52 protein-coding genes and 1 other RNA gene (2 of these 53 running past the window's edge) are annotated in these 56,133 nt (G+C 61.9%); 19 read left to right on the plus strand and 34 right to left on the minus strand.

All coding sequences use genetic code 11. The features are described 5' to 3' along the window. On the plus strand, positions 1–171 hold the 3' portion of the coding sequence (locus CLH61_RS14735; protein ID WP_456085556.1) for a 3-deoxy-7-phosphoheptulonate synthase. It extends 879 nt beyond the left edge of the window; only the last 171 of its 1,050 coding nucleotides appear in the window; its start codon lies beyond the left edge, outside the window; the stop codon is at positions 169–171. Between the two features lie 18 nt (positions 172–189). Here CLH61_RS14735 and CLH61_RS14740 read toward each other — a convergent pair whose 3' ends face one another. Further along, positions 190–867 carry a LysE family translocator gene (locus CLH61_RS14740; protein WP_099615522.1) on the minus strand — a complete coding sequence of 226 codons (678 nt, stop codon included), beginning with the start codon at positions 865–867 and terminating at the stop codon, positions 190–192. Between the two features lie 204 nt (positions 868–1,071). Between CLH61_RS14740 and CLH61_RS14745 the strand changes: the two genes are divergently transcribed. Then, complete coding sequence (locus tag CLH61_RS14745) at positions 1,072–2,514, plus strand: dihydrolipoyl dehydrogenase (RefSeq protein WP_099615523.1); 1,443 nt, start codon at positions 1,072–1,074, stop codon at positions 2,512–2,514. Here the strand turns inward: CLH61_RS14745 and CLH61_RS14750 are convergent. Continuing rightward, positions 2,454–2,741, minus strand: coding sequence for a DUF2061 domain-containing protein (locus CLH61_RS14750; protein WP_099615524.1), 288 nt, complete (start codon positions 2,739–2,741; stop codon positions 2,454–2,456). The genes CLH61_RS14745 and CLH61_RS14750 overlap by 61 nt on opposite strands. Before the next feature lie 237 nt (positions 2,742–2,978). On the opposite strand from CLH61_RS14750, the gene CLH61_RS14755 reads away from it, so the two are divergent. The 3 genes from CLH61_RS14755 (at position 2,979) to CLH61_RS14765 (ending at position 6,750) form a co-directional block, all read left to right on the plus strand. After that, the gene (locus CLH61_RS14755; RefSeq protein WP_099615525.1) at positions 2,979–3,452 is read left to right on the plus strand and encodes a Dps family protein; all 474 of its coding nucleotides are present in this window, start codon (positions 2,979–2,981) and stop codon (positions 3,450–3,452) included. 157 nt (positions 3,453–3,609) lie between these two features. Further along, positions 3,610–5,520: a choice-of-anchor I family protein gene (locus CLH61_RS14760; RefSeq protein WP_099615526.1), complete on the plus strand. Its 1,911-nt coding sequence runs from the start codon at positions 3,610–3,612 to the stop codon at positions 5,518–5,520. Positions 5,521–5,736: 216 nt separating this feature from the next. Further along, positions 5,737–6,750 carry a porin gene (locus CLH61_RS14765; protein ID WP_099615527.1) on the plus strand — a complete coding sequence of 338 codons (1,014 nt, stop codon included), beginning with the start codon at positions 5,737–5,739 and terminating at the stop codon, positions 6,748–6,750. Positions 6,751–6,817: 67 nt separating this feature from the next. On the opposite strand, the gene CLH61_RS14770 is transcribed toward CLH61_RS14765, so the two are convergent. From CLH61_RS14770 to CLH61_RS14800, 7 genes are all read right to left on the minus strand, one after another. Then, on the minus strand, positions 6,818–7,942 hold the full coding sequence (locus tag CLH61_RS14770; RefSeq protein ID WP_099615528.1) for an NAD(P)/FAD-dependent oxidoreductase: 1,125 nt from the start codon (positions 7,940–7,942) through the stop codon (positions 6,818–6,820). 2 nt (positions 7,943–7,944) lie between these two features. Then, positions 7,945–9,264: an SAM-dependent methyltransferase gene (locus tag CLH61_RS14775; protein ID WP_099615529.1), complete on the minus strand. Its 1,320-nt coding sequence runs from the start codon at positions 9,262–9,264 to the stop codon at positions 7,945–7,947. 228 nt (positions 9,265–9,492) lie between these two features. Then, positions 9,493–10,788 carry a TRAP transporter large permease gene (locus CLH61_RS14780; RefSeq protein WP_099615530.1) on the minus strand — a complete coding sequence of 432 codons (1,296 nt, stop codon included), beginning with the start codon at positions 10,786–10,788 and terminating at the stop codon, positions 9,493–9,495. Then, on the minus strand, positions 10,785–11,330 hold the full coding sequence (locus CLH61_RS14785) for a TRAP transporter small permease subunit (RefSeq protein WP_099615531.1): 546 nt from the start codon (positions 11,328–11,330) through the stop codon (positions 10,785–10,787). Before CLH61_RS14785 ends, CLH61_RS14780 begins: the two co-directional genes overlap by 4 nt. A 104-nt stretch (positions 11,331–11,434) precedes the next feature. Continuing rightward, positions 11,435–12,511, minus strand: a complete 1,077-nt coding sequence (locus tag CLH61_RS14790) for a TRAP transporter substrate-binding protein (RefSeq protein ID WP_099615532.1) — start codon at positions 12,509–12,511, stop codon at positions 11,435–11,437. 167 nt (positions 12,512–12,678) lie between these two features. Beyond that, complete coding sequence (locus CLH61_RS14795; protein WP_099615533.1) at positions 12,679–13,137, minus strand: ATPase; 459 nt, start codon at positions 13,135–13,137, stop codon at positions 12,679–12,681. Positions 13,138–13,253: 116 nt separating this feature from the next. Then, entirely contained in the window at positions 13,254–14,279 is a 1,026-nt protein-coding gene (locus CLH61_RS14800) for an acyltransferase family protein (RefSeq protein ID WP_099615534.1), read from the minus strand. 144 nt (positions 14,280–14,423) lie between these two features. Here CLH61_RS14800 and CLH61_RS14805 point away from each other — a divergent pair, with 144 nt between their 5' ends. After that, positions 14,424–15,491: a beta-N-acetylglucosaminidase domain-containing protein gene (locus CLH61_RS14805; protein ID WP_099615535.1), complete on the plus strand. Its 1,068-nt coding sequence runs from the start codon at positions 14,424–14,426 to the stop codon at positions 15,489–15,491. 25 nt (positions 15,492–15,516) lie between these two features. On the opposite strand, the gene CLH61_RS14810 is transcribed toward CLH61_RS14805, so the two are convergent. Continuing rightward, positions 15,517–16,227 (minus strand): SIMPL domain-containing protein, encoded by a 711-nt coding sequence (locus CLH61_RS14810; protein ID WP_099615536.1) that lies wholly within the window; start codon positions 16,225–16,227, stop codon positions 15,517–15,519. A gap of 101 nt (positions 16,228–16,328) precedes the next feature. Between CLH61_RS14810 and CLH61_RS14815 the strand changes: the two genes are divergently transcribed. Then, a complete protein-coding gene (locus CLH61_RS14815; protein WP_099615537.1) occupies positions 16,329–16,871 on the plus strand; it encodes a macro domain-containing protein in 543 nt (180 codons plus the stop codon). Between the two features lie 17 nt (positions 16,872–16,888). Here CLH61_RS14815 and CLH61_RS14820 read toward each other — a convergent pair whose 3' ends face one another. Together CLH61_RS14820 and CLH61_RS14825 are read right to left on the minus strand one after the other, a co-directional pair. Beyond that, entirely contained in the window at positions 16,889–17,812 is a 924-nt protein-coding gene (locus CLH61_RS14820; RefSeq protein ID WP_228152658.1) for a ChaN family lipoprotein, read from the minus strand. 140 nt (positions 17,813–17,952) lie between these two features. Further along, positions 17,953–18,153, minus strand: coding sequence for a CopG family transcriptional regulator (locus tag CLH61_RS14825; protein WP_099615539.1), 201 nt, complete (start codon positions 18,151–18,153; stop codon positions 17,953–17,955). Positions 18,154–18,283: 130 nt separating this feature from the next. Here CLH61_RS14825 and dauA point away from each other — a divergent pair, with 130 nt between their 5' ends. The 3 genes from dauA to CLH61_RS14840 all read left to right on the plus strand — a co-directional run bounded on the left by dauA (position 18,284) and on the right by CLH61_RS14840 (position 23,884). Next, entirely contained in the window at positions 18,284–20,017 is a 1,734-nt protein-coding gene (gene dauA / locus CLH61_RS14830; protein WP_099615628.1) for a C4-dicarboxylic acid transporter DauA, read from the plus strand. Positions 20,018–20,118: 101 nt separating this feature from the next. After that, entirely contained in the window at positions 20,119–22,065 is a 1,947-nt protein-coding gene (locus CLH61_RS14835; RefSeq protein WP_099615540.1) for a CASTOR/POLLUX-related putative ion channel, read from the plus strand. 226 nt (positions 22,066–22,291) lie between these two features. Next, the gene (locus CLH61_RS14840; RefSeq protein ID WP_099615541.1) at positions 22,292–23,884 is read left to right on the plus strand and encodes an isocitrate lyase; all 1,593 of its coding nucleotides are present in this window, start codon (positions 22,292–22,294) and stop codon (positions 23,882–23,884) included. A 101-nt stretch (positions 23,885–23,985) separates the two neighbouring features. On the opposite strand, the gene CLH61_RS14845 is transcribed toward CLH61_RS14840, so the two are convergent. Then, the gene (locus CLH61_RS14845; protein ID WP_099615542.1) at positions 23,986–25,341 is read right to left on the minus strand and encodes a sigma-54-dependent transcriptional regulator; all 1,356 of its coding nucleotides are present in this window, start codon (positions 25,339–25,341) and stop codon (positions 23,986–23,988) included. 195 nt (positions 25,342–25,536) lie between these two features. On the opposite strand from CLH61_RS14845, the gene CLH61_RS14850 reads away from it, so the two are divergent. The 3 genes from CLH61_RS14850 (at position 25,537) to CLH61_RS14860 (ending at position 29,632) form a co-directional block, all read left to right on the plus strand. Then, entirely contained in the window at positions 25,537–27,315 is a 1,779-nt protein-coding gene (locus tag CLH61_RS14850; RefSeq protein WP_099615543.1) for an SLC13 family permease, read from the plus strand. Between the two features lie 194 nt (positions 27,316–27,509). Beyond that, complete coding sequence (gene senA, locus CLH61_RS14855; RefSeq protein WP_099615544.1) at positions 27,510–28,889, plus strand: selenoneine synthase SenA; 1,380 nt, start codon at positions 27,510–27,512, stop codon at positions 28,887–28,889. Then, positions 28,889–29,632: a putative 4-mercaptohistidine N1-methyltransferase gene (locus CLH61_RS14860; protein ID WP_099615545.1), complete on the plus strand. Its 744-nt coding sequence runs from the start codon at positions 28,889–28,891 to the stop codon at positions 29,630–29,632. Before senA ends, CLH61_RS14860 begins: the two co-directional genes overlap by 1 nt. Before the next feature lies 1 nt (position 29,633). Here CLH61_RS14860 and CLH61_RS14865 read toward each other — a convergent pair whose 3' ends face one another. The 11 genes from CLH61_RS14865 to CLH61_RS14915 all read right to left on the minus strand — a co-directional run bounded on the left by CLH61_RS14865 (position 29,634) and on the right by CLH61_RS14915 (position 42,517). After that, positions 29,634–31,184 (minus strand): cation:proton antiporter family protein, encoded by a 1,551-nt coding sequence (locus tag CLH61_RS14865; RefSeq protein ID WP_099615546.1) that lies wholly within the window; start codon positions 31,182–31,184, stop codon positions 29,634–29,636. Between the two features lie 95 nt (positions 31,185–31,279). After that, positions 31,280–32,566 carry a phosphoribosylamine--glycine ligase gene (purD, locus tag CLH61_RS14870; RefSeq protein WP_099615547.1) on the minus strand — a complete coding sequence of 429 codons (1,287 nt, stop codon included), beginning with the start codon at positions 32,564–32,566 and terminating at the stop codon, positions 31,280–31,282. A 62-nt stretch (positions 32,567–32,628) separates the two neighbouring features. Beyond that, entirely contained in the window at positions 32,629–34,209 is a 1,581-nt protein-coding gene (purH, locus tag CLH61_RS14875; RefSeq protein WP_099615548.1) for a bifunctional phosphoribosylaminoimidazolecarboxamide formyltransferase/IMP cyclohydrolase, read from the minus strand. A 110-nt stretch (positions 34,210–34,319) separates the two neighbouring features. Beyond that, positions 34,320–34,637 carry a DNA-binding transcriptional regulator Fis gene (fis, locus tag CLH61_RS14880; protein WP_099615549.1) on the minus strand — a complete coding sequence of 106 codons (318 nt, stop codon included), beginning with the start codon at positions 34,635–34,637 and terminating at the stop codon, positions 34,320–34,322. Further along, positions 34,634–35,632, minus strand: coding sequence for a tRNA dihydrouridine synthase DusB (dusB, locus tag CLH61_RS14885; protein WP_099615550.1), 999 nt, complete (start codon positions 35,630–35,632; stop codon positions 34,634–34,636). The genes fis and dusB overlap by 4 nt, the downstream gene beginning before the upstream one ends. A gap of 215 nt (positions 35,633–35,847) precedes the next feature. After that, on the minus strand, positions 35,848–37,233 hold the full coding sequence (locus CLH61_RS14890; protein WP_099615551.1) for a DUF3426 domain-containing protein: 1,386 nt from the start codon (positions 37,231–37,233) through the stop codon (positions 35,848–35,850). Between the two features lie 62 nt (positions 37,234–37,295). Then, entirely contained in the window at positions 37,296–38,192 is an 897-nt protein-coding gene (gene prmA, locus CLH61_RS14895) for a 50S ribosomal protein L11 methyltransferase (RefSeq protein WP_099615552.1), read from the minus strand. A 57-nt stretch (positions 38,193–38,249) separates the two neighbouring features. Then, complete coding sequence (gene accC, locus CLH61_RS14900; RefSeq protein WP_099615553.1) at positions 38,250–39,596, minus strand: acetyl-CoA carboxylase biotin carboxylase subunit; 1,347 nt, start codon at positions 39,594–39,596, stop codon at positions 38,250–38,252. 18 nt (positions 39,597–39,614) lie between these two features. Next, positions 39,615–40,073 (minus strand): acetyl-CoA carboxylase biotin carboxyl carrier protein, encoded by a 459-nt coding sequence (gene accB, locus CLH61_RS14905; protein WP_099615554.1) that lies wholly within the window; start codon positions 40,071–40,073, stop codon positions 39,615–39,617. A gap of 26 nt (positions 40,074–40,099) precedes the next feature. Then, on the minus strand, positions 40,100–40,540 hold the full coding sequence (gene aroQ / locus CLH61_RS14910; RefSeq protein WP_099615555.1) for a type II 3-dehydroquinate dehydratase: 441 nt from the start codon (positions 40,538–40,540) through the stop codon (positions 40,100–40,102). 363 nt (positions 40,541–40,903) lie between these two features. Then, entirely contained in the window at positions 40,904–42,517 is a 1,614-nt protein-coding gene (locus CLH61_RS14915) for a diguanylate cyclase (RefSeq protein ID WP_099615556.1), read from the minus strand. A 219-nt stretch (positions 42,518–42,736) separates the two neighbouring features. On the opposite strand from CLH61_RS14915, the gene CLH61_RS14920 reads away from it, so the two are divergent. Both CLH61_RS14920 and CLH61_RS14925 read left to right on the plus strand, forming a co-directional pair. Continuing rightward, the gene (locus CLH61_RS14920; RefSeq protein WP_099615557.1) at positions 42,737–44,734 is read left to right on the plus strand and encodes a bifunctional diguanylate cyclase/phosphodiesterase; all 1,998 of its coding nucleotides are present in this window, start codon (positions 42,737–42,739) and stop codon (positions 44,732–44,734) included. Positions 44,735–44,826: 92 nt separating this feature from the next. After that, positions 44,827–45,876: a DUF2333 family protein gene (locus tag CLH61_RS14925; protein WP_099615558.1), complete on the plus strand. Its 1,050-nt coding sequence runs from the start codon at positions 44,827–44,829 to the stop codon at positions 45,874–45,876. A 138-nt stretch (positions 45,877–46,014) separates the two neighbouring features. Here CLH61_RS14925 and ppa read toward each other — a convergent pair whose 3' ends face one another. The 3 genes from ppa to rpiA form a co-directional block, all read right to left on the minus strand. Then, positions 46,015–46,545 carry an inorganic diphosphatase gene (ppa, locus tag CLH61_RS14930; RefSeq protein WP_099615559.1) on the minus strand — a complete coding sequence of 177 codons (531 nt, stop codon included), beginning with the start codon at positions 46,543–46,545 and terminating at the stop codon, positions 46,015–46,017. A 143-nt stretch (positions 46,546–46,688) separates the two neighbouring features. Beyond that, positions 46,689–47,828, minus strand: coding sequence for an acyl-CoA dehydrogenase family protein (locus tag CLH61_RS14935; RefSeq protein WP_099615560.1), 1,140 nt, complete (start codon positions 47,826–47,828; stop codon positions 46,689–46,691). Positions 47,829–47,995: 167 nt separating this feature from the next. Next, entirely contained in the window at positions 47,996–48,676 is a 681-nt protein-coding gene (gene rpiA, locus CLH61_RS14940; RefSeq protein WP_099615561.1) for a ribose-5-phosphate isomerase RpiA, read from the minus strand. 191 nt (positions 48,677–48,867) lie between these two features. Here rpiA and ilvA point away from each other — a divergent pair, with 191 nt between their 5' ends. Further along, positions 48,868–50,397, plus strand: coding sequence for a threonine ammonia-lyase, biosynthetic (gene ilvA, locus CLH61_RS14945; protein ID WP_099615562.1), 1,530 nt, complete (start codon positions 48,868–48,870; stop codon positions 50,395–50,397). 127 nt (positions 50,398–50,524) lie between these two features. Continuing rightward, positions 50,525–50,689: a hypothetical protein gene (locus CLH61_RS18465; RefSeq protein ID WP_170003757.1), complete on the plus strand. Its 165-nt coding sequence runs from the start codon at positions 50,525–50,527 to the stop codon at positions 50,687–50,689. Positions 50,690–50,718: 29 nt separating this feature from the next. On the opposite strand, the gene CLH61_RS14950 is transcribed toward CLH61_RS18465, so the two are convergent. The 6 genes from CLH61_RS14950 to CLH61_RS14975 all read right to left on the minus strand — a co-directional run bounded on the left by CLH61_RS14950 (position 50,719) and on the right by CLH61_RS14975 (position 54,181). Continuing rightward, the gene (locus CLH61_RS14950) at positions 50,719–51,348 is read right to left on the minus strand and encodes a 5-formyltetrahydrofolate cyclo-ligase (RefSeq protein WP_099615629.1); all 630 of its coding nucleotides are present in this window, start codon (positions 51,346–51,348) and stop codon (positions 50,719–50,721) included. 3 nt (positions 51,349–51,351) lie between these two features. Further along, a non-coding RNA gene (ssrS, locus tag CLH61_RS14955) (6S RNA) lies at positions 51,352–51,531 on the minus strand. A gap of 88 nt (positions 51,532–51,619) precedes the next feature. Beyond that, a complete protein-coding gene (locus CLH61_RS14960) occupies positions 51,620–51,913 on the minus strand; it encodes a cell division protein ZapA (RefSeq protein WP_099615563.1) in 294 nt (97 codons plus the stop codon). Continuing rightward, positions 51,913–52,119, minus strand: coding sequence for a TIGR02449 family protein (locus tag CLH61_RS14965; RefSeq protein ID WP_099615564.1), 207 nt, complete (start codon positions 52,117–52,119; stop codon positions 51,913–51,915). Before CLH61_RS14965 ends, CLH61_RS14960 begins: the two co-directional genes overlap by 1 nt. 83 nt (positions 52,120–52,202) lie before the next feature. Further along, entirely contained in the window at positions 52,203–53,471 is a 1,269-nt protein-coding gene (locus CLH61_RS14970) for an ABC transporter permease (RefSeq protein WP_099615565.1), read from the minus strand. After that, positions 53,468–54,181 (minus strand): ABC transporter ATP-binding protein, encoded by a 714-nt coding sequence (locus CLH61_RS14975; protein WP_099615566.1) that lies wholly within the window; start codon positions 54,179–54,181, stop codon positions 53,468–53,470. The genes CLH61_RS14970 and CLH61_RS14975 overlap by 4 nt, the downstream gene beginning before the upstream one ends. A 57-nt stretch (positions 54,182–54,238) precedes the next feature. Here CLH61_RS14975 and CLH61_RS14980 point away from each other — a divergent pair, with 57 nt between their 5' ends. Continuing rightward, positions 54,239–54,757 (plus strand): DUF3299 domain-containing protein, encoded by a 519-nt coding sequence (locus tag CLH61_RS14980; RefSeq protein WP_099615567.1) that lies wholly within the window; start codon positions 54,239–54,241, stop codon positions 54,755–54,757. A gap of 13 nt (positions 54,758–54,770) precedes the next feature. Here CLH61_RS14980 and CLH61_RS14985 read toward each other — a convergent pair whose 3' ends face one another. Beyond that, positions 54,771–55,370, minus strand: coding sequence for a ZrgA family zinc uptake protein (locus CLH61_RS14985; RefSeq protein WP_099615568.1), 600 nt, complete (start codon positions 55,368–55,370; stop codon positions 54,771–54,773). Between the two features lie 198 nt (positions 55,371–55,568). On the opposite strand from CLH61_RS14985, the gene CLH61_RS14990 reads away from it, so the two are divergent. Beyond that, on the plus strand, positions 55,569–56,133 hold the 5' portion of the coding sequence (locus CLH61_RS14990) for a UPF0149 family protein (protein WP_099615569.1). Its footprint extends 35 nt past the window's final position; 565 of the gene's 600 nt are visible here — the first part of the coding sequence; the start codon lies at positions 55,569–55,571; its stop codon lies beyond the right edge, outside the window.

Raw genomic sequence — 56,133 nt, forward strand, 5'->3', positions numbered from 1 at the left:
GAAGTCATGGCCCAGCGGCGTGCCGGCAATAATCATATTCGCGGTCTGATGCTGGAGAGCTTCCTTGAGGCGGGACGGCAGGACGACGGCGACGACCTGCAATACGGCTGCTCCATCACCGACCCCTGCCTTGGCTGGAGTGAGACCGAAACGCTGATCCGTTCGCTGTGAGCGGGTCAGCCGGTTAGCTTAGCCGCGGATGCCGGACACCCGGCCGGGGTCGTCGGTGGCACCGTCACCGCTGACCGTAGATAGCAGCAGTTGGCCGGCCAGTAACAGCAGCACACCGCCCATGATGCGGTCCAGCCAGTAGCCAAAGCGGCTGAACGAGCGGCGCACCCCGGGCAGGGTGAAGAAAACCGCCACCATCATGAACCAGAGCGCGGTGACGACCGCCATATAAAGGCCGTAACCGGCTTGCAGAACGACCGGAGTGCCGGGACTGATCACCACCGAGAACAGCGACACGAAAAACAGGGTCGCCTTGGGGTTGAGGGCATTGGTGAGAAACCCCAGTCGCCAGCCGGCAAAGCCGCTTTGCGGGACCGTGTGGGCGGTCGCCACGTGAATGCCGCCGGCCCGTGCCCGCAGGCAGTGGATGGCAATCCAGGTCAGGTAGAGCGCGCCGACGACCTTCAAAATGCTGAACAGCACCAGCGACTGCTGGATGACCAGTCCGATGCCCAGCAGGGAATAGGTGACATGAACCAGGATTCCCGAGCCGACGCCTACCGCGCTCAGCAGCGCAACCCGGCGGCTCTGGGTCAGGGCCTGGCGCAGCATGACCGCAAAGTCCGGCCCCGGGCTTGCGACCGCCAGCAGATGCACAAGTGCAACGGCAATGAATTCCGGCCAGTAGTTGTCCATTCCGCCTGATCTCCCGTGTTCCGTTTAATCCTGATGCGACCGTATGTCGGGGCCGCTTGCCCAGCATAGTGGGCCAGGCCGCAAATGTCCTGTTTTAATCCCGGGATTCCCGTGTTGTTGATGGATTGTCCGGGGCATACGGCAGCGACCTTCTATACTGGAGGCAGTGAGCGAACCTGTTACAGCCAGATCGGGAGAATAAGGGTGGATAAACGTAAAGTCGATGTCGCGATTATTGGCGCTGGCACTGCCGGTATGGTGGCCTTCAGTGCCGCACGCAAACACACCGGAAACCTGGTGTTGATCGAAGGAGAACACTACGGCACCACCTGCGCCCGGGTGGGCTGCATGCCCAGTAAACTGTTGATTGCGGCAGCAGAGAGCGCCCATAACCTGCACAGGGCGCCGATGTTCGGTGTCGAGGGCGGCGAGGTTCGCATCGACGGAGCTGCGGTGATGGCCCGGGTGCGGCGCGAGCGTGACCACTTTGTTGGCGGGGTGCTCGAGTCCATCGAGCGTATTCCCGAGGAGCTGCGGCTGCGCGGGCATGCCCGCTTCGTCCACCCGCGGCAGCTGCAGGTGGGGGATGGGCTGCAGGTGGAGGCCGAGCGGATCGTCATTGCGACCGGGTCCCGGCCCCATGTTCCCGGCTTCCTGAAAGAAGCGAAGGACCGTCTGCTGGTTAACGACGACCTGTTCGAGCTGGAGGAGCTGCCCGGATCCGTGGCGGTGTTTGGTCCCGGGGTGATTGGCCTGGAACTGGGCCAGGCGCTGAGCCGGCTGGGAGTGCGGGTGCGGATGTTCGGGGTCGGTGGCTCCCTCGGGTCGATCCGCGACGAGGCCATCCGGGACTATGCCCTGAAGACCTTCAAGGCCGAGTTTCCCCTGGATCCGGCAGCGGATGTACGCAAGGTTCAGCGCAACGGTGAGGGCGTGGTGGTGAGCTTCGTGGATGGCCAGCGGGGTGAGGTGACCGAAACGTTTGACTACGTGCTGGCGGCGACCGGGCGTCGTCCCAATGTGGACGGGCTGGATATCCAGAATGCGGACATCGAGCTGGATGATCGTGGTTCACCGTTGTTTGACCGCTTCACCATGCGCTGTGGCGACAGCCCGATCTTCATTGCCGGCGACGCCAATACCGACCGGCCACTGCTGCATGAAGCCGCTGATGAGGGCCGCCTGGCCGGAGACAACGCCGGCCGCTTTCCCGACGTCCGGGCCGGAAGCCGGCGTACCCCACTGGCAGTGGTGTTTACCGACCCCCAGATTGCCTCGGTGGGGCTGACAATCCAGCAGGTGGATGAGCAGTGTAGTGGCTGCTTTGCGGTGGGCAAGGTGTCCTTCGAGAACCAGGGGCGCAGCCGGGTCATCGGCAAGAACCGCGGCCTGCTGCACGTTTACGGTGAACACGGTAGCGGATTGTTTCTGGGTGCCGAGATGTTCGGCCCGGCGGCCGAGCACGTCGCCCACTTGCTGGCCTGGGCAGTACAGCGTCGGCTGACCGTCAGTGAGCTGCTGGAGATGCCGTTCTATCACCCGGTGATCGAGGAGGGGGTAAGAACGGCATTGAAAGATCTCAACCATCAACTCAGTATCGGGCCGGCCGAAGCCGACCGCTGCATGGATTGCGGCCCCGGGGCGTGATCGGGCCTTGCGGCCCGGGCCCACAGTTTCTCGTGGAAGAAATAGGCCACGGTGTTGATGGCGGGCTCGACCATTGCAATCAGGCTGCCGATCAGGATGTCACCAGTGAGCAGGTAAGCCACTGTAAAGGCGACGGTAAAGTGGGTGATGGCGAATGTGATCGTCTTGAGTAACGATTTGTCGCCCCTGGCACCATGGGTGTGGATAAACGATTTGAGGGCACTCATGACAGCCTCCGCCGTGTCAGTGTCTATAGGGACATTTAAAACCGGATGATAATCATTGTTAAATGAATTGTTATGAGTTTTTTTATAGATTCAGGCTATCATTATACGGTTGCAGCAAACCGGTGGGGGATTGAGTCCTCCTATCGCCGGGATTGCCTGACTATACTTCCGGTGTGTCTGACCCCTGCGGTATAGTCGGTTCATCGATTCCACACTGACTGTCAAGGGAGACAAGATATGGCTACCAATTTCATCGGCCTGGATACGGAAAAAGCCCGCAACCTGGCGGACGCGCTGAATGATCTGCTGTCCAACTACCAGATCTTCTACATGAACGTCCGCGGTTACCACTGGAATATCAAGGGTGCCAACTTCTTCGAGTTGCACCTGAAGTTTGAGGAGCTCTACAACGATCTGCTGCTGAAGATCGACGAGATCGCCGAGCGGGTACTGACCCTGGGCCACCGTCCGGCCCACGCCTACAGCTCTTACATTGAGCGTTCGGAAGTGCCGGAGCGCAAGGACGTCTCCGATGGTCGCGAAGCGATGGAAAACGTGGTTGACAGCTTTGCCCGGCTGATTGCCAAGCAGCGCGAATTGCTGGCAATGGCAGGAGATGCCAATGACGAAGGTACCGTAGCCCTGATGAGCGATTACATCTCCCAACAGGAAAAGACGGTGTGGATGTACCGGAGCTATCTGGGCCAGTAAATAGCTGCCCGTTCCGTTGTTGCTGATGGCGGCCCCAGGGTCGCCATTTTTCTGTCGCACTATTGTCGTCAAACCTTAGTGCAATTGCCTCTCCTCTGTCATATCCCTGCCATAACGTCTGTCGCTGTTCCTTACCATTCCATGCGAGAGACTACCCATGACGAATACTCCCAAAGGCTTCCGGCCGGCCCTGCTGGCTGTCAGTGTGTCGGCACTCATGCTTGGTGGCTGCCTGTCATCCGACAACGACGGTGACCCGAGTGATGATCTTGTCCAGGAGCAGCCGCGGGACCAGCTGCCGGACAAGGCCGCTGCCGTGTCCGGTTTGAGCCTGGAGTTCCTCGGCCGCCACAGTGTCGGGGTGTTTGATGCCAGTGCCGCCGAGATCACGGCCTACGACCCCGCGAGCCGCCGCGGCTTTGTGGTGAACGCGCTGGCCGGGGCGGTTGATGTGCTGGATCTTAGCGATCCGGCAAATCCGGCCAGAATCGAGACCCTGACGGTAGAGGCGGTGGCAGCCGGGGCCGTGGTCAACAGTGTGGCGGTCGCCAATGGCCTGGTGGCGGTTGCGGTTGAGGCAAATCCGAAGACCGATAACGGCTATGTCGCCGTCTTCGGCGCTGCCGATCTGCAGTTGCGGGGCAGCGTTGCGGTAGGTGCGCAGCCGGACATGGTCACCTTCACCCCGGATGGCCGTGCCATCCTGACCGCCAACGAGGGCGAACCCAGTGATGATTACCAGGTGGATCCCGAAGGCTCGGTCAGTGTGGTGGATGTGACCGACCCGACCGCACTGACGGTGCGCACCGCCGGCTTCGGCGCCTTTGATGACCAGTTGGCGACGTTACGGGCCGCGGGGGTAAGGATCTATGGCCCTGATGCATCGGTGGCCCGCGATCTGGAGCCCGAGTACATCGCCGTAAGTGCGGACAGTGCGACGGCCTGGGTGTCTCTGCAGGAGAACAATGCGCTGGCAAAAGTGGACATCGCCAGTGCCGCGATTACCGACATCCTACCCCTAGGCTTCAAGGATTATGGCGTGGATGGCCAGGGGATTGATGCCAGTGACAGCGACGGTGTGATCAACATCCGCAGCTGGCCCGGCGTGGTCGGCATCTATCATCCGGATACCATTGCCAGTTATCAGGTCGATGGCAAAACCTACCTTGTCAGTGCCAACGAAGGTGATGCCCGGGCCTGGGGCGAGGACACCCAGGCCTACTGGGATGGCGATCTGAACGAGGGCTTTGTGGAAGAAATCCGGGTCAAGCACCTGGTGCATCCGGAAGGCTTCGCGCGCCGGGTGGGCGATGACATGCCGGCCCATCTGAATGCCTTGGCCAATGGCGCGTTGCTCAATCCGGAGGTGTTCGGTTACTGCGGGGCCACCGCCGGGCTGGCCAATGCCTGTCGCGACGATGCGCAGCTGGGCCGGCTCAATGTGACCTGGACCGAGGGCTACCGCCGGGACAGCGAAGGCAATCCGGTGCTGTTCAACAGCGCAGGCGTGGAAGATCCCGCCGGTGACCGCCTGATGTATGACACCCTGTACTCCTACGGCGCCCGCTCGGTATCAATCTGGGACGAAGACGGTCAGAAGGTGTGGGATTCCGGCGATGCCATTGAGCAATTCCTCGCCAGTGCGGACTGCATGCTGGGTACGGATCGCTCTATCCCCTGCCGGGATTACTTCAATACCGGTCACGACGAGGGCTCAGCTTTTGACTCCCGCTCCGATGCCAAGGGACCGGAGCCGGAAGCTGTCGCGGTCGCGAGCTTTGGCGAGCGCTGGTTTGCTTTCCTGGGCCTGGAGCGCATGGGTGGCATCCTGGTGTATGACGTGACCGACCCGACGGCACCCCGCCAGGTAGACTACCTGAACTCCCGTGAGGACTGGCTGACCGAGGATCCGTCCACGGTGCTGGCGACTGCCGGCGATCTGGGTATCGAGAGCATCACCGTCATCCCGGCCGCAGACTCGCCGACCGGAGAGCCCCTGTTGCTGACTGGCAATGAAGTCAGTGGTACCACGGCGGTTTACCGGGTAAAGCTCGAATACCAGGACTGACCCCGGGAGCCGCCGGTTTCCGGTCTCGATCATGACAGGCACGCCAGCTCGCAGGGGTTGGCGTGCCTTTTTGCCGGGTCCCTGTGGCAAGCTAAGTTTTAGTCCGGATTCATATAACTGAAACGTTACATTAACGGTTTGGTAATAAATCAACTCCATAGTGTCACCACGATTTTCAACACCGATCGGCAATGATCACTGATGGAGTAACTACGAATGAAAAAGCAATTGCTGGCACTGGCTATCGGATCCATGGTTGTTGCGCCTTCTGTTGCGCTGGCCGACAAGGGCCCGACTGTTTACGGCAAGGTTAACGTTTCCTACGAGAATGTGGACGACGGCACTGACGATCAGTGGGAGCTGAACAGCAACTCCTCACGCATCGGTGTGAAGGGCGAGCTGGACCTGGACGTCGAGAACGTCAAGGCCATCTACCAGGCCGAGTTCCAGATTGACGTTGATGAGGGTGACAACAAGGGTCAGACCTTCTCCCAGCGCAACATTTTCGGCGGCTTCAAGCACGCCAACCTGGGTACCCTGACTGCGGGCAAGTTCGATACCCCGTTCAAGAAAGCCCAGGGCGATGTTGACCAGTTTGGCGACCTGGATGGTGACATCGGCGCGGTTGTCGACGGCGAAGAGCGTGCCAGCAACATCGTGCAGTACAGCTCCCCGAAAGTGGCCGACGCGGTTACGGTAAACCTGGCGTTTATCCCGGGCGAAGGCGATACCGTTGCGGGTGACGTGCAGGACGGCCCGGCCGACTCCTTCTCTTCATCCATCGTGTTTGACAACGGCACTTTCTACGGCGCCCTGGCCTACGATTCTGAAATGTCCACCAGCGTCTATGACGCCGAATTTGCCGGTGCCAGTGACTACGCCGTCGACGCACTGCGTGCGGTGGCCATGGTGTCCATGGACATGTTCGAAGTGGGCGTCCTGTACCAGATGTCCGAGACCGCGGAAGACATCGCTGGCGTCAGCTACGAAGATTCCAGCTACGTTGTCAGCGGCGCGGTCAAGCTGGACCGCCTGAAGCTGAAGGCCCAATATGGCCTGGCTGACCTGGACACGACTGGCGAAGAGCTGACCCTGATGGCGGTAGGCGCAGACTACAAAGTGGCCAAGAACAGCAAGGTATTCGGCTACTTCTCCCGCGTCGAGACCGATCTGGCGGATACCGAAGATTCCACGTTCGGCATCGGCTTCGAGCACAAGTTCTCTATGTAATATCCTGAGTTAGCAAGGTTAGCGACAGTTTGCCGGGGCCTGTGCCCCGGCTTTTTTGTGATGTCGGTCAGACTGCCTCTTCGAGGGGCGCGACCTGCTGGTGGAGAAACCAGTTCTCGGTGACCACTTTGCGGGTAAACCAGTGGGACCGCATCAGCGTGCTGGCCAGTGGCATCCTGAGCCAGTCCGGAACCTGCCAGCCGGAGGCCTGGTTCAGCGCCCGTACCCCGAAACGTTCGGAAATTGCCGCACCGTAACGCTGCAGGCTGCGCACCGAGTAATCCTCCGCTTCACCAATAACCCGTGCCGCCAGCAGTGCCGATTCAATGGCGGGTCGGATCCCTTCCCCGCTCTGGGTATAGGCCAGGCCGGCCGCGTCGCCGACCAGTAGCACGCCGTCATCGGCCAGGGGACGTTCCGCGTGGGCGTAGAGCAGGTAGGCGTGCCCCTTGAAGCGTCCGGGCAGGTCGGCAGGAATACGGCCGCTGGCCTTCATGTCATCAACAAACCGCTGCAGATGGTCGCTGAGTTTGTGATTGTCTTCCCGGCCCAGGCCGATGTTGAGGTAATTGCCCTTGCGGAACACCCAGGCATAGCCCTTGAGGTCGCGGCAGAACCACAGTTCCGGCGTGTCGCCCCGCGCCATGCAGCGGCTGGCCTGCTCCGGTGTCATTTCAAATTCCACTTCCTTCGCGGCGACCACGGTTTCATGGCTACCGGGGCCCTCCCCGAGCTTTTGGGCGACGGGGCAGAAATGGCCACCGGCACCCACCAGCAACGGTGCCTGCCACTGGCCATTGATGAGCCACTGGTCACCGGTCCGTTCGATGGTTTTCACCGGTGTGTTCAATTGCTTGTCGCAGCTGGTGCGGTCCAGCAGGTACGCATCGAACTCGCAGCGGCGGATGCCGTAGCTCACCACCCCGTGATGGTCGTTTTCAACCGCCGGTTGGCCCATCATACCGATACGGAAGCGGCTGATCGGCTGCAGGATGTGATCCTGGCCATAATCCGCCGGGGGGATGTCCAGGCTTGCCAGTACCGCCGGGGTCACCCAGCCGGCGCAGGTCTTGTCGCGGGGAAAGGCCTGCTTGTCGATAATCAGTATCCGCTTGTGCTGTCGCTCCAGGGCGCGGGCGAGGGTGGACCCTGCCGGCCCGCCACCAACAATAATGACGTCGTACTGGTCCATAATCACTCGGCCTCCGGGGCTGCCGGGAACACATACAGGTCCTGACGGCTCTGGGGCAGCCGGTTGTTGTTGCCGTGGCTGAAGACTACCTGGAACAGTTGCAGAGAGCCGGCGCGGAAGGCCGCGATGGAGCCGGCCAGGTACATTCGCCAGGCCCGGGTGAAGTGCTCGTCATACATCGCGGTCACCTGCTGCTCGTTACTGCCGAACCGCTCCATCCAGTGGGTGAGCGTCCGGGCATAGTGCAGACGCAGGTTTTCCACGTCGAGCACCGAGAAGTCACTGTGTTCGCAGATCTCCATGAACTCCGCAATACTGGGCGGGTAAGCCCCGGGGAAAATCCGCTTCTCGATCCAGGCGTTCATCAGCATGGGCTTGTTACGACCGATGCTGTGCAGCAACGCCAGGCCATCGGGTTTCAGGCTCCGCTTGATGAGTTCCGACAGTGCCGGGTAGTTGTCCTTGCCGACATGCTCCAGCATGCCGATGGATACAAAGGCATCGTACTGCCCGGAAATATTGCGGTAATCGTCCTCGATATAGTCGATCAGATGATCGAGGTGCTGGCGCCGGGCTTCGTCCCGGGCATAGGCCAGTTGCTCCTTCGAGATGTTGTAGGCGTGGACCCGAACCCCGTAATGGCGCGCCATGTAGCGGGCCAGCCCGCCCCAGCCACAACCTGCTTCCACCACGGTCTGGCCCGGTTTGAGGCGCAATTTGCGGCAGACATGCTCCAGCTTGGCGAGCTGTGCCTGCTCCAGGGTGAGGTCCGGTCGCTCGTAGTAGGCGCAGGTGTATTGCATCTCCGCCTGGTCGAGCCACAGCCGGTAAAAGTCATTGCCGAGGTCGTAATGGTGATGGATGTTCTCCCGTGCCTCGGCGAGCCCGGTGGAGCGGGGGTTGTGGTTCCGCCACAGGGCGTCCAGCCATTTTGGCCAGCTTTCCCTGGCCTGGTGTACCGCCCGGTACAGGGTTGCCATCAGCTCGGGAAGGTCGCCTTCAACATCGAGACGGCCGGCGCTGTAGAGGTCACCGAAGGCGAGGTTGGGGTTGGTCACCAGAGCAAACAAGGCCTTGGGGTCATTGAGCTGGATGGTGAAACGGGCTTCGCCCTGTTCCGGCTCGATGACTTCGTTGTTCCAGAGCCGGAAGCGGACCGGTGGGGAGCCTGCCATCTGCATCAGTTTGGCCACCAGCCAGCGTTCATAGCTGTGCGGGTCGCGATCGGCCTGCAGTCGCTCCAGTGGCAGCGACAGCACGTTGGCTTTGTCGGGTTGTTGTTTTACCTCGGTTTCGACCTTGCTCGCCGTACTCTGGCCCATGGACAGTCATCTCCCTGTGTCAGCGCTAAAGTCTGGGTGCAGACATTCACTGCGGGGCGCCGGTTGTGGCTGACGTACCCAAGTGAATATCCTTGGTTGTCAGATCAGTATAGAAAATGATCAGGGAATGTCACGGTAGCCGGTGGCAGAGCGGGAGCGTGCGGTCAGCCATAAAAAAACGGCCGGGCTGGTGCCCGGCCGTTCTCGCATCGCGGAAATCTGATCCGGTCAGTAGGTCGAGCTCATGCCGAACCATCCCGGGAAGATGATGATCATCGCCAACACCAGTATCTGCAGCAGGATGAACGGCAGCACCCCCTTGTAGATGTCGGTGGTCTTGATCTGCGGCGGCGCCACTCCCTTGAGATAGAACAGCGAGAAGCCGAAGGGGGGCGTCAGGAAGCTGGTCTGCAGGTTCATCGCAATCAAGATGGCGAACCACAGCATGTTGATCCCCAGGGCCTCGGCGATCGGTGCCAGGATTGGCACGATGATGAAGGAAATCTCCACGAAATCGATGAAGAAGCCCAGTACCAGGATCACCAGCATGGCGAGGACGATAAAGCCCCATTTTTCGCCCGGCAGTTGCAGCATCCACTCTTCCAGCAGGTAATCACCGCCGGTATAGCTGAACACCATGGAAAAGGCGGTAGCACCGATCAGGATGGCGAACACCATGGCTGTTACCTTGACGGTATCCCGGGCACTGTCCCAGACCATCTGGAAGGAGAACTGGCGGTAGATCAGTGCCAGTACGACGGCGCCCACGCCACCCAATGCGGCCGATTCGGTGGGGGTGGCAATGCCGGTGAAGATCGAGCCGAGCACCACCACAATCAGGGCCAGTGGCGGGATGATGGCGAGCAGGGCGCTGACGATTTCCTGCTTGCGGGAGCGATCAGGGTCCGCCGGCATGGCCGGGGCGGTCTCCGGCTTGAAGCGGGTCAGGATCAGGATGTAGACGATGTACAGGCCAATCAGCACCACCCCCGGCCACACTGCCGCCTTGAACAGGTCTCCCACCGGCAGGCCGAGCACGTCACCCAGGATGATCAGGATGATGGACGGCGGCACGATCTGGCCGAGGGTTCCCGCGGCGCAGATGGTACCGGTACTGAGGCGCTTGTCGTACTTGTGGGCCATCATTACCGGCAGGGAAATCAGACCCATGGCCACGACGCTGGCGCCGACCACGCCGGTGGAAGCTGCCAGCAGGGCACCCACCAGAATGGTGGAAATGGCGAGACCGCCGGGCAGGCCGCCGAACAGCCGGCCCATGGAGCTGAGCAGCTGCTCTGCCAGTTTGGTTCGCTGCAGCACGACTCCCATGAAGATGAACAGCGGCACCGCCATCAATACCGTATTCTGCATCACACTCATGATGCGATAGGGCATGAAGGCGAACAGGTCCATACCCTCGGCGAAGATCCCGAAAAACAGCGCCACCCCGCCAAAGGTAAAGGCTACCGGGAAGCCCAGCATCAGCATGAGGAGGGCAACGCCGAACATGATAATTCCGATCATGCCAGACCCTCCCCGCCATGGCCTTCTTCGTATTGCTTCTCACCGGACAACACCCGGAGGGCAAAGGTAGCCATGCCCAGACCGGCAGTCGCGGTAAAGATGGCGGTCAGCGGGATCACCGCCTTGATGATCCAGCGATGCGGCAAGCCGCCCGGATCGCCGCTGCCTTCGCCCATCTGGTAGGCGTCGATCGCAAAGCTGTAGCCGTAGGTACCGATGAGGTAGGCAAAGGGAATGACAAAGAGCAGGGCTCCGACCAGGTTGACCCAGGCCCGGGCTTTCTGTCCCCAGTTGTTATAGAAAACATCGACCCGCACATGGCCATCCGAGCGCAGTGCGTAGGGGATACCGAACAGGAAGACCACCGAATAGAGGTGCCACTCCATTTCCTGCATGCCGATTGATACATCATTGAATACGTAGCGGGTGATGACGTCATAGAAGACATTTGCCGTCATCAGGATCAGCGCGACAATCGCGATCCAGCCGCAGAGATTGGACAATTTGCCGAGGCCTTCGTCCAGTTTGATAATCCAGCGCATCACACGTCCTCTGCCAGCCTTGTGGGCAGCATGATTTCAGTTGCTATAAACGACAAAACCGGGATCACCTGTAGAGCGATCCCGGCTCTGTATCAGCCGCTATCTTACTCGACTTCGGCCATGGTGTTGAGGTAGGCGCGCTCCGAGATATCGGTGTACGCCCGGCTCTGCTCGAGGTAGTTCTGCTGGGACTCGATGATCTTCGCTGCAATCTCGCTGCCGGCCGCCGCTTCTTTCAGCAGCTTCTTGTTGGCATCGTACATCGCCTGGAAGATGTCCTGCGGGAACTGCTTGATCTGCACGTTGGGGTACTCTTCCTTGATGTTGGCCCATGCCTTGGCATTTTCGTGCTGGGAGTGGACGAGCATGTCATAGGATGCGGTGCGCATCGCTATGCGCATGATTTCCTGGAGGTCCTGCGGCAGCTTTTCCCAGACTTTCTTGTTGACCAGGAACTGCAGCTCGGTTGCCGGCTCGTGCCAGCCAGTGTAGTAGTAATCGGCAATCTGCTGGAAGCCCAGACGCAGGTCGAGGGCCGGACCGACCCACTCGACGGCATCAATGGTGTTGCGCTCGAGGGCAGTGTACAGCTCGCCGGGGGCAATGTTGGTCGGATTGACGCCCACTTCCGCAAACACTTCGCCGGCGAAGCCCGGAATCCGCATTTTCAGACCCTTGAGGTCATCCAGTGACTTGATTTCCTTGCGGAACCAGCCGCCCATCTGGACGCCGGTATTGCCGCCCGGGAAGGACAGCATGTTGTGGGGTTCATACACTTCCTGCATCAGTTCCATGCCGCCGCCGTGGTAGAACCAGGCGTACTGTTCCATGGCGTTCATGCCGAAGGGCATGCTGGTGAAGTACAGGGTTTCAGGAACCTTGCCTTTCCAGTAGTAGGAGGCAGAGTGGCCCAGGTCGTACTGGCCGGCCTTGACCATGTCAAACACGCCCAGTGGGGCCTTGTGTTTGTTGGCGGAGTCGATGCGTACCTGCAGCCGGCCGTTGGACATTTTCTCAACGTTTTCGGCAAAGCGCTTGGTGGTGTCACCAAAGATCGGGAAGTTGGGGCCCCAGGTTTCGGCCATGCGCAGGGTGAATTTTTCCTGCGCGAGCGCCTGCCCGGCGGCAAGGGTAGTTGCCACAGCCAGCACAGCCGCGGAAAGAACAGAACGGATCTTCATTGCTCTTCTATCCTCTATTGTCGTTGTTGTGTTCGGAGCAACCACCATGTGGGGGTGGATAACCCTGAATCCTAGTCGAAGGTATCAATATTCGTTAGTGAAAGGTACCGAAAACCCCGGATCATACGACATTGGTCGTAGTTTCGTACAAGCTTTGCCCGGTGCCGTCAGATATCCTCCATGCGGCCAATCTGCCGCGCCAGCCGCATGGCTTCGTGCTGTTCCATGTCCCGCAGGGACTCCAGCAATGCCCGGGCTTCCGGGATTTCCGCCTTGCCCGCGAGGGTGTCGTACAGCTCGATGACCTGGTCATGGAAATCAAAGATCTCTGTCACGATGCCCTGGTAATCGAGATCGGCGTAATGGCTATCGCAGGTGCGATGGGTTTCGATGGGTTTGTGATTGAGATAGTCGTATAACCGGGTCTTCAGTGCCTTCGGGTCACCCTGCTTCTCGAACTCCGCGGTGATCCGCTCCAGTTCTGCCTCGTGGTCGGCGAGGTAGGACAGCAGGGCGCGGGCCCGTTCGTCCTGGTTCTGTCCGGAGCACTCTCCCAGGCACTTGGACAGGTGATGGTGCAACTGGCGCGCCCAGTCAATCAGGTCTTCGAAGGTCTTTATCTCCATGGGGGATGCTCCCGTCCGCTGATCCGTTTCAGTAATCAATGAAGTCTAGTTGATATTGTTGAATGTCACCGGTGCGGGAGTCTTGATCCCGGTCAGAATTCCGCAACTGACCAGGCTCAGCGCGCGGCGGCAGGGCTGGCCTGCGCCGCAGACTGGTTGCGCAACTGGCGGAACCAGCGCAGGGCGGGTTGCTCTACCAGGTAATGGATGGCGCAGGCCAGCAGGATGGCTACCGCCAGCGCCAGGCTGACGCCGGCCCAGCCCGGCAGCCCGGCCTGGTAACTCCAGCCAATCACCCCGTAGCCGATGTTCTGGTGCACCAGGTAGAGGGCATAGGACAGGCTGCCGAGCCACAGCAGGGGGCGGTTGGCCAGGCAGTTCAGGTAGCCGGCAACGGCGGCGGCAAAGACGCCGTAACAGCCAAGGACAAACAGGTGGAAGGGGGCCTTGTAGGCCAGCAGGGAGTGGCCGATGGCCATGGCCAGCAACAACAGTTCACTCACCCCGGGGCGGCCATAACGGTGCCAGCGGTACATCAGGATGCCGCTGATGAACAGCGGGGCGTATTTTACGAACAGCAGGTCCTTGACGATGAAATCGAGGCTGTCGGGAATGGCTTTCCACCAGATCACCCCGGCATAGCTGGCCGCCAGCCAGAACCACAGCACTGTGCGGATGCGTGGCCAATGCCCGGCGCCGTAGAACAACAGGGCGATCCAGCAGTAAAAGGTGGCTTCCACCACCAGGCTCCAGTAGGCCCCGTCAACATGGGGAAATTCCAGGTACTCGTGCAGCAAGGTGGTGTTGAGCAGGGCGCTGCCGAAACTGACCGCGCGGTCTGCCGGCCCGAGGGCGTGGACTGTGACAAAGGTAATTGCAATGCCCGCCCACAGCGCCGGCAACAGGCGGAAGGCCCGGGCCAGGCCGAACCAGCCGGCCGTGCGGGTACGCTCCAGGGTCATAAAAATCACAAAGCCGCTCAGAATGAAGAACAGGTGGACCCCGTATCGGCCAAAGTCCAGCACCGGCCAGGGGGTGAAGCTGTGGCCGTAAAGCTTGTCGTAATAGGGGATGTAGTGGAACAGCACCACTGCCAGCGCCGCCACCCCCCTCAGGGCATCAAGTGCAGCCAGTCGGTTCATAACAGGTTCCGTGTAGGTTACGGCTATAGTAGCCTGCTTTCGGGGGCCGGCAATACCGGCATTCCCTACCATTGCATGGCCGGCGGCTGACGGTTCGTTAATCCGTCGCGCGGCCGGACCGGAACACACAGGGAGCGGCTCCTGATGACAATCGATCTGGGCATCATTGAAGGCTTTTACGGGCCCTTATGGTGCTGGCAGGAACGGCGGGATCTGGTGGCGGCACTGGCGCCCCATGGCTACCGCTTTTACCTTTATGCGCCGAAGGCCGATGCCTTCCTGCGGCGCCGCTGGGATGAGCCTTATCCGCCGGATCAGGCAGCGGAACTGGCGGCGTTTGCCGGCTTCTGCACCAGCCAGCAGGTGCGCTTCGGTGTCGGGCTGAGTCCGTTCGAGATCTTCAACCGCTTTGATGACGGGGCCAGGGCCGCGCTGGCCGCCAAGCTCGAGTTTCTCGACGGCCTCGGAATCAGGGACCTCGCCATTCTTTTCGATGACATGCGCAGTGACACCCCGGACCTGGCCCGCCGCCAGGCGGAGATCGTGCACTGGGTCCGCGACCGTACCGCGGCCAGTCGACTGATCATGTGCCCGAGCTACTATTCCGACGATCCGGTGCTGGACCGGGTATTCGGTCCGCGACCGGAGCGTTATCTGGAAGACCTGGGCGAGGCGCTGGCGGCGGAAGTCGAGGTTTTCTGGACCGGAGAGGAAGTCTGCTCGCGGGAGGTGTCGCCGGGCCACCTGGCGCGAATTACCCGGGCCCTCGGTCGCAAGCCGTTGTTATGGGACAACTACCCGGTAAATGACGGCGACCGGATGTCCCGCCATCTGCATTTGCGGGGCTTTACCGGCCGGCCGGCGGCCAATGCGGCCCACCTGGCCGGTCACGCCATTAATCCGGCGCTGCAGCCAACGCTGACACGGATCCCCGCAATCACCCTGGCAGCCAGCTACCGCCAGGGTGAAAACTACGAGTATGGCCGGGCGTTTTTCGCGGCCGCCTGCGAGGTCCTGGGTGATGACCTCGCCCGTCAGCTGCAGGCGGATCTGCTGGGTTTGCAGGATGTCGGCCTCGGGCGCCTGGGCGACGAGCGGCGCCAGGCGTTGCGGCAGTGCTACGGCCGGGTTGACCATCCGGCGGCCGGGGAGATTCTGCGCTGGCTGGACGGCGGCTACCAGGTCACCGATGAGATGGTGCAAACCCAGTAGACCGGAGATGACCGGCCGGGCTGCGTTATTTCAGGTAATACTCCACCGTGGACACTACCCGCACCACCTTGGCGGGTTGCTGCTGTTCCATAATACCGGGAGCCTGGTCCCGCGCGAGGATCTGGAAGACGCCCTGGTTGGCCCGTCGCATGCCGCCAAGATCGGCGCGGGCGTCTTTGGCGAATTGACTGGCAGCCTCCCGCGCGGCGGCCGTGGCCTCGGCAATCATGTCGGGCTTGATGTCGTTGAGACCGTTGAACAGATAGGTCGGGCCGGAAGGGCCATAATCGGACGACAGTACCACCCCGGAATCCACCAGTTCGCTGACATTCTGGGCGGCCTGGCGGACCCGTTCGATGTCGGTGCTGCGCACCATCAGGGTCTGGTGGATAATGAAACGCTGGCCGCCATTGTTGGCCTGGTAGGGGTTGGCGCGGGTGTCAGTGACGTCGAGGCGCTGTAACTCCACGGTCGCGGTGTCGATGGCCTGCAGTTTGAAAAAGGCCATGATCGTTTCACGGCTGGCGCGGGCCTGGGACTGGGCCTCGGCCAGGCTGTCGCCGGTGGCAACAAAGCGGACTGGCCAGAGCGCCAGGTCGGCCTGGACTTCGCGCTCGGCCACGCCTTTGACCGTTACAAAGCGATCGGCGGTCCGCAAGCCGGTCAGCCCCTCTGCGACAAGGGAGGCGGCAACAATGGCGGCGATGGCGAGAATCAGGGCAGGCAGGGTTCTCATGGCAACATCCTTGTGGTGGCGGTTGCCAAACCTTCACCCTAAAGTGCTGCAACGTCAAGTAGCTGGCGGCGCGGCTTTAATCCTGGTGGGAGGGAGTCAGCATGGCAGTCATCCAGAAATCCGGCGTGATCATCGAGTGTGTTCGCGGCGATATTGCCCATCAGCCTGATGTCGATGTGGTGGTCAATGCCGCCAATGCCTGGCTGAGGCCCGGAGCCGGCGTGGCCGGCGCCATTCACCGTGCGGCCGGTCCCGAACTGGCCAGGGAGTGTGAGGGGCTGGCGCCCATTGCGGTTGGTGAGGCGGTGATGTCCGGTGGTCACCGCCTGCCCAACCGTAAGGTCATCCATTGCCTGGGGCCCGTCTACGGCGCTGATGAGCCGGCGGCGGAGTTGCTGGCCAGCTGCTATCGCAAGGCATTGCAGCTGGCGGATCGCTGCGGGCTGGCGTCCATTGCCTTTCCGGCGATCTCCACAGGGGTGTTCGGTTACCCGCTGCGGGACGCGGTCGCGGTCGCCCTCACCACGGTGCTGGCGGAAGTTCCACAGTTGTCGGCAGTGCGGCGCATCCGCTTTGTGTTGTTCAGTGCCGGCGACCTGGCGGTTTTCGAGCAACAGTTGGCAGAATGTGAAGGCCAGGCCTGAGTGTTGAGGCTGTCGGGTCAGTCGCAGCGGCTATCCGGGGCTTTGTCAAACCGTGCCATCATGGCCTTGCGGCGACGCTCCGGGTCCCGGTAGTCCTCAGGCAGGGGGAGCAGGAAATAGAGGTAATCCCCTTTGGCGGCATGGTCGCGCACCGGCAGGGCCTGGACTCCGCTGTCGAGGAATACCGGGCTGATGACCGCAACCGTGAGCTCCGGCCGACGCTCCTGCAGGGCAGCCACCGTGCCGAGACGTTCCTCGCTGTGGAAGGTGCCGGTCAGGTGTAACACCTGGTGGCCGGGGTTGTGCGCCAGTGCCGCGATAATCCGGTGTGCCATGGTGTTGTCCCGCAGCAGCTGGGCATGGTAGCTGTTCTCCATCCGTTCACTCACCGCTGTGCCGTGGCTGCCGCCAATGGCGCGAAAGAACTTCGCCCGGTAGGCGGGGCTACCGGCAAACGGGTGTTCCGGTATCAGCTTCTGCTGCGCGGTGTCGAGGGTTTCCAGGTAGCCGGGACCCAGGCGCCCGACGCAGCGCACCAGCTGTGCCGGCGCGTTGGCCGCGACCACTGGCAACTGGTGTGTCCTGGCGAATTCAACCACCGGGCGGTAAGACGCCTGGTAGTTGGCCCAGGCGTCGGCATCTTCGATCAGCTCCTCTTCACCACTATCGCCTTGCAGGTAACGGTCAAGGTCGCCCTGGTGATCGGCGTTGAATTGTTCGAGACTGAGAATCTGGCGTGACCGCCGCTGATACAACTCCGCCTGCAGCCGGGCCTGCAGCAGGTGGCCGGCCTGATGCCCATGGTATTCACCCACCACCACAACATCGACGTGCTGCAGCCTGGCGGCGAGTTGCGGTATGTCGAGGGGCTCACCGCTGGCGCTGACCGCCAGCGGTGCATCGTAGAACGTAACGGGGAGTCCAGAGGTTTGATCTGGCATGGCAGTACATCCGCTCAGTAGCAGGGCCGTGGCCGCGGCCCGGAACAGGCGACGGATCGGTTGTGTCATCGCTATCGTCATCACCAGCGTCATCAAATAGTGTACGGCTGTCAGCGCTTCTGCGTTACCCGCTCGGAGGTTCAGCTACGGTCAGTATCAGCTTGCGGATCTGCCGCTTGCTCGTTCATCCAGTCCTCGCCCAGCCGGCTTTCGACGTATTCCCGAATGAACTGGCGTACTTTCTGGGAGGGGGTGACGTCCTCGGCCTTGCACAGGGCCTCAAAGGCTGCTTTTTTTCGCGGGTCAATCAGCAGGGTCAGCCGTGCAGTTCGTTTTTCCATGGTTTCCGGGCCCGATTTACTGGTTCAGTCAGCTGTTGGTAGTTTCACCAATGTTAATGCGGTTAACATTGAATGATTAGTTTATGAGCATATAATGATCCTGTTCATGGATCAACAGGTTGTAACCGCCATGTCTCATCGTGCTCATCTGTTCTCCCTCCGTCTCGGTCATGCGCTGCGCGAAGCCTGCATTGACGAGCGCTATTCCCGCAAGCGGTTCGTCGGGGACCTGATGGCGGGTATCACCGTCGGCATCATCGCCATTCCACTGGCCATGGCGTTGGCCATCGCCAGTGGCGTTGCTCCCCAGTATGGCCTTTATACCGCCTTCATTGCCGGCTTTGTGATTGCACTCACCGGGGGGAGCCGTTTCAGCATCTCCGGTCCAACGGCTGCATTTGTGGTCATCCTCTATCCCATCGCCCAGCAGCACGGCCTGGGTGGCCTGCTGGTGGCCACGCTGATGTCCGGGGTGATTCTGGTCATTATGGCCTTTATGCGGCTGGGCCGCTTCATAGAGTATATTCCGGAGCCGGTGACCCTGGGATTCACCGGCGGTATTGCGGTGGTGATTGCCACGCTCCAGGTCAAGGATTTCCTGGGCCTGGATATTGCGGCGATGCCGGAGCACTACTGGGACAAAATTGCCGCCCTGGCGCAGGCGATCCCCGGCCTGGATCCCCTGAGTACGCTGGTGGCGGTGCTTACTCTGGCGGTCATGTTGTTGTGGCCGCGGCTGAAAACCCCGGTGCCCCCGCATCTGCCGGCGGTGGTGGTGGGCAGTCTGGTGGCGCTGATGCTCAACATGAACGGCGCTGCCATCGACACCATTGGTTCCCGCTTCAGCTATCTGTTGCCGGACGGCAGTTCCGGCAGCGGTATCCCACCGTTCCTGCCCGAATTTGCGTGGCCCTGGAACCGGCCGGATGCGGCCGGAATCCCCTTGGGTCTGAGCTGGTCGATGGTGACCGAGCTGCTGCCGGCCGCGTTTGCCATTGCCATGCTGGGGGCCATTGAGTCGCTGCTGTGCGCGGTGGTACTCGACGGTATGACGGGCAAGCGCCACAGCGCCAACAGCGAGCTGCTCGGGCAGGGGGTGGGTAACATCCTGACCCCGTTTTTTGGCGGGATCACCGCAACCGCGGCCATTGCCCGCTCCGCCGCCAATTACCGCGCCGGTGCCCAGTCGCCGGTGGCAGCCATGGTCCATGCGGTGGTGGTGTTACTGGCCCTGGTGTCGCTGGCCTCGGTGCTGGCCTACCTGCCCATGGCGGCGATGGCTGCACTGCTGGTGATGGTGGCCTGGAACATGAGCGAGGCCCCCAAGTCACTCCACCTGCTCAGGACGGCACCGCGCAGCGATATCCTGGTATTCCTGACCTGCTTTTCGCTGACCGTGATGCTGGATATGGTCATCGCCATCACCACCGGCATCCTGCTGGCAGCGGTGCTGTTCATGCGGGAGATGGCGCAGATGACCAAGGTGACTGATATCACCACCGGCAAGCGCCTGGCCGGGCACACATTGCCGGAGGGCTGGCAGGTCTTCAAGATCAATGGCCCCCTGTTCTTTGCTGCAGCCGAGCGGATCTTTGGCGAACTGGCGGCGATGTCCCGGCAGGCCCGGGGCTTCATTCTCTACATGGACGGGGTCACCATCCTTGATGCCGGGGGGCTGTCCGCCCTCAGCAAGCTTATCGCTACCTGCGAACGGGACGGCACCCCCATCATCATCGCCGACCTGCAGTTCCAGCCGCTGCGGACTCTGGCCCGGGCCGGGGTCAAACCGGTGGCAGGGGTCTGCGAGTTCTATCCCACGCTGGACGAAGCCCTCGCCCGGGTCGCCGCTCCAGTGGCCGGCTGACCCTCTGTCCGCGAGCATTAAAATACCAGCCGCCGTGCCAGTTTCCGGCCCCGATACGCTATGCTGGCGAAAATACGGCATTTTCGGGCTAAGGGGTTGCCATGCTGCCATTTCGGTTCGTGGATCGGGTCAAGTTCATCGTCGAACGCCAGCTGGTCAAGGGGGCGAGCTTCCAGCTGTTGGTGGTGGGCGTTTTCATCGGGCTGATTTCCCTGGTCGGAGGGCTTCTGGTGGTGCCGCTGGACGGTGCCTTTGACGACGTCGGCGATGCCATCTGGTGGGCGTTCCTGCGGCTGACGGATCCCGGGTACCTGGGCGATGATGTCGGCAACTGGCAACGTTTTGTATCCACGGTGCTGACGATCAGTGGCTACGTCGTCTTTATGGGTACCCTGGTCGCCATTCTGACCCGCTGGCTGATTGCCAAGATGAGTGATCTCGAACGCGGGTTAACCCCGGTCACCCTGCGCAATCACATCGTGGTGCTGGGCTGGGGTAGCCAGACTCTGCCTTTACTCACCGAACTGCTCGGATCGTCCGGGCGGATGCGCCGCTTCCTGGAAAAACACGACACCCAGCGCCTTCGGCTGGTGGTGCTGTCCGAGGAGGTGTCCACTGCACAGATGCTGGAACTGAAGAACGAGCCAGGTATCGGTCGCCGGGCCCGTCAGGTCATTCTGCGCTCGGGGTTGGCAATCCAGCCCGATGCCCTGCACCGGGTAGCCTGCCTGGATGCAGCGGCGGTGATTGTGCCCAGTACCGCCCATGAGTCGGGCAGCCTGGTCACGTCGGACGTCGAAACCGTCAAGGCATTGCTGTCCATTGCCGCCCAGGCCCGTTATTTCGGGACTTCACTGCCGTTTGTCGTGGCCGAGATCCAGGACATGCGCAAGCATCCGGTGATTGAGCGGGCCTATCCGGGGGCGGTGGAAGTGGTTGCCGGGGATGCCACCATCAGCCGCCTGATGGTGCAAAACATCCTCCATCCGGGGTTGTCGGACATCTACAACGAGTTGCTGACTGCCGGCGAGGGTAACGAGATCTACCTTCGTAGTGGCGACACCATGGCGGGGCAGAGCCTTGCCGAGGTGGCGACTGTCCGTCCCGATGTTATTGTGCTGGGCATGTTGCGCCCCAAGGGCACCGGCTGGGATGTACGGCTGCTGATGCCGGCCGACACCCGGGTTGAGAGTTCGGACCGGATCATCATGATGGCGCGGGATTACCGGGAAACCGAGGCGGACCTGAAAGCGAAACCGTTGCCTCCGGTCCGTCGTGGGCCTGCCCGTCAGGCCGCTGTGGTGGTTGATACTCGCCAGCACCGGACCCTGGTGCTGGGCTGGAACCGGAGGGTGCCCAGCCTGGTGGCTGAGCTCGCCAGCTATCCCCAGCGCCGGTTTGAGGTGGACCTGGTGTCAGTGGTGCCTGCCAGTGAGCGCCAACGGGAAATCCAGCAGTACGCTGGTGACCAGCGTCATGTGATCTGCCGTCACATTGAAGCGGACTATATGGTGGAGGGAGAATTGCGGCGCATCAATCCGGCCGGTTATGACAGCATCCTGCTGCTCAGCAGCGACCGCCTGGCGTCCGGAGAGGAGGCCGATGCCCGAGCCATGGTCGGCTACCTGCAACTGGAGGATATTCTCGGGGAGAGCCAGCACCGCCCGCAATTGATCATGGAGCTCAGTGATCCGGACAACCGGCACCTGTTGGCCGGCCACCACAGCGAGATGCTGATCAGTCCGATGATCCTGAGCCATGTGCTGGCCCAGGTTGCGTTGCGGCGTGAATTGCGGGTGGTACTGGACGAGCTGTTTACTGCCGGCGGCGCCGAAATCCAGTTCCGTGACCCCGGAACTTACCCGCTACCGGCCAGTGTGGATTTCCAGTTGTTGGAAAAGATCGTGGCGGAACAGGGTGAGATCGCCCTGGGGGTGTGTCGTCACCAGCCCGACCGGCGCGGTCGTTATGTCCAGCTCAACCCGCCCCGCAACACCTTTCTGGACCTTGAATCCGGCGACCGGCTGGTGGTGCTTTGCTTGACCTGACCCCGAGGTATCACGGGCTTCGCCGGTGCTATCGCTTGTAATTAACATCATTCATACAAAAAATGCCGGATATACATAATATAAATTTCAATTATGAATCCGGAAGCACTAAAGTAACCTCCAATGTCAGGGGGTGGTCAGGTTTTGATCAGTTCCCTGTCTCACTGAAGTTGCCATTCGCTTCTGATGAAGAGCACCTCAAACCGTTAACGACAGGACTGAGATCATGCCATACGCAAAAGACGTCGACGCCATTGCTTCCTTGCTGAAGCAGAACCCGACCTGGAACGCCATCAACCCGAAGCACGCTGCCCGCATGCGCGCCCAGAACAAGTTCAAGACCGGTCTGGACATCGCCAAGTACACCGCCAAGATCATGCGCGAAGACATGGCCGCCTATGATGCCGACTCTTCCCAGTACACCCAGTCTCTGGGCTGCTGGCACGGTTTCATCGGTCAGCAGAAGCTGATCTCCATCAAGAAGCACTTCGGTACCACCAAGCGTCGTTACCTGTACCTGTCCGGCTGGATGGTTGCGGCCCTGCGTTCCGAGTTCGGCCCGCTGCCGGATCAGTCCATGCACGAGAAGACTGCGGTTTCCGGTCTGATCGAAGAGCTGTACACCTTCCTGCGTCAGGCCGACGCCTGGGAACTTAACCACCTGTTCCGTGCCCTGGAAGACGCTGAAAACGCTGGTGACAACGCCAAGGCGGAAGAACTGATCAAGCAGATCGACAACCACGAAACCCACATCGTGCCGATCATTGCCGACATCGATGCCGGTTTCGGTAACGCCGAAGCTACCTACCTGCTGGCCAAGCAGATGATCGAAGCCGGTGCCTGCTGTATCCAGATCGAGAACCAGGTATCTGACGAGAAGCAGTGTGGCCACCAGGACGGTAAAGTCACCGTTCCTCACGCTGACTTCCTGGCCAAGATCAACGCGGTTCGTCTGGCGTTCCTGGAACTGGGTGTGGACGACGGCGTGATTGTTGCCCGTACCGACTCCCTGGGTGCTGGCCTGACCAAGCAGATCGCGGTAACCAACGAGCCGGGTGACCTGGGCGACCAGTACAACAGCTTCCTCGACGGCGAGTACATCGAAGACGCTTCCCAGATCGAGAACGGCGACGTTGTCATCAAGTCCAACGGCAAGCTGCTGAAGCCGAAGCGCCTGGCCTCTGGCCTGTTCTGCTTCAAGCCGGGCTCTGGCGAGGACCGCGTGGTTCTGGACTGTATCACCAGCCTGCAGAACGGCGCTGACATGCTGTGGATCGAAACCGAGAAGCCTCACGTTGGCCAGATCGCTGCCATGGTTAACCGCATCAAGGAAGTGGTACCCGACGCCAAGCTGGTTTACAACAACAGCCCGTCCTTCAACTGGACCCTGAACTTCCGTCAGCAGGTGTTCGATGCCATGAAGGAAGAAGGCAAGGACGTCTCTGCCTACGACCGCGCTGCCCTGATGAGCGCCGAGTACGACAACACCGAGCTGGGTCAGCTGGCCGACGAGTGGTGCCGTAACTTCCAGCGTGATGCGTCCCGTGAAGCGGGTGTGTTCCACCACCTGATCACTCTGCCGACGTACCACACTGCGGCTCTGTCTACCGACAACCTGGCCAAGGGCTACTTCGGTGACGAAGGCATGCTGGCCTACGTTGCTGGCGTACAGCGTCAGGAAATCCGTCAGGGCATCGCCACTGTGAAGCACCAGGACATGGCCGGTTCCAACATCGGTGATGACCACAAAGAGTTCTTCGCTGGTGAAGCCGCTCTGAAGGCCGGTGGTAAAGACAACACCATGAACCAGTTCGGTTAATCGACCGGTTCGGTTGTCGCTCCCGGCGCAGCCCGCGAGCACCTCAAAAAAACCCGCTACGGCGGGTTTTTTTGTGTCCGGATGTCCACTGTGCGGGCCGGTCAGGGCGGATTGTGGCGGGCCGTTGGCGAGTGGGCCGAGGTTCCGTGCTTGGCCATCAGGCGATAGAAGGAAACCCGCGAGATATCCAGCAGGCGCGCGGCGGCGGAGACATTCTGGTGGGTGAGCGCGAGGCTGCACATCACGGCCTGTTGTTCGGCCCGGGCCCGGAATTGCTCCAGACTGAGCCCCGAGCCCTGGTTGCTGCTGTTGAGCAAACCATGAAATCCCAGCAATTCAGGGCCAATGGTCGGCTTGTCGCTCAACAGTATCGCCTGGCGCAGGCGGTTGCGGAGTTCCCGCAGGTTGCCGGGCCAGTCGTGTTCGAACATCCACTGCATGGCCTGCTCGCTGAGATGCTTGTGACTGGCGCCGGTGCTGGAGTGCATGTTGCGGAGAATGCGATCCACCAGCAGCGGCAGGTCTTCGAGGCGCTCCCGAAGTGTCGGCATCATGACCTCAAGTCCGCCGAGCCGATAGAACACATCCTCGCGGAACTGCTTCTGTTCCACCAGGGTATGCAGTGGGGTACGGCAGGTGACGATCAGTCGCGCCGGTCTCCCCGTTGCGGGAGTGCCGTCTGCCCTGGTGGTCGTCTGGCCGTCGAGCAGGTGCAGCAGCAGCGACTGTTGTGCCGGGAGTAGCTCATCGACACCGGTCAACACCAGGGAGCCACCTTCCGCCGCCCGCAGCTGGTCCTGAAAGGTACCGGTGGCGCCGAACAGCCCGCTTTCGGTCTGGGCCACCGGGAGTGCCGCGCAATTGGCGGTAATAAAGGGGCCATGTCGCAGGGGGGAGGAATCATGCACGAAATGGGCTGCGGCATCCTTGCCGGTTCCGCTTTCGCCCTCGATGATGACCGGGTCAGCGGTCATGGCAAAGCGCTCCAGCAGCGACCGCGCGGCCTGAATGGCGGGCGACTGGCCGGCCAGGGCGTAGGGCAGGGTGTCGGTTGCCCCCGGGGTTGCCAGCCGGCGTTGCAGGTCTGCCATGCCCCACAGGTGGCCAAGGACGGTATTCAGCCTCGCCGGGTCCAGCGGGCGGGTGTGGAAGTCGGTGCAGTGCAGCGCAACCATCGCTTCGGCTTCGTCAATACCCCGGTGTTGCGGGTCCAGTACGCCGATCCACAGGGTCGGGCTGAGTACTTCGATCCATTCCTCCAGGAATGGCGCGCCGCCGTCGGGCAACTCGCTCAGATCCAGAATGCCGACCCGGGTGGCAGGCAGACCGCCAAGGTTGGCCGGGGGGTGCTCACAGAAGTTAAAGCGAAGCAGGTTCCAATGGGGCAGGAATCTGTCGGGCAGTGTGCGGTCGGATGGCCCTGGAGACAGCCAGAGCAGTGGCCGTATAGTCTTCATGGATCCTCTACCCCTTACCCGGTGACAAATTTTGGCGACAGTAGCTTTCAACGAATTCCGATTCACTCAGGCAGGTTGTGTGCCACAATAAAAACCGAGTCATATATCAACCGGTTATCGGGGGTGGCGTAACAGCCGCGGTCGTCACTGTAAACATAATTGACAGAGGCCGGTCGGATACGCGGGAGTCCACGGATGAGTTCCGAGCAAGGAATTGTCGTTGCGGTGCTGGGGCTGGCGCTGGTCATGTTTGTCTGGGACCGCTTTCGCTATGACATCGTGGCGTTGCTGGCACTGCTTGCGATGGCGGTCGCGGGCATAGTGCCCGGGGATCGGCTGTTCGCCGGTTTTGGCCATCCGGCGGTGATCACGGTGGCGGCTGTGCTGGTGATCAGCAAGGGGCTGGTAAATGCCGGCGTGGTGGACGCCATTGCCCGATTGCTGGGCAAAGTGGGCTCGCGGCCAACGCTGCAGGTGTTGACGCTGACCGGGGTTGTCGCGGTCTGCTCCGGCTTCATCAACAATGTCGGCGCCCTGGCATTGCTGATGCCGGTGGCGGTCTGGATGTCCCGCCAGGCTGGCCGGTCGCCGTCGCTGCTGCTGATGCCGCTGGCGTTCGGCTCTTTGCTGGGAGGCACCATGACCCTGATTGGTACCCCGCCCAACATCATCATTGCCAGTTACCGCCCGGGAGCAACCCCGTTCGGAGTGTTTGATTTCATGCCGGTTGGCGGCGTGATAACCCTTGCCGGGGTTGCCTTTATTGCCTTGCTGGGCTGGCGGCTGACTCCGCGCCGCGCTGACGGGCAAAGTGCTGACCCGCTGTTCAGTGTCGGCGATTACCTCACCGAGCTGCGGGTGCCCGCGGGGTCGGACTTTGTCGGGGAGACCCTGCACCAACTGTTGACCAGGGTCCGTAAAGACGCCGATGTGGTGGTGCTGGGGCTGGTTCGTCAGGGCAAGCGCTACATGGCGCCGTCGACCTACCGGGTGCTGCAGGAGGATGACATCCTGCTGGTGCAGGCCGACACGGATAGCCTCCAGGTGTTGCTGGACAAAACCGGCCTGGAACTGAGCGGGCGGGAGGAGGAGCAGCAGGCTGGCGCAGACCTGGACGAGGATGATGTCCGGCTTGCCGAAGTGGTCATCACTTCGTCCTCACCACTGATCGGTCACTCCGCCAACCGGTTGCGCCTGCGCGAGCGCCATGGCCTCAACGTGGTCGCGGTTGCCCGCCAGGGTTACCGGCTGAAGAGCCGGATCGGCAACCTCCAGTTCCATGCCGGTGATATCCTGCTGGTCCAGGGTAGCGACGACGCGTTGGCCGAATCGCTCGATGTGCTGGGTTGCCTGCCGTTGGCGGAGCGCGGATTGCGTCTTGGCAGCCCGCGCCGGACGCTGCTGGCAACCGGCATTTTCGCCGCCAGTATCGTGGTCATTGCCAGTGGCTGGCTGGCGGCGCCCACGGCCCTGGTTGCCGGTGCCCTGGTGATGGTCATGGCCGGTTTGCTGTCGACGGCCGAGGCCTACCGGGCCATCGACTGGTCAATCATCGTGCTGCTGGGGGCGATGATTCCGGTCGGCCAGTCACTGGAAATGACGGGTGCAGCGGCGTTGATTGCCGACAGCCTGATGGTGGTGGGCGAGGGGTTGCCACCGGCCACCGTGCTGGCGCTGGTGATGGTGTTGACCATGCTGCTGTCAAACGTTGTTAACAACGCGGCCGCCGTCATCGTGGTTGCGCCGATTGCGTTGAGTCTTGCCGGCGGTTTCGGCCTGGCTGCCGATGCGGTATTGATGGCGGTGGCCATCGGTGCCTCCTGCGCCTTCCTGACGCCGATCGGGCACCAGTCCAATGCCCTGGTCATGGAGCCCGGAGGCTATCGTTTCGGCGACTATTGGCGGCTCGGGCTCCCCCTGTCTCTGCTCGTGGTGCTGATTGCGACGCCGATGATTGTGCTGGTCTGGGGATAGTGGTCCGGAGCGCTCGCAGGCGGGCTGGTCCCATTGGGGAATCCGCGTGGCAGTGAGTCAGCGTATCACTGGAACAGCGTATAAAAAGCTGACACCTGCAGGGCGTCGAGGGCGGTGTGTATCCCGACCCTGCCCTGGCGCCGGTGCTCTGGTATGCTGGCAATCTCTTCATGGTGCACAGGAACGAGTGTTGGATGACTCCGAATGATCAGCTGAACACCGAAAAGGCCGCTTTGCTGGCCGAGCTTGACCACACCCGGCAACGTACCCTGGCTCTGATCGAGTCACTGACCGACGAACAGTTGGAGGTACCCTGGCACCCGGGCGTGAATCCGCCACTATGGGAGATGGGGCATGCCACCTTTTTCTATGAGGTGTTCGTCCTCAACCTGCTGGATGGCACCCCGAGTTACGATCCGGCGATGGATGACCTCTGGGACTCGTTCCATATCGATCACCGGGATCGCTGGTGCCGGGACCTGTTTCCCGGGCGGCAGCCAACCTTGCAGTATTTCGCGACCATTTACGATCGCATTGCTGACCGCATCTGCAACCAGCCGCTGACCGAGCAGGCGCTGTACCTATACCGCTATGCCATCTTTCACCAGAACATGCACATTGAATCGCTGATCTGGTGCCGGCAGACGGTGGGCTACCCCGCGCCACCCGGCGCTGCAACCGGGCGGGGCGCGGCCGGCGAGCCGGTCAGCGGGGACGTCAGGATACCCGCTGGCCGCTGGCGGATAGGCATGCCGGCAGATTCGCCGGCGTTCGCCCGCGATGATTTTGCGTTCGACAATGAGAAGCCGCAATTCGAGGTCGAGCTGGCATCGTTTGCCATTTCCCGCACCCTGGTGAGTAACCGGGAGTTTGTGGCGTTCGTCGAGGACGGCGGCTACCGCTGTCCGGAGTGGTGGTCGTTCGGTGGCCGCAAGTGGTTGTGCAGCGAGACCGATGTGGCGCTGGTCTACGGCAGCTCCGAGCCCCTGCTGAGGGTGCCCCGTCATCCGCTGTACTGGCGCTGGCATGACGGCCAGTGGCAGGAGCGGTGGTTTGATCAGTGGTTGCCGCTGAATCTGGATGCGCCGGTCACCCACGTCAGTTACTGGGAGGCGGAGGCCTGGTGTAACTGGGCCGGTCGCCGGTTGCCTACCGAGCAGGAGTGGGAAGTGGCTGCGCTGGCGAACCGCGCGGGCGGTGAATTCCGTCGTTTGCCCTGGGGTAATGAGCCCCCCCATGCCGGTCAGGCCGATATGGATGGCCGTCACCTGGGGCGGCTGCCGGTGTGGGATTTCCCGGCGGGTGACAGTCCCTTTGGCTGTCGCCAGATGATCGGCACGGTGTGGGAATGGACCAGTAGCCAGTTCTTCCCCTATGACGGCTTCAAGGTGGATATGTACCCGTTCATGTCCACCCTGCAGTTCGGCGACCACAAGGTGACCCGCGGGGGCAGTTGCGCGACGTCAGCTTCGCTGATCCGTGGCACCTACCGCCAGGCCTACCTGCCGCAACGTAATGACGTGTACACCGGGTTCCGTAGCTGCCCGCTGGATAACAGGACCGAGGACAAGTGATGAACGTTTATGAAACTGATGAATTGCTCAGTCAGTACCTGGGCTTCCATTTTGGCGAATCCGGTTTTGGTGTCAGTAACTATCCGCTCCGCTGCGCCGACATCTGCCGGGAGCTGATGGCCGGGCGAAACCTGGGGCGGGCGCTGGACCTTGGCTGCGCCGTGGGACGTACCAGCTTCGAGCTGGCGCGGGATTTTGACCAGGTGGTCGGTGTGGATCTGTCCAACCGTTTCATCGCCGCGGCCAATACCCTGCGGGAGCAGGGTGCCATCGATTACTTCCGCCGTGACGAGGGTGAACTCGGTGCCCGGGTAACGGCACGACTTGCCGAGCTGGAGCTGGATGCGGCCGCCGGCAAGGTGCGCTTCGAAACCGGGGACGCCTGTGCCCTGGGCGGGCAGCATCGTGACTATGACCTGGTATTTGCCGGAAACCTGATAGACCGGTTGCAGGCGCCGGGTACCTTCCTCGCGGATATTCACCGGCACCTGGCCATTGGCGGCACCCTGGTCATCAGCTCGCCCTACACGCTGATGGAAGAGTTCACCCCGAGGGCGAACTGGATCGGCGGCTACACCACCGGTGGCCAGCCGCGTACCGTACTGGATGGAATGCGTGAGATCCTCGCGGCACACTTCGAGGTTGTCCAGCCGCCCATGGACGTGCCCTTTGTCATCCGGGAAACCCGCCGCAAGTTCCAGCATACCGTTGCAGAACTCACGGCCTGGCGCCGGGTACGCTGATTCAGGCTGCGTCGGGGCGCCGGCCCTGCAAATGACTGGCAAGGGCTACGCCGGTCTCGCTCATGGTGAGGTAGGCGTCGTCGGCGCCCGCCTCACGGATCTGCCGGGCCTCGTCCTCGTACAGGGTGTGGGCCACGATATAGCCGCGGAAACCGAGCTTGCGCAGCATGCGCGCGGCAATCAGCTTGCCCTCGATATCCGCCATGGCGAGGATGACCGAGTCGATTGCGGGCATATGCAGGCCATTCCAGAAGGTGGTGTCCTCGGCGTCGGCAAACACCACGTTGCGGCCTTCCTTCTGATGCTGGCGAACCTTGGCCGGGTCGGAGTCCAGTCCCATCAGGTCGGCTTCCGACCGGGCCAGCCAGTCATAGGCCGCGGTGCCGGTCCTGCCCATGCCCATGATCAGTACCCGGGTGCTGCCGAGGGAAATCGGCTGTTCGTCCGGGTGATGGCGCCGGCTCTCGAACGGTGTCAGCCGGCTGCTGACCCGCTCGTAAAGGGTGTGGGCCAGGCGGTTGAGCGGCGCCGACACCACAAAGGACAGTGACACGGTAATGGCCAGGGGTACCAGCCACTGGGGCAGCGCAATGCTGGCCACGATCAGCCCGAATTCACTGTAATTGCTCAGGGCCAGCGAGCTGAGGAAGCTGCTGCGGGCCCGCAGCCGGAAGGCGATCAGCAGGAAGAAGAACAGCACACCCTTGAGGGGCAGCAGCGCGACCATCGCCAGCGCGAACAGCAGTGCGCCCTGGTCGGGCAGGCCACCAATGCCGATCTGCAGGAAAAAACCTACCAGGAAGACTTCCTTCACACTCCACAGCGACTTGGCCAGTTCCTGGGAGCGGGGGTGACTGGCCAGCATGGCGCCGAACACCAGGGCGCCCAGTTCCGAGCTGAGTCCGACGGTTTCAAAACCGTAGCCGCCCAGCACCAGGGCCAGCAGCAAACCCAGCAGCACCAGCAATTCATCGTGTCCGCTGGCATCCAGCAGCCGGAACAGCAGTGGTCGCAGCAAGGGCAGGCCGAACACGATCAGGGCCCACTGGGACGGGGTCTGGCCGGCGGCGAGGCTCATGACCACCAGGGCAATCAGGTCCTGCATGATCAGGATGCCAATCGCGACCCGACCGTGGAAAGCGCGAAGTTCCCGCTTGGACTCCAGCACCTTGGCGGCCAGCACCGTGGAAGAAAAGGACAGCGCGATGGCCAGCATGAGCGCGGTATGCCAGGGCAGGTCCATCAACAGGTAGAGACCGGGGGCAAAGACCACACAGGTGATGGCAAAGTGCAGCAGGCTGCCGCCGATAACTTCGGGACTGACAATCGACCGCAGCTTGAGTTTGAGGCCGACCGTGAACAGCAGCAGGAGCACGCCCAGATGGGCAATATGTCCCAGTGCGTCGGTGGCTTCGATGGTGATCCCGGTGCTGGCGGACAGGCCGCTGAGCACAAAGCCGGCCGCCAGGTAGCCCACCAGGGGAGGCAAGCCAACCGTCTTGACGATCAGGCCAAGGGCAAAGGCAAACGAAATCCAGATAGCTTCAGGCATGGGCCCTTCTTGCAGGAAGACAGGATGACGAACACAGTGCCATTCGGGAGGCTGGTCGCCCGGTCAGTGACCGGGCGACCGCACCGTGCTCCGGATCAGGACTGCTCGCGGGCGATTGCCCGGTAGGCAATGTCCTTGCGGTAGAACATGCCGTTCCAGCTGATCCTTGCGGCCAGGGCGTAGGCCCGCTGCTGGGCCTCGGTGACGGTGTTGCCCAGGGCCGTGGCGCAGAGTACCCGGCCACCGTTGGTCACCACCTCATCTCCGTCGAGCCGGGTGCCGGCATGGAATACCTTTTCGCCGTCCACTTCGGTGTCCGGCAGGCCGGCAATCACATCGCCCTTGCCATAATCACCGGGATAGCCGCCGGCGGCCAGCACGATTCCCACCGAGGCACGATCGTCCCATTCAGAGTCGCACTGGTCCAGCTTGCCGTCGATGGCGGCGCCACACAGGGCAACCAGGTCGGACTTCATCCGCAGCATGATCGGCTGGGTTTCCGGATCGCCAAAGCGGCAGTTGAATTCGATGACGCGGGGCGCACCGGCGCCGTCGATCATCAGGCCGGCATAGAGAAAGCCCTTGTAGGGGTGGCCTTCTGCCGCCATGCCACGGACGGTGGGGTAGATCACTTCGTCCATGATGCGCTGGTGTACCGCGGCTGTAACCACGGGCGCCGGGGAGTAGGCGCCCATGCCGCCGGTGTTGGGGCCGGTGTCGCCGTCGCCGACCCGCTTGTGGTCCTGGGAGGTGGCCATGGCCAGCACGTGTTCGCCATCCACCATCACGATGAAGCTGGCTTCCTCGCCTTCGAGGAACTCCTCGATGACCACGCGGCTGCCGGCATCGCCAAATGCGTTGCCGGCGAGCATGTCGCGGATTGCGTCTTCGGCTTCAGCCAGGGTCATCGCGACGATGACGCCCTTGCCAGCGGCCAGCCCGTCGGCCTTGACCACGATGGGCGCGCCCTGTTCACGGACATACGCCAGGGCGGCATCCACCTCGGTGAAGTTGGCGTAGGCGGCGGTGGGAATCTTCTGGCGGGCCAGGAAATCCTTGGTGAAGGCCTTGGAGCCTTCCAGTTGGGCGGCACCGGCGCTGGGGCCGAATACCCGCAAACCACGCGCTTCGAACTTGTCGACGATGCCGGCGACCAGCGGGGCCTCCGGGCCGACAATGGTCAGGCCAACCTGGTTAGCCGCGGCAAAGTCCGCCAGAGCATCCAGTTCCATGACATCAATGCTGACGTTCTCCAGGCCTGGCTCCCGGGCGGTGCCGGCGTTGCCCGGGGCAACAAATACCCGGTCGGCGTCCGGTGACTGGGCGGCTTTCCAGGCAAGGGCGTGCTCACGTCCGCCACTGCCGATAACAAGAATATTCATAGCTGTTGTACCCCTGATGTCGGGTGCGGGACAGTACCAAAGCACTGTCCCGGGTAGTCAGATCAGTGACGGAAGTGGCGCATGCCGGTGAACACCATGGCAATGCCGTGTTCGTTGGCGGCGTCGATCACTTCCTGGTCGCGCATGGAACCGCCGGGCTGGATCACCGCAGTGATGCCGGCTTCGGCGGCGGCGTCGATACCGTCGCGGAACGGGAAGAAGGCGTCGGAGGCCATCACCGAGCCTTTAACCTCAAGGCCTTCGTCTGCGGCCTTGATACCGGCAATTTTCGCGCTGTAGACGCGGCTCATCTGGCCGGCGCCGACACCGATGGTACGGCCGGCCTTGGCGTAAACGATGGCGTTGGACTTGACGTACTTGGCCACTTCCCAGGCGAACAGCAGGTCGTTGAGTTCTTCCTCGGTCGGTTGGCGGGTGGTCACCACTTTGACATCTTCCATAGCCACCATGCCCAGGTCACGATCCTGGACCAGCAGGCCACCGGTGACCCGCTTGTAGTCCATGGACCGCGCGCGCTCACCATCAAACTCGCCACAGGCCAGCAGGCGTACGTTCTTCTTGGCGGCCACAATCTCGACCGCGTCCGCTGCCACGGTGGGTGCAATGATCACTTCCACAAACTGGCGGTCAACGATGGCCCTGGCGGTCTCGGCGTCCAGCTCCCGGTTGAAGGCAATGATGCCGCCAAACGCAGAGGTGGGATCGGTCGCGAAGGCCAGGTCGTAGGCCTGGCGGATGTCGGCACCAATGGCCACGCCGCACGGATTGGCATGCTTGACGATGACGCAGGCCGGGTCGGCAAAGGGCTTGACGCACTCCAGGGCGGCATCGGTGTCGGCCACGTTGTTGTAGCTGAGCTCCTTGCCCTGCAGCTGGCGGGCGGTGGCCACGCAGGCTTCGCGGGGGTTCCGCTCGGCATAGAAGGCGGCACGCTGGTGCGGGTTCTCGCCGTAGCGCATGTCCTGCACCTTGACGAACTGGGTGTTGAAGGTGCGGGGGAAGTCCGCGTTGTCGTTGTCCGCGGTGCGGCCGCCCAGGTAGTTGGCAATGGCACCGTCGTAACCGGCAGTGTGCTCGAAAGCCTTCACCGCCAGATCAAAGCGGGTGGCGTGGGTGAGCTCGCCGTCATTAGCTTCAAGTTCTTTCAGTACCCGGCTGTAGTCGCTGGCATTGACCACGATGGCAACGTCGTTGTGGTTCTTGGCCGCGGCGCGCACCATGGTCGGGCCGCCGATGTCGATGTTCTCGATGGCAGTTGCCAGGTCGCAATCCGGGTTGGCCACGGTTTCCTCGAAGGGATACAGGTTAACCACCACCATGTCGATGGGGTTGATACCGTGTTCCGCCATGATGGTGTCATCAGTGCCGCGACGCCCCAGAATGCCGCCGTGGATCTTCGGGTGCAGGGTCTTGACGCGACCGTCCATCATTTCCGGGAAGCCGGTATAGTCGGACACCTCGGTGACGGCAACGTTGTGTTCCCGGAGCAGGCGGTAGGTGCCGCCGGTGGACAGCAGTTCGATGCCACGTTCGGTAAGCGCGCGTCCGAAGTCGACGATGCCGGTTTTATCTGACACGCTGATCAGTGCGCGACGGACTGGAGTATTAGCCTGATTTGCCATGGGTCACTTTCTTCGCTGGATGTGTTCGCTGGGTAGATTCGCTGGCTGGCAACGAATGAGGGCCTGGCGACGGGGTGTCTGCAGGCCCTCCCGGATTCAGGGTGTCTGGATTATAGCAGACCGTACTGCTTGAGTTTCTTGCGAAGGGTGCCGCGGTTCAGGCCCAGCATGGTGGATGCCTTGGTCTGATTGTTGCGGGTGTACTTCATTACCTGCTCGAGCAGGGGCGCTTCCACTTCCGACAGGACCAGCTGGTAAACGTCGGTTACCGGGGCGCCATCAAGCTGGGCCAGGTAGTTTTTCAGGGCAACGTCGACGCTGTCACGCAGGGTCACCGTGTTGCCGCTGTTGTTCACCGTCTGCAGCTGATGAACGTCATCATTGGCTGGCGGGGTCAGGTTGTCATTTGCCAAAGTCTCAGCGGTCATGCTGCGAATACCTCTCCATTTCGTAAGCCTGAAAAGTACTGTTGAATACTGTCTTTTTGCTCCCCCGCGCTTTCGATCGCGTTGAAGCGTTTGCGGAACTGTTTGCTCTCGTCGTGGGACTCCAGGTACCAGCCCACGTGTTTCCTGGCGATCCGCATGCCCATGGTTTCGCCGTAAAAGCTGTGCAGGGCGTCAAGGTGTTCCGTCAGGATCTGTTCCACCTCATCCAGCGGCGGTGCCGGCAGGTGGCTGCCGGTTTCCAGGTAATGCAGGATCTCCCGGAAGATCCAGGGCCTGCCCTGGGCAGCCCTGCCGATGAGCAGGCCATCGGCGCCGGTATGCGCCAGCACGTGCCGCGCCTGCTCGGGTGAGCTGATATCCCCGTTGGCAAACACCGGTATGCGTACCTGTGATTTCACCTCGGCGATGGTGTCGTACTCCGCGTCCCCGTTGTATTTGTCCGCGCGGGTACGGCCATGGATGGCCAGCGCCTGAATACCTGCATCCTCGGCCATGCGAGCGATCAGCGGGGCATTGCGATGGTCCCGGTCCCAGCCGGTTCTCATCTTCAGGGTGACAGGGATGTCCACCGCCTTGACGACCGCTTCCAGGATGTCGCGGACCAGCGCCTCATCTTTCATCAGCGCCGATCCCGCCGCCTTGTTGCAGACTTTCTTGGCGGGGCAGCCCATGTTGATATCGATGATCTGCGCGCCAAATTCGGCGTTGAGCCGGGCCGCGTTGGCCAGCATGTCCGGATCGCCGCCGGCAATCTGCACCGACCTGGGTTCCGGCTCTCCGGTGTGGTTCATGCGGAACCGGGACTTGCGCGTATGCCAGAGCTTGCTGTCCGCTATGACCATTTCTGACACGGCCAGCCCTGCGCCGAGCCGGCGGCACAGCAACCGGAACGGGCGATCGGTTACACCGGCCATGGGTGCAACAATCAAAGGGTTGGGCAGCGTGTACGGCCCGATTTTTGCCGTCGGCAACATGATCTGAGTCCGTGTCACAGCGGGTAAGCGACAATCGGAGGGGGCGGGCTGCTCAATAAGTAACCGGTCCGGCTCCGAAGGGCGCTAATGATACCGCCGGTGCAGATCCTATTGAAGGGCCTGACGGACGAAAAAACTGATTATTTTTCGTGCTTTCTGGTTGACTTTTGGGCGCCCGGCTGAATTTTCTGCCTCGGCGCCAAGTCAGCACTTGCTTACTGTCGGTGTGGCCGGAACGCGATGTTGTAGTTGACGGCATCCCGCCCGGGGTCGCGGATTGTCAGGGCAATGCGGATCGGGGTGTCCGTCGGCATGGTGTCCAGTGCGCTGGCATCGCCGGCCAGGTAATCCTCCGGCGGGAACAGGCTCTGGGCCACCACGTCACCGTTCAGGTTGGAGAAGGTCAGGGCTATGGCGGGAAATGGCTGGGCAAATTCCGCCTGGTTGATGATGACGGCATCCACCACCAGGGCGTTGCGATTGTCCGGTGACGTTCTGACGACCAGTTTACGGCTCTGGATCCGGTCGGTATCCACCAGGGGCGCCAGTTCGCAGCCGGCCAGTTCGCAGCCCTTCTCGTAGAACGGACGCAACTCGGGAATCGCCGACAGGCGGTCAAACTGGAACCAGACCACCTGGGACACCAGGCCGCCGATCAGGGCGAGGATAACCAGCATCCAGAGGAATTTCCCAAACCAGCCCCGTGAGCCGCCTCCATTCACCGAGATGGGCTCGCGGGTCAGATTGTCGTAGGGCTGGTCCCGGCCACTGTCGCGCCGGACACCCGGTCGTCCCGGGCTGGCCGGATCCGCGGCCAGTCCAAACGATGCCGGAGCGGCTTCCGGTGCCTCCGGATAGAGGCCGGGTTCAGGCATGGGCTCGGGTTCCACCGGTCCGGGTGCGGCAGTGGGCGCCCGGGAGGCCGGTGGTCTCGGTGGTGGCACCGCAACGTCGGCGGCGGAAGCCGGGGTATCCGGTGCTTTGAAGGCCGGCTCCAGGGCGAGCTCCCAGTCATCGGGTTCCGTGCTGGACCGTGGGCTGGCCGGCGCAGCCGGGCTGGTCCGCTCCGGCGTGGCGGCGGCCGGCGACCGGCGGGCGGGCGCAGGCTGCTCGGGTGCGGGGGAGGGCGGCTCCGCTGTCGCCGGTTCGTCATCGTCCGACAGCATTGCCTCCGCCCAGCTCTCGTCGATTGAGGCGGTGGTGTCCACTTCGTCGTCGGCGATAAAGCCGGATCCGGCATGCTGGTCGATGGCCAGGAAGCTGTCACTCAGCTCGTCATCGGAAAACGACGACCGGGTGCCTGCGTAACGGCCTTCGGTGGCATCCTCGTCGGGGTTGTCGGCAAACAGCAGTTCATCGTCGCCCGGGGCGGTGCTGTCAGCCGCGGACCCGGTCGCCGATGGCGGCTGGCTGGCAGGCGGCTGGTCGGTGTTTGCAGCAGCGGCCGGGGCTTCCGGCCGGCTGCGGTGCTCGAGGGCGTTGAACACTTCCATGCAGTTACCGCAGCGAACCTTTCCTGCGGCAATGCCAAGCTGCTCCTGGGTTACCCGGAACCGGGTCTGACAATTAGGGCATCGGGTAAGCAGACTACTCTCGGTCATCCTTCAGTCCTGTAAGGGCTATGGCCACGAGTGAGGCAGTTTAGACCCTTGGCAGACATTCGTCACCTGTCGTTGCGGCGACCTGTGAGGCGTATCCACTCTTCCCGCTGTTCCGGTTCATCCATCACAAACCAGGGCTCATAAGCGGCCATGACGTCCCGTGCCTGGTTGGAGAGGATACCCGATAACACCAGGCGGCCGCCGGGTTTGACCAGGCTGGCCAGGTGCGGGGCGAGGCTGATCAGTGGCTGGGCCAGGATGTTGGCCAGCATGATGTCCGCCCTGGTGTCGGGTTCGTCTGCCGGTAGATAGAGGTCGAGCCGGTCATCCGCGACCTGGTTGCGGCGGGCGTTGTCCCGGCTGGCTTCCAGTGCCTGGGGATCGGTGTCCACGCCAATGACGTGTTCGGCACCGAGCAGCAGCGCGGCCAGGCCGAGAATACCGGAACCACAGCCGTAATCGATCACCTGGCAGCCATTGACGTCCTGGCCGTCAAGCCATTCCAGGCACAGTGCGGTTGTCGGATGGGTGCCGGTGCCGAAGGCGAGGCCGGGGTCCAGCATCAGGTTGGCGGCCTCAGGGTCCGGGGCATCGTGCCAGCTGGGCACGATCCACAGCCGTTGGCCGAACGGCATGGGCTTGAAGTCGTCCATCCAGGCCCGCTCCCAGTCCTTGTCTTCCACCAGGGTCACCTCGATGTCAGCGAGGTCCTGCTGGGTTTGCTGGTGCCAGGCGCTGCGAATGTCGGCGCACAACTGCTCGATGTCGCGCCCGGACTGGAACAGGCCGGTCACGCTGGTCTGGTGCCAAAGTGGTGTGGTGCCCGGGTCGGGTTCATACAGCGGCTGGTCAGCGGCGTCCTCCATGGAGACGGCATCAGCGCCGGTCTCCATGAGCAGGTCCTCCAGCTGATCCGCAGTATCGGGATCAGCTGGAATCCGGAGTTGTATCCAGGGCATAGAGGGGTCCTGTCTGGTCGATTCGATTACCGGTTGAGCCCCTGAGAGTCCAGGACACTAGTCCCGCATCAGCTTCTCAAGGTAGTGGATGGTGAAGTCTACCTGTTTAAAGCCGCCATCGCGTACCAGTTTTCTGTGCAGGGGCTGGTTGGTCTTGATACCTTCAACCACCAGTTCGTCCAGCGCATTTTTCATGCGTCGGCGGGCGATTTCGCGGTCGTCACCCCAGGTGATCAGCTTGGCAACCATCGAGTCGTAGTAAGGCGGCACGGTGTAGCCACTGTACAGGTGGGAGTCCACCCGGATGCCGTTCCCGCCCGGCGCATGGAAATGCTTCACCTTGCCCGGGCTGGGCACGAAGGTGTTGGGGTCTTCGGCATTGATCCGGCACTCCAGGGCATGCCCGGTGATCTTGATCTCGTCCTGGGTGTACTGCAGCGGCAGGCCGCTGGCAATGCGCAGCTGCTCCCGCACAATATCCACCCCGGTTACCATCTCGGAGACCGGATGCTCCACCTGGACCCGGGTGTTCATCTCGATGAAATAGAACGCACCGTCCTGGTAGAGGAATTCGAACGTACCGGCCCCGACGTAACCGATTTCCTTGCAGGCATCAACGCACGCCTGCAGGGTTCTGGCCCGGGCTTCCGGGTCAATGTTGGGTGCCGGTGCTTCTTCCAGGACCTTCTGGTGGCGCCGTTGCATGGAGCAGTCGCGGTCACCGAGGTGAATGACGTTGCCATGCATGTCTGCCAGGACCTGGACTTCCACGTGACGTGGGCGCTCGAGGAACTTTTCCAGGTACACGGTCGGGTCACCGAAGGCGTTGCGGGCTTCACTCTGGGTGATCTGCACACTCTTCAGCAGGGCCGCTTCGGAGTGCACGACCTGCATGCCGCGGCCACCGCCACCGGAGGCAGCCTTGATGATCACCGGGTAGCCGATCTTGCGGGCAATCTTGAGTGTGCGCTCATCATCATCGGTCAGCGGGCCATCAGAACCGGGAACCGTGGGGACTCCGGCCTTGATCATTGATTCAATGGCGGAGACCTTGTTGCCCATCAGGCGAATGGTGTCGGCTTTCGGTCCGATGAAGCGGAAGCCGCTTTTTTCCACCTGTTCGGCAAAATCGGCGTTCTCGGCGAGGAAGCCGTAGCCCGGGTGGATACCCACGGAGTCGGTGACCTCGGCGGCGCTGATGATGGCCGGAATGTTGAGGTAACTGTCCACCGGGCTGTTCGGGCCGATACAGACTGACTCGTCCGCCAGGCGAACGTGCATGAGGTCGCGGTCAACCTGGGAGTGAACGGCTACCGTCTTGATCCCCAGCTCCTTGCAGGCGCGCAGGATCCGGAGCGCTATCTCCCCCCGGTTAGCAATCAGAACTTTTTCTAACATAGCCATGATAAAGACTTACCGGGTTCAGGAAATGACGACCAGAGGCTGGTCAAACTCTACCGGCTGGCCGTTCTCGACCAGAATCTCGGTGACGGTACCGCTCTTGTCGGCTTCGATCTGGTTCATCATCTTCATCGCTTCCACGATGCAGATCACGTCACCTACCTGAACCGACTGGCCGACTTCAATGAAGGCTTTGGCCGTGGGTGACGGTGAGCGATAGAAGGTACCAACCATCGGTGACTTCACCTGGTGGCCGGTGGGCGCCGGTGCAGCCGCTGGCTCGGCAGCAGTCGCGGCCGGAGCCGGTGCCGGGGCAGGCTGGTGATGCGCCGGTGCGGCATAGTGGGCCACCATCTGGCCGGGAGCCTGTTCGCGGCGGCGGGAGATGCGGACGGAGTCGTCGCCTTCCTGAATCTCCAGTTCCTCAACGTCAGATTCCTCGAGGAGTTCAATCAGCTTCTTGATCTTGCGAATATCCATGGTCAATTCAATCCCGTTTTTCTGGTCTAGTTGTGAATTCGATGCAGGGCCGCCTGGAGTGCAAGGTCATATCCCTGGCTGCCCAGCCCGCAGATAACGCCCTGGGCGATATCCGAAAAGTAGGAGTGATGGCGGAACGGCTCCCGGGCATGCACGTTCGAGAGGTGAACCTCGATGAACGGAATGTCCGATGCCAGGATCGCGTCCCGCAGGGCAACGCTGGTGTGGGTAAACGCCGCCGGGTTGATGATGATGTAGTCCACACCTTCCGAGCGCGCTTCGTGCAGCCGCTCGATCAGTTCGTACTCCGCATTGGACTGCAGGTGCAGCAGGTGATGGCCTTGATCGGCCGCCGCGCGGTGCAGTCGGTCGTTAATGTCCGCCAGGGTTTCGTGACCGTAAACCTCCGGCTCGCGAGTGCCGAGCATGTTCAGGTTGGGGCCATGAAGAACCAGTATGGTCGCCATGATCAGTCTAGCCTTGTTTTATCCGGTTCGCCGAAGTTTGCGTCATTTTGCCTCAATGGTGCGTTCTTACAGCTCGCAGATCAACACATTTTGACATTTGCCATTGCCGGCGTGGTGGCCGGTAAAGCGTTGTGGCCTGGTCATTACTGGTTTTCCGGCCGCGGCAGGTACCGGGGCCGGAAGGACAATGAGGGCCATTGTCAGCCGGCATCGGGCGTGCGTCCATAAGACGTTGGTTTCATGCCGGCTTTGTCTGCTGGCCCGGGGCGCCGGGAAGTGGCGTTGCCGGGGTGCGGGCCGCCGGGCGGGAAGGATTCGACGGCCCGGGGGCGCGGTGCGCCGGTTCAGGCCACCGCTGGATGGTCAACCGGTGGCCAGTACCACACAGTTGCGGCCCCGTGCCTTGGCGTCGTACAGGGCGCGGTCCGCGCGCTCGCGCAGCTGCTGGGCACTCTCATCATGCCAGCCTGCGATACCGCAGCTGAAGGTGACCCTGAATTCCTGGTCTCCGGCACGTTGCTGCAATTCGGCAAAGCGCTCGCGAATCTCGTTCAGTACATTGCGGGCATCGGTTTCACGGGTATCCGGCAGGATGATGACGAACTCTTCGCCACCGTAACGGCCGACGTGGTCGGTCTTGCGGAGCCGTTGCTTGAGGAAAATCGACAGGGAGCGAAGAATCCGGTCGCCGATGGGGTGGCCGTAGTTGTCGTTCACCCTCTTGAAGTAGTCGATATCGATCATCGCAAAGCTCAGCGGCTGCTGCTTCTGGCGGGCACGGACGATTTCCTGGTCGAGCAGGTCCAGGGTGTGGGTATGGTTGTACAGGCCGGTCAGGCTGTCCCGAATCATCAATGCCAGCAGCGAGCGGGCGCGGCGGCCACGGTTGTGGATTGTGGCAACCAGGTGCTTCGGGTCAATGGGTTTGGTCAGGAAGTCGTCGCCACCGAGACTCATGGCATGGAGTTGCTTGCTGACGTCCTCCTCGGCGGACAGGTAGATGATCGGCACGCTGTGAAAGCGATCCTGCTGGCGGATCACCCGGGCGATTTCCATGCCGGTACAGCCCGGCATGTACATGTCGAGGATGATGATCTCCGGGGAGAATTCCTCCAGGGCATTAATGATCTGCATCGGATCCGTGATGATGTGGGCCGTCATGCCAGCTTTCTTCAGCACGGTTTCCATGAACTTGGCCTGGGCGCGGGAGTCGTCCAGCACCAGCACCCGGTAGGGCTCGACGGTATTGCCGTGGGTGTAGGTTTCGATTTTTTCGATCAGCTGGCCGGGGTCCACCGCCGGGTAGAAAAATTCCTCGCCGCCGCAGCGGGAGGCCCTCAGCCGGGTTTCGATGGAGCCGTCGTCATGGCTCATGAAGATGATCGGAATCGGGGTGTCGTGGCGCTCCTGCAGATGCTCGACAGTCGTTATGCCTGCGTTTGGCCGGTTGCTGAAGTTGACGTCCATCAGGATGGTTTCCGGCTTGTGCAGCGCGCAGGCGTCGATGAGCGCCTGGGGCTCGCTGAAGGCGGCGGCGCGAAAACCGAAGAACTCCAGTTGGCGGATCAGCCGCGAGGCCATTTCGTCGCTGGCCAGGGCAATGTAGACCGGGGTCCGGCGATAGATGTGGGGGCTGTCGTCACTGGCGTTGTCGGTGCGTCGCAGCGTGCTCTGGGAGAGCTGGTCGATGGCGGCCGCAAAACGGTGGTGAAGCTCGGTGTGCAGCGGGCTGTCCGCTTGCCACTCGGCGATCAGGGCAAGTAACTGCTGGCCGGCGGTGGTGTACTTGTCCATTTCGAAACGCTGGGCATATCGCACCAGTTTATCGACCGAGCCGGCGAAGTCGTTGCGGAAAGCCGCCGAGGTTTCGGGTTTCTCGTTGATCTTTTGCCAGGTGTCCAGAACGACTCTGGCCTGGGTAGTGACGCGTCGGGCAAAATGCTGCCTGAGTTTTTCCTTCTGGGACTCGTCGTTCATGCGGTTCCGGCCTGTTTTCAGTCTTTTTTCTACCCGTCGTCCATGCCTGGCGGACAATTCCAACACTAGTCGTTTTGCAGAGTCTATAGTGTTTAATGTTGTCGGCGAAGGTGACGCCTTGTAAATGTTTGTCAACTCTGCGCGCCACCTCACATTCAGACCGGGAAGGTATTCCCGTTAACTGCGATACAGGCCGATACCGGCCGGAGTGGAATCCGTATGGCATGGAGCCAGCCGCCAGTGGCGAACAAGCAGCAGCGAGGTGTCATGTCCTTGCGGGGGGTGTTGCTGCTGTTTACCGGCATTCTGGTGCTGGCGTTGCTGGTCGCCAGTCTGTCGGTGAGCTTCTACCGTTTTCGTGACTACGTGGCCAGTCAGCTGGAGGGTCACGCCCAGGATGGCGCCACCGCGGTGGGTCTGTCCCTGTCCAATGCCATTGATGGCCGGGACCCGGTTGCGGCGTCGTCGTTGATCGACGCAGTATTCGACAGTGGCCGTTACCTCTCTGTGGTGTATTACAACAACGCCGGTGGCCAGGTTGCCGGACGCCTCCAGGCACTGCACAGCATCGGAGTACCGCGCTGGTTCATTGCGCTTGCGGACCTGCCCCGGGGCACCGGCGAGGCGGAGGTGGTGCGAGGCTGGAGCCGGCTTGGCCGGGTGGTGGTGGTGAGCCATCCGGGGCGGGCCTACCGGGACCTGTGGCGGGCATCGGTGACGCTGTTGGCGGGTACGGCGCTGATTGGCGGGCTGGCGCTGTTGATCCTGCTGGGCCTGGTAACCCGGACGCTGCGGCCGTTGCGGGAGATGGAGGCCCAGGCCGAGGCGATCGGCCGGCGTGACTTCCGCCGGCGCATCCGTGCCGTTGGCACCCGCGACCTGAACCGGGTGAGCGGAGCGATGAACCAGATGGCGGATGACCTTGGCCAGTTGTTTGAAGGCCAGGTAAAACTGATTCACCACCTGCGGCGGCTCAATAATGAGGACAGTGTTACCGGGCTGGCCAGCCATCGGGCGTTCGACCAGCGGATGCGGGTTGAGGTGGAGACCGAGGAGCGTGCGGCGCCGGGAACGCTGGTGCTGATCCAGCTTGCAGGGTTTGCCGCATTTAACCAGAGCTTTGGCCGGGACGCGGCGGACCGGTTGCTGAAACAGCTGGCCGGCAGGTTGCAGGCGTTTGTCGATGGCCATGCCGGCAGCTTTGCCGGTCGCCGTCTGGGCGCGGAATTTGTCGTATTCATGCCCGGTGTCGTGTTGCCCGACGCGCTGGTCTGGGTCCGCCGGTTGGTGGAGGAGCTCGACGGTATCTACAGTGATGCCGCGGTATCTCTAGACGTGGCGGTCCATGCCGGGGTGGCCGGGACTGCCGAGGGCATGGATGCCCGGGGATTGCTGGCCGCGGCCGATGAGGCCTTGCGCCAGGCCCAGGCCGGCGGCGGTTCCGGTTGTCATGGTGCCGATCCGGCCCAGGCCGGCCACTTCGGTATCGAAACCTGGCGCGGTCTGATCAGTGGGGCACTGGACCGTCACGAAGTGTTCCTCTGGCAACAGCCGATGATCGCGGCGGCCGATGGTCGCGAGCTGTACCGGCAGGTATTCTCGCGAATCCGTAATGACGGCGGCTGGATCAAGGCGGGCATCTTCGTCCCGATGGCCGAACGCTTCGGGATGATCGCCGGGGTGGATCAGCAGGCGGCTCGCAAGGCCCTGGCGTGGCTGGCCAGGGAGCCCGACCTCAGCCTGGCACTGTCGCTTGGCTCGGGCTCGGTGGCCAGCAGCGAGTTCCGGCAGCAGTTTCTTGCTGACCTTGACGCGGCGGGTCATTGTCGCCACCGCCTGTGGACCGGTATTTCCGAGCAGACCATCAACCACCATCGTACCGAGGTGGGGCTGCTGGTACGGGCCCTGGAGCGGCTGGGTGTGCCGGTAATCATCGACCGGTTCGGGGTTGGCGGCGTGCCGTTCAGTTACCTGAGGAATCTGCCGGTCCGCGGGCTACGTATCGACCACAGCTTCATCCATAACATCGACAGCCATGAGGATAACCGGTTTTACCTCGGTCAGGTGGTGGGAATTGCCCACAGTCGCGGTGTGCAGGTGTTTGTCACTGGTGTGGAAACCGCGGATGAGTGGCAGGTGCTGCGTGAGCTGGGAGTCGATGGCGCCATGGGCTACCACCTTGGCCGGCCGTCGGAGGCCGAGACTGGCGCGCCCTGATGCTGCCAGCACGACCAGAGGGGCATTGAACTGGCGGAGGGATTCCGTCATCGTTGCCAGATTGTAATCACAGACGACGGGAACAGGATTCTATGGTGAATCGAGTCAAGCAGTATTTCAGGGATCGCCGGGATGATATCAGGGATTATTCCGGCGGCAGCGTCGTTGGCAAGTTCATTCTCGCGCTGGTTGTGGTGTATCTGCTGATCGCGATGGTGGTTGGCATCTTCTGGAGCAGCGAGCCGGAGACCTTCCCGGTGCGCGAGCATACCCGGACGGTTGCCAGCGACATGGGGCGGGAGCCGGTTACCGGATTCGCGACCACCCTGACGATGATCCGGATTGCCGAAACCCTGCTCGACAAGCCCGGCGGCTACCTGTCCAACGACATGTTCCCGCCCGGTCTCTGGCTCGACAACATGCCGAGCTGGGAATACGGCGTGCTGGTGCAGTTGCGGGACCTGTCGCGGGCAATGCGCAAGGACATCAGCCGTTCCCAGAGCCAGTCCTCGGAAGACCCGGACCTGACCGTGGCCGAGCCTCAGTTTCACTTTGACAGCGAAAGCTGGGCTATCCCGTCCACCGAGGCGGAATACCGCCGTGGCGTTCAGGCCCTGTATCGTTATCTCGACCGATTGTCGCGGCCAGGGCAGCCGGATGCGCAGTTTTTCGCCCGTGCGGACAACCTGAGTAACTGGCTGGCAGACCTGGAGACCCGGCTGGGCAGCCTGTCGCGGGTGCTCGGGGAAAGCGTCGGCAAAACCTCGGTGTCCGATGCGGTGTCCGCGCTTGATAATACGGATCCTCTGGCGCAAGACGGCGAGGCCGGTGAGATCAAGACACCCTGGACCAGGATTGACGATGCCTTCTATGAAGCGCGGGGCACGGCCTGGGCACTGTTGCACATCTTCCGCGCCATTGAAGTGGATTTCCGCAAAGTGCTGGCGGACAAGAACGCCCTCGCCAGTGTCAAACAGATCATCATCGAGCTCGAAGGGAGCCAGGGTGAAATGTGGAGCCCGGTCATTCTCAATGGCAGTGGCTTCGGTGTTCTCGCCAACCATTCCCTGACAATGGCGGCCTACCTGTCCCGCGCCAGTGCAGCGATCAGCGACATGCGTGACCTGCTGTCCCGCGGCTGACCGGGAGCGCCTTGGCAGACAACGCGGGTTGGAAGTACTTGGGTTGTAAGTAACGGGTCAGGAAGCAACTGAGCTGGATACAAAAAAGCCGGGCACTCAGCCCGGCTTTTCTGCATTCATTCGCTAACGTGCGGCTGATCAGTCGCCCTTGTAGGCGTTGACGGCAGCTTCGATCGCTTTCTTGGCCTCGGCAGCATCGCCCCAGCCCTGGACTTTCACCCACTTGCCGGGCTCCAGGGTCTTGTAGTTTTCGAAGAAGTGCTTGATCTGGTCGCGCAGCAGTTCGGGCAGATCTTCGATGTCCTTGACGTTGTGGTAAGTCGTGGTCAGCTTGTCGTGGGGTACCGCCAGCAGCTTGGCATCACCGCCTGCTTCGTCTTCCATGTTGAGCACGCCAACCGGGCGGCAGCGGATTACCGAGCCGGCCTGCACCGGGTAAGGTGTAACCACCAGAACGTCGATGGGGTCGCCGTCGTCGGCCAGGGTGTGCGGGATGAAGCCGTAGTTGGCGGGATAGAACATCGGGGTGGCCATGAAGCGGTCTACCAGCAGGGCGCCCATGTCTTTGTCCAGTTCGTACTTGACCGGGGCACTGTTGGCCGGGATTTCGATGGCGACATAGATGTCTTCGGGCGGGTTCTTGCCAGCCGGGATTTGATCAAAGTTCATGAGCGATCCTTCCTGAAGTTGCGTTTGAAAACGGCGTTGTCGGTTTGACTGCGCTGGCGCTTGGGTGAACGCACAGCGGTTAAAAATTGGGCGCCAATTATACGGAACTCTGCGCAGGATCGAAACTAAACGTTGGTCGCTCTCTACAATTTGATCTGCTTGGCAATCAGTTCCTTCATGATCTCCGTGGTGCCACCGCCGATCGACAGGATCTTGGCGTCCCGATACAGCCGCTCCACCACCGATTCCCGCATATAGCCCATGCCGCCAAACAGTTGTACCGCTTCGCGGGTAACGCTTTCGCAGACCTCCACAGCGAAGTTTTTCGCCATGGCCACCTGTTTGACCGGATTTTTGCCGGCCTGCATCAGCGCGGCGCAGCGATAGGTGTATTCCCGGGCGACGTCAATTTGGGTGGCCATGTCCACCAGCTTATGGCGGGTAACCTGGAAGCTGGCGATGCTGCGGCCGAAGGCCTGGCGCTGCCCGGCGTACTCCAGGGCCGCTTCGTAGGCCAGCTGGGCAGTCATGTAGGCCATGATGGACAGGCTCAGCCGCTCCGCCAGGAAGTTGCTCATGATGGCGATGAAACCGGCGTTTTCGGCGCCGATCAGGCGGTCTGCCGGTACCCGGCAGTCCTCGAAGAAGAGCTCGGCGGTATCACTGGCCCACCAGCCCATTTTTTTCAGCTTCTTGCCGGTGCTGAAACCGGGGGTATCGCGGTCAATCAATAGCAGGCTGACGCCGCCATGGCCGGCGCCGCCGGTGCGCACCGCAACGGTGTAGTGATCGGCGCGGATACCGCTGGTGATGAAGGTTTTGCTGCCGTTGACGATGTAGTGGTCACCGTCTCGTACTGCACGGGTTTTCAGGTTGGCGACGTCAGAGCCGCCGCCAGGTTCGGTGACCGCCAGGGCGGCAATTTTTTCCCCCCGCAGGACCGGTGGCACGATCTGCTCGCGGATTTCCTTGCGGGCCCATTTCGCGACCGGTGGCAGGCCGATGTCGAGGGAGCCGAGGCTGGCAACCAGGCCGCCGGAGGTTGAGCGCATGAGTTCTTCGGATACCGCCACTTTCAGGAAGATGTCACCTTCACCGGTGCCGCCGAGGGCCTCGGGAAAACCGATGCCCAGCAAACCGGCCTCGCCCGCTTTCAGGTACAGCTCGCGGGGAAACTCGCCGGCTTCTTCCCAGTCGTCGATGTGGGGCAGGACGTGGGCCTGGATGAATTTGCGGGCACTCAAGCGTGCCTGCTCGTGGGTTTCGTTGAAATAACTGGTCACCTTGCGCTCTCCCTGAAGGACTTTTCGGTGACTGCAGTGTTGCCGATTTTGGTTAGCCAAGCAAGCGCTTGGTTTGCTCTTTAGGGCAGGAATTGAGGGGGGCAAAAATTGGGGGCAAGAAAAAGCCCGACCAGGTCGGGCTGTGATGCAACTGGCGGTCGCCGGGCTCAGATACCCTTGCGGGCTATGCTTTTGACGCCGTCCTTGGTGCCCAACAGCAACAGGTCGGCGGGGCGGCGGGCAAACAGGCCATTGGTGACCACGCCCACGATCTGGTTGAGTTGTTCTTCGATCTGGATCGGACGCGAGATATCGAGGTTGTGAATGTCGATTATGATGTTGCCGTTGTCGGTCACCACGCCTTCCCGGTACACCGGGTCGCCACCGAGTTTGACGATTTCCCGGCCGACGTGGCTGCGGGCCATGGGGATGACTTCCACCGGCAGTGGGAACTGGCCCAGTACGCCCACCAGTTTGGACTCGTCGGCAATGCAGATGAAGGTCCTGGCCACGGCCGCCACGATCTTCTCCCGGGTCAGCGCGGCGCCGCCCCCCTTGATCAGTTCCAGTCGCTCGTTGGCCTCGTCGGCACCGTCTACGTAAAACTCGATGTCGCCCGCGCTGTTGAGGTCATAGACCGGAATGCCATGACCCTTGAGGCGTTCGGCGGTGGCTTCGGAGCTGGCCACGGCGCCGTCAAACTCAGTGCGGAGGTCCGCCAGCATGTCGATGAAGAAGTTTGCGGTGCTTCCGGTTCCCACCCCGATGATGCTGTCGCTGCTCAGTCGCGGGGCAATGTAGTCCAGTGCGGCCTTGGCAACGGCTTTCTTGAGTTCGTCCTGATTCATTGGGGGCTCCGGGTGCGCGATCGATGAATTTGGGTTTATTATAACCGCGCAGGGTCTTCGCTTATAGACGAAGCCCCGCCAAACTTTCTACACTGTCTGTTTCCCAGCCAGATCTTATCCCCGGGGCGTCAGCAGAAGTGCTGTCACCCGTCCGGGATCTGCTTGTTTTTCAGAAAACGGAATTCAACGTTATGTCGCAACGCTACATCAAGAAAATCCTGGATGCCCGAGTCTACGATGTTGCCATCGAGACCCCGCTGACCGAAGCCCGCAGCCTGTCCAAGCGTTTCGGCAACAACATTATGCTCAAGCGGGAAGATCTGCAGCCGGTATTTTCATTCAAGATTCGCGGTGCCTATAACCGGATTGCCCAGCTGTCTGATGAGCAGAAGGCCAAGGGCGTGATCTGCGCCTCGGCCGGCAACCACGCCCAGGGCGTGGCACTGGCGTCCAGGAAGCTGGGCATCAAGGCGGTGATCGTGATGCCCCAGACCACACCGGACATCAAGGTGAAATCGGTCAAGGCCAACGGCGCCCGGGTTGTACTTCGGGGCGACGCGTTTGACGAAGCGGCCAGCCATGCCCAGGAGCTGATTGCGAAGCACGGCTACACCTACATTCCGCCCTATGACGATCCCGACGTGATCGCCGGCCAGGGCACCGTGGCCATGGAGATGATGTGGCAGTTCACCCATCCGCTGCACGCGGTGTTCATTCCGGTCGGCGGTGGTGGCCTGATCGCCGGCATGGCGGCTTACATCAAATACCTGCGCCCGGAGATCAAGGTAATCGGCGTTGAGCCGGAGGATTCCAACTGCCTGCAGGCGGCCATGGCGGCCGGTGAACGGGTGATTCTCGATGAAGTGGGGATTTTTGCCGACGGGGTCGCGGTGAAGCAGATCGGTGAGGAACCCTGGAACATCTGCAAGGATGCGGTGGATGAGGTAATCACGGTGTCCACCGACGAGATCTGCGCTGCCATCAAGGATGTCTTCGAGGATACCCGGTCCATTGCCGAGCCCGCCGGGGCGCTGTCGGTGGCCGGGCTCAAGAAATACATCGAGCGGGAAAAGCTGGAAGGGGAAAACCTGGCGGGGGTGCTCAGTGGTGCCAACATGAACTTCGACCGGTTGCGCTACATCTCGGAACGGACAGAAATCGGCGAGAAGCGGGAAGCAATCCTCGCGGTCACCATCCCCGAGCGCCCGGGCGCGTTCAAGACGTTCATCAACGCCTTGCACAAGCGCAGTATTACCGAGTTCAACTACCGTTTTGCGGACACCGAGCAGGCGGTCATCTTTGTGGGTATCCAGATCCAGTCTGGCGGCCTGGGTCGTGACGAGCTGGTCCAGGACCTGAGGGAGTCGGGCTACTCCGTGGTGGACCTGACCGACAGCGACATGGCCAAGCAGCATATCCGTCACATGGTGGGTGGCCACGCACCGGCGGTGAGCAACGAGCGGGTCTTCCAGTTCGAGTTCCCGGAGCGGCCGGGGGCGTTGCTCAAGTTCCTGATGTCCCTGGGTACCCGCTGGAACATTTCCATGTTCCATTACCGCAATCACGGCGCGGCCTACAGCCGCGTGCTGATGGGAGCCCAGGTGGAGGATGGCGAAATGGCCGCTTTTCACACCATGCTGGACAAAGTGGGATTCCGTTACGAAGACATGACTGACAACGAAGCCTACCGTCTGTTTCTGGGCGCCGGTAACGGGCATTAACAAAAGTTAACCCGTCAAAAATTGTAAATTCCGGATTGCGTGTTAGTCTTTCGGCTAATTCTCTAATTCCATAATAGCTGCATGATTTTACGGAGCTTTGAGCTCCGTAAACCGGGGACAACAAACCATGGGACGTAAGCCTGACATTATCCGGGCGGTAGTGCTGATTTTTACGGTCGGACTTGTCATCACCGGATTTACTTCCCTGCAGGCCTCTGAAGACAGTCGACGGGGTGCCGTGCCGCAGGTGAGTGTCAGTGATAACGGATATGCTATCAACGCCAGGGACTGAAAACCCTGGCGTTTTTCGTTGTAGCGTCGTTATATCCGGTAGCAAGCCTTTTCAGTAACCACCGCGTGGAGTGGCACGTCCCAGGGCTCGACGGGCAGGCGGCTGACCTGTTGGCGGTCGTGCGCAATGCCAATCAGCCTGGGCGCCAGCCGCGCGTGGCGACGGCTGAAGGCAAAGGTCCGGTCATAGAATCCCCCTCCCATCCCCAGCCGACCTCCTGACAGGTCAAACCCCACCAGTGGCAGCAATACGGCATCCAGGGCCCAGGCCGGCCGTCTCAGGCCCTTGTGGAATTCGGGCTCCGGAATACCGAACCGGTTGGTAGTGAGGGTGGACTCGTCCCGGTAGGGGCTGAATACCATCCGCCCGCGGTGGATCGGGTGCAACACCGGCAGGTAAAAATGCACACCGCGACGGCGGGCAAAGGCCATATAGGGGTGAGGGTCGATCTCGCCATCGTTGGGCAGGTAGACCGCAATGTGTCTGGCCCGGTGCAGTTCTGCCATGGCGAGCAGGTTGCGGGCGAGGTTGTCGGCGGCCGCCGTCTGTTGCTGTTCGGTCAGGGATTGCCGCAGGCGGCGGAGATGCTTGCGCAGTTCGCTGCGGTTGCTGGTGTCAGGGTGGGCTTCAAAGGGTTCTGGTGCGGATAACTGGCTCAAATAAAGCTTCCCGGGCTGCCGTGATCGGATGTGGCCCTTGAACCCAGAGTTCAAGGTCGGTGGCCGCTGTGACATATTAGGCTTTCCCCCGCGGGGGACATGCTCACAATGTCCTGAAGTAGCCACCTGGGTAATGCGCATCGGCTCGAGGACGTACCCGACCTTCGAACAGCCCAGGAAGTTGATGCCATTATACGGGTACAACGGGGGCCAATTGCAAACATGATCTTCGGTCGTTTTGTTCCCGGGGCCGGTTGCCCTGCGGCGGCGGTTACTTGCCGGCGTCTCCGAGCGCACTGTCGAGTTTTTCGTCCATCGCCTTCAGCAGACTGCTGGCGGCACCGGACATGGTGTTCTGCTCCAGCAGGTCGTGGGTGATGTTCAGGGCGGCCATGACAGCGATGCGTTCGGTGCCGAACACCTTGCCGCTGGCCCGGATCTCCCGCATTTTGACGTCGAGGTGGCGGGCTGACTTGATCAGTTCGTCACGGGCCTCCTCCGGGCAGGCCACCAGGTATTCCTTGTCCATGATCCGGACTTCGACGGTTGTCGGTTTTTGAGACATCAGTGCTGCTCCAGTGCCCGCAGGCGTCCAATCATCGCCTCGATCTTGTTCTTGGCGAGATCATTCTTGTGGGTCAGCTGGGCCCGTTCCCGCTGCCAGTCTTCCTGCAACTCCCGCATGGCGGCGTTTTCCTGTTCCAGTTTGTGGCAGCGTGCAATCAGCCGGTCGAGCTTGTCCGCCAATGCCTGCAGTTCGGACTGTTCCATGGTTGATCCAACATGGTTTGTTGTGAATGGAACTAACTATAAGTGTGGACTCTAAGTTGGTCAATTTACAGGGCTGTCATGGCCTAGTCTGAGCCGCCGAGGCCCTGGTGCCGGCTGCCGGACCAGGCCCGCAGGGCCGGAATCAGGGCGACCGCCAGGCCGGCCGCGGGGACACTGGCCAGGATCAGCCATTCGGTACTGTCGAGGGGCCGCAGGCCGATGCGGATGCCGTAGTTGTCCAGCAGCCAGGGGCCGACCAGGGTCAGGCCGGCCGCGCCCAGGGCCAGGGCGAGGACGCAGGCGACCAGGGTCAGCGCCACGCACTCGATCAGGTACAGGCTGGCAATCAGTCCCGGGGAAGCCCCGGTGGCCCGCAGGATGGCAACCTCCTGGCGGCGCTGGGCCTGGAGCGCCAGCAGGACCGCCATCAGGCCCACCAGGCTGGTGATGACCACGAAGCCGGTGATGTACAGCAGGATTCGTTCGAACTGGCCAAGCAGTCGCCACAGTTCGCTGAGCGCAATGCCGGGCAGGATGGCGCTGAGGGGTTCGTCGCGATACTGGCTGATGGCACGCTGGAGCTGAAAGGTCAGCACCTTGCGCTCCACACCCACCAGCACCGCCGTTACGCTGCTCGGCGTCAGGTCACGCTGGCGGGCCTGTGCCGGGGTCAGGGTTCGGCCGGGCAGGGCAACCCCTGACTCCCAGCCGACGTGGATGGCTTCCAGGCCCTGCAGGCTGACATACACCGCGCGGTCGACCGGCGTACCGGTGGCCGCCAGCACCCCGCTGACACGGAAGGGCGAGTCCCGGTGTTTCATGAAGCTGGTGCTGCCGCCCCCGTGGGCGAGCACAATGCTGTCGCCGCTGTGATGGTTCTTGCGGCGGGCCACTTCCGCCCCCAGCACAACGTCAAAGGTATCGCTGAACCAGTGGCCTTCGGCCAGTTGCAAGGCCTGGTCGCGGCCATAGCGGAAGTGCGCGGCAAAGGACGGGTCGGTGCCCACCACCCGGAACCCCTCGTAACTGTCCCCCAGTGAGAGCGGAACCAGCCAGTCAATCCGCGGGTCCCGGGCCAGTTCCTCGACAGTTGACCAGCGGATGTTGTTGGTGGCGTCGCCGATGTGGAAGACCGAATACAGCAGCAGGTTGATCGGTCCGCTGCGGGCGCCCACGATCAGGTCGGTGCCACTGACGGTACTGGTGAACGCCTGCCTGATATCACTGCGCAGATACTGCACGCCGAGCAGCAGGGTCACGCTGAGGGTGAGTGTCAGGCTGACCAGGGCCAGGACGCCACGACGGTGCCACAGGCTGGCCAGGGCGAGCGTCAGTGCCAGTCGTGCTTTCATGTCCGGGCCTCGAGGCAAACCTGGTGATGGAAGTGGTGGGCCAGCCCGAGATCATGGCTGACGAAGATCACCGAGGTGTGCCGTGCTTTCGCCAGGGTCAGCAGCAGTTCGATGAAGCGGTCCCGGTTGTCGGCATCGAGGGCGGAGGTAGGTTCGTCCGCCAGAATGATTTCCGGGGCGCCGGTCAGTGCCCGTGCTGCCGCCACCCGCTGCTGCTGGCCGATGCTCAGCTGGCTGACCGGGCGCTGCCAGTGGTCTTCCGCAATGGCCAGTGCGCCGAGCAAGGATGCCGCCTCGGCGGTCGGCGTCGGAGTCGCCCGTTGCCGGCGCAGCGGCGAGAGCCGGGTCGGCAGCAGGACATTGGCCAGTGGAGTGAGGTAGGGCACCAGGTTGAACTGCTGAAAGATGACGCCCAGGTGATCGGCGCGAAAGCGGTCGCGGTCACCGGATGCCCGGTGGCTGACGTCCTCGCCGAGCATCATCAGCTCGCCGGTGGTTGGCTGTTGCAGGCCCGCAAGCAAGCTGAGCAGGGTGCTTTTGCCACTGCCGCTCGGGCCATGCAGAAACAGGTGTTCGCCGGTCTGCAGATGGAGATCCGGGAAGGTCAGCAGCGGTTGTTGCCGGCCCCAGCGAAATCCCAGGTTCCTGCTTTGCAGTGCGGTGGCGGTCGATTGGGTAGCCTGACCGGGCAGGTGGGCGGGTCCGGTCATACCCGCGTGCCCGTTACCGTTGTATGATGTGCCGTCTTGCTCAACGGGAAAGGTGTCATGCTACTGAACACTCGCTTTGCTCCGATACTGGCTGTGGTTTTCTGGCTGGCCGGGTTGAATGCCGCTGCGGTCGCGGCGGCCGACCCGGTCCGGGAAATCGACTGGCTTGAGCTGATGCCGGCGGAAGACCTGAAGCTGCTCGAGAGTATGCCAGAAATCGAGCACGAGGGAGACGGCGCGCCGGCATTGCCGGACGAGATCATGACGGGCCGGGTGGTGCCGGAAATGGACGGGGTTGCCGGTCGGGTGCCCGGTTTTATAGTGCCCCTGAAAACCACCAACGACATGGAAATTCTGGAGTTTTTCCTGGTGCCCTACTACGGTGCCTGTATCCATGTTCCGCCACCACCTCCCAACCAGATCATTCACGTCAAGTACCAGCCCGGTTTCACTATCGATGCCCTTTACACCCCGGTCTGGGTGGAAGGTGTTCTCCGCACCGAACGTACCGACAACGATATTGCCTCATCCTCATACTCGCTGGTGGCCGACAAGGTTGAAATCTACCAGGAGTGATGCCCCCTGACGGTCAGGGCTGAGTGTGGAACTCCGCTTGCGCTGCCGTCAGTACGGTGCTGCCCTGGCCCCGCGGGGTCAGCCATTGCACCTGGAGCTGCTCCAGCGCCGGAAAGCGCTCCGGTAACGCTGAGCGGAGCCGGCTCGCCGTTGTCGCGCCGGGGCAGTGCAGGGACTGGCTCAGGCGATAGTCGCTATGGCTTTCCCGGTGCTCGTCGCCGCCATGGTGATGATCGCCATCAGCGCCCGCCTCCGGCTCTTCGTCAAACACGGTTGCGGTAACCCGGCAGCTGGCTGGGACGGTGTCAACCAGGGGATTCGCAGTCAGCCAGTGGCGGATGTCATTGAGTTGCTGGCGTTCCTCCGCGCTGCGGGCGGCCCGTTCGAAGCCGGCCAGGTTGGCGGCGGGGGATTCCAGGGTCAGCTCCAGCTGCTCGCCGTCCACGGCAAGCTGCAGCAGGGCCTGGCCGTGCTGATGGCTGCCGGGGTTGTCCGCGGCGACTGCGGTGGGCATGCCGGCGAGGGCCGATACCGCAGAGACCGCCAGCGCGAGTGCGGCCGTGCGAGGGCGGTGGAATGGCAAGGTCGTCCGGTGTCGGGTGGTCTTGTGCATCGCGGGATTCCAGAATTGATATGTTATAACATAATCTATTCTTCCCGGACGGGACAATCAACCCCGCAAAGGTCACGGATCGTGTTGCAGCGATGCCTTCGGCTGGCGTGAGTGCTAGGATAGAGGCTTCAGTTTCAACCATTAGTTCCGACAATCCGTCTCAACCATAACCGTCCCAACCACAGGTACCGCACTTTCATGTCTGTAAGCGACCACGCCAACGCCACCGATTCTCAGGGATTTGAACGCTGGGCCAATCTGTTTACCTCCCACCAGGCATTCAGCCATCCCTCCGAACTCCACGGTGCGCTCTGTGGTCGGCTGGCGGCCGGCACCCGTATGGACAAGGACGAGTGGCTGGGGGTGGTGTCCGAACAAATGGGCCTGCCGCGGTCGGCACTGGATGAGTCCGGCGAGTTGGCGGGTTTCATGGCGGAGGCCTATGACGGCACCCTGGCCTTGCTGAAAGCCTCAGATATGAGTTTTCAGCCGCTGTTGCCGGATGACGATTACACCATGGAGCAGCGCCTGGAAGCCCTGATTGCCTGGATTCGCGGATTTCTCGAAGGTATGGCACTGGTTGCCGGCGAGTCGCTCGGCTCGGCTCCGGAAGAGATTCGCGAGCTGATCGAGGATCTGGTGGCGATCAGCCAGGTATCGGCGGGCGAGGACGCCGACGAGGACAGTGAGCAGCAGCTGATGGAAATCACCGAATATGTCAGGCTCGGGGCGTTGGCGGTGTTCACCGAGTTCAACCCGCCGG

It is taken from the genome of Marinobacter profundi (assembly GCF_002744715.1).
Classification (GTDB): Bacteria; Pseudomonadota; Gammaproteobacteria; order Pseudomonadales; family Oleiphilaceae; genus Marinobacter; species Marinobacter profundi.

Bases quoted from the DNA above. Each gene is read 5' to 3' on its own strand.
- CLH61_RS14740 (WP_099615522.1), bottom strand. From the start codon at position 867: ATGGACAACTACTGGCCGGAATTCATTGCCGTTGCACTTGTGCATCTG.
- CLH61_RS14750 (WP_099615524.1), bottom strand. From the start codon at position 2,741: ATGAGTGCCCTCAAATCGTTTATCCACACCCATGGTGCCAGGGGCGAC.
- CLH61_RS14755 (WP_099615525.1), top strand. From the start codon at position 2,979: ATGGCTACCAATTTCATCGGCCTGGATACGGAAAAAGCCCGCAACCTG.
- CLH61_RS14760 (WP_099615526.1), top strand. From the start codon at position 3,610: ATGACGAATACTCCCAAAGGCTTCCGGCCGGCCCTGCTGGCTGTCAGT.
- CLH61_RS14765 (WP_099615527.1), top strand. From the start codon at position 5,737: ATGAAAAAGCAATTGCTGGCACTGGCTATCGGATCCATGGTTGTTGCG.
- CLH61_RS14770 (WP_099615528.1), bottom strand. From the start codon at position 7,942: ATGGACCAGTACGACGTCATTATTGTTGGTGGCGGGCCGGCAGGGTCC.
- CLH61_RS14775 (WP_099615529.1), bottom strand. From the start codon at position 9,264: ATGGGCCAGAGTACGGCGAGCAAGGTCGAAACCGAGGTAAAACAACAA.
- CLH61_RS14780 (WP_099615530.1), bottom strand. From the start codon at position 10,788: ATGATCGGAATTATCATGTTCGGCGTTGCCCTCCTCATGCTGATGCTG.
- CLH61_RS14785 (WP_099615531.1), bottom strand. From the start codon at position 11,330: ATGCGCTGGATTATCAAACTGGACGAAGGCCTCGGCAAATTGTCCAAT.
- CLH61_RS14790 (WP_099615532.1), bottom strand. From the start codon at position 12,511: ATGAAGATCCGTTCTGTTCTTTCCGCGGCTGTGCTGGCTGTGGCAACT.
- CLH61_RS14795 (WP_099615533.1), bottom strand. From the start codon at position 13,137: ATGGAGATAAAGACCTTCGAAGACCTGATTGACTGGGCGCGCCAGTTG.
- CLH61_RS14800 (WP_099615534.1), bottom strand. From the start codon at position 14,279: ATGAACCGACTGGCTGCACTTGATGCCCTGAGGGGGGTGGCGGCGCTG.
- CLH61_RS14805 (WP_099615535.1), top strand. From the start codon at position 14,424: ATGACAATCGATCTGGGCATCATTGAAGGCTTTTACGGGCCCTTATGG.
- CLH61_RS14810 (WP_099615536.1), bottom strand. From the start codon at position 16,227: ATGAGAACCCTGCCTGCCCTGATTCTCGCCATCGCCGCCATTGTTGCC.
- CLH61_RS14815 (WP_099615537.1), top strand. From the start codon at position 16,329: ATGGCAGTCATCCAGAAATCCGGCGTGATCATCGAGTGTGTTCGCGGC.
- CLH61_RS14820 (WP_228152658.1), bottom strand. From the start codon at position 17,812: ATGCCAGATCAAACCTCTGGACTCCCCGTTACGTTCTACGATGCACCG.
- CLH61_RS14825 (WP_099615539.1), bottom strand. From the start codon at position 18,153: ATGGAAAAACGAACTGCACGGCTGACCCTGCTGATTGACCCGCGAAAA.
- dauA (WP_099615628.1), top strand. From the start codon at position 18,284: ATGTCTCATCGTGCTCATCTGTTCTCCCTCCGTCTCGGTCATGCGCTG.
- CLH61_RS14835 (WP_099615540.1), top strand. From the start codon at position 20,119: ATGCTGCCATTTCGGTTCGTGGATCGGGTCAAGTTCATCGTCGAACGC.
- CLH61_RS14840 (WP_099615541.1), top strand. From the start codon at position 22,292: ATGCCATACGCAAAAGACGTCGACGCCATTGCTTCCTTGCTGAAGCAG.
- CLH61_RS14845 (WP_099615542.1), bottom strand. From the start codon at position 25,341: ATGAAGACTATACGGCCACTGCTCTGGCTGTCTCCAGGGCCATCCGAC.
- CLH61_RS14850 (WP_099615543.1), top strand. From the start codon at position 25,537: ATGAGTTCCGAGCAAGGAATTGTCGTTGCGGTGCTGGGGCTGGCGCTG.
- senA (WP_099615544.1), top strand. From the start codon at position 27,510: ATGACTCCGAATGATCAGCTGAACACCGAAAAGGCCGCTTTGCTGGCC.
- CLH61_RS14860 (WP_099615545.1), top strand. From the start codon at position 28,889: ATGAACGTTTATGAAACTGATGAATTGCTCAGTCAGTACCTGGGCTTC.
- CLH61_RS14865 (WP_099615546.1), bottom strand. From the start codon at position 31,184: ATGCCTGAAGCTATCTGGATTTCGTTTGCCTTTGCCCTTGGCCTGATC.
- purD (WP_099615547.1), bottom strand. From the start codon at position 32,566: ATGAATATTCTTGTTATCGGCAGTGGCGGACGTGAGCACGCCCTTGCC.
- purH (WP_099615548.1), bottom strand. From the start codon at position 34,209: ATGGCAAATCAGGCTAATACTCCAGTCCGTCGCGCACTGATCAGCGTG.
- fis (WP_099615549.1), bottom strand. From the start codon at position 34,637: ATGACCGCTGAGACTTTGGCAAATGACAACCTGACCCCGCCAGCCAAT.
- dusB (WP_099615550.1), bottom strand. From the start codon at position 35,632: ATGTTGCCGACGGCAAAAATCGGGCCGTACACGCTGCCCAACCCTTTG.
- CLH61_RS14890 (WP_099615551.1), bottom strand. From the start codon at position 37,233: ATGACCGAGAGTAGTCTGCTTACCCGATGCCCTAATTGTCAGACCCGG.
- prmA (WP_099615552.1), bottom strand. From the start codon at position 38,192: ATGCCCTGGATACAACTCCGGATTCCAGCTGATCCCGATACTGCGGAT.
- accC (WP_099615553.1), bottom strand. From the start codon at position 39,596: ATGGCTATGTTAGAAAAAGTTCTGATTGCTAACCGGGGGGAGATAGCG.
- accB (WP_099615554.1), bottom strand. From the start codon at position 40,073: ATGGATATTCGCAAGATCAAGAAGCTGATTGAACTCCTCGAGGAATCT.
- aroQ (WP_099615555.1), bottom strand. From the start codon at position 40,540: ATGGCGACCATACTGGTTCTTCATGGCCCCAACCTGAACATGCTCGGC.
- CLH61_RS14915 (WP_099615556.1), bottom strand. From the start codon at position 42,517: ATGAACGACGAGTCCCAGAAGGAAAAACTCAGGCAGCATTTTGCCCGA.
- CLH61_RS14920 (WP_099615557.1), top strand. From the start codon at position 42,737: ATGGCATGGAGCCAGCCGCCAGTGGCGAACAAGCAGCAGCGAGGTGTC.
- CLH61_RS14925 (WP_099615558.1), top strand. From the start codon at position 44,827: ATGGTGAATCGAGTCAAGCAGTATTTCAGGGATCGCCGGGATGATATC.
- ppa (WP_099615559.1), bottom strand. From the start codon at position 46,545: ATGAACTTTGATCAAATCCCGGCTGGCAAGAACCCGCCCGAAGACATC.
- rpiA (WP_099615561.1), bottom strand. From the start codon at position 48,676: ATGAATCAGGACGAACTCAAGAAAGCCGTTGCCAAGGCCGCACTGGAC.
- ilvA (WP_099615562.1), top strand. From the start codon at position 48,868: ATGTCGCAACGCTACATCAAGAAAATCCTGGATGCCCGAGTCTACGAT.
- CLH61_RS18465 (WP_170003757.1), top strand. From the start codon at position 50,525: ATGGGACGTAAGCCTGACATTATCCGGGCGGTAGTGCTGATTTTTACG.
- CLH61_RS14960 (WP_099615563.1), bottom strand. From the start codon at position 51,913: ATGTCTCAAAAACCGACAACCGTCGAAGTCCGGATCATGGACAAGGAA.
- CLH61_RS14965 (WP_099615564.1), bottom strand. From the start codon at position 52,119: ATGGAACAGTCCGAACTGCAGGCATTGGCGGACAAGCTCGACCGGCTG.
- CLH61_RS14970 (WP_099615565.1), bottom strand. From the start codon at position 53,471: ATGAAAGCACGACTGGCACTGACGCTCGCCCTGGCCAGCCTGTGGCAC.
- CLH61_RS14975 (WP_099615566.1), bottom strand. From the start codon at position 54,181: ATGACCGGACCCGCCCACCTGCCCGGTCAGGCTACCCAATCGACCGCC.
- CLH61_RS14980 (WP_099615567.1), top strand. From the start codon at position 54,239: ATGCTACTGAACACTCGCTTTGCTCCGATACTGGCTGTGGTTTTCTGG.
- CLH61_RS14985 (WP_099615568.1), bottom strand. From the start codon at position 55,370: ATGCACAAGACCACCCGACACCGGACGACCTTGCCATTCCACCGCCCT.